At 41.0% G+C, this 57,671-nt stretch carries 64 protein-coding genes, 1 tRNA gene and 1 riboswitch (1 of these 66 only partly in view); of the genes, 8 read left to right on the top strand and 57 right to left on the bottom strand.

The annotated features are described in order from the left end of the window. The 39 genes from D469_RS0113115 to D469_RS0112910 form a co-directional block, all read right to left on the bottom strand. Positions 1-320 carry the 5' portion of a hypothetical protein gene (locus D469_RS0113115; RefSeq protein WP_018923852.1) on the bottom strand. It extends 178 nt beyond the left edge of the window, so 320 of the gene's 498 nt are visible here — the first part of the coding sequence; it begins with the start codon at positions 318-320; the stop codon falls past the left edge of the window. A 407-nt stretch (positions 321-727) separates the two neighbouring features. Continuing rightward, positions 728-1,234: a phBC6A51 family helix-turn-helix protein gene (locus tag D469_RS21255; RefSeq protein WP_018923851.1), complete on the bottom strand. Its 507-nt coding sequence runs from the start codon at positions 1,232-1,234 to the stop codon at positions 728-730. A gap of 51 nt (positions 1,235-1,285) precedes the next feature. Next, positions 1,286-2,053, bottom strand: coding sequence for an NUMOD4 domain-containing protein (locus tag D469_RS21250; RefSeq protein WP_018923850.1), 768 nt, complete (start codon positions 2,051-2,053; stop codon positions 1,286-1,288). Between the two features lie 254 nt (positions 2,054-2,307). Continuing rightward, complete coding sequence (locus D469_RS0113095; protein ID WP_018923848.1) at positions 2,308-3,021, bottom strand: hypothetical protein; 714 nt, start codon at positions 3,019-3,021, stop codon at positions 2,308-2,310. After that, positions 3,018-3,932 (bottom strand): N-6 DNA methylase, encoded by a 915-nt coding sequence (locus D469_RS0113090; RefSeq protein ID WP_018923847.1) that lies wholly within the window; start codon positions 3,930-3,932, stop codon positions 3,018-3,020. Before D469_RS0113090 ends, D469_RS0113095 begins: the two co-directional genes overlap by 4 nt. Before the next feature lie 87 nt (positions 3,933-4,019). Then, the gene (locus D469_RS0113085) at positions 4,020-4,235 is read right to left on the bottom strand and encodes a hypothetical protein (RefSeq protein WP_018923846.1); all 216 of its coding nucleotides are present in this window, start codon (positions 4,233-4,235) and stop codon (positions 4,020-4,022) included. A 211-nt stretch (positions 4,236-4,446) separates the two neighbouring features. Next, the gene (locus D469_RS22600; RefSeq protein ID WP_018923844.1) at positions 4,447-5,520 is read right to left on the bottom strand and encodes a BRO-N domain-containing protein; all 1,074 of its coding nucleotides are present in this window, start codon (positions 5,518-5,520) and stop codon (positions 4,447-4,449) included. Between the two features lie 210 nt (positions 5,521-5,730). Continuing rightward, positions 5,731-6,696 carry a hypothetical protein gene (locus tag D469_RS0113070; protein WP_018923843.1) on the bottom strand — a complete coding sequence of 322 codons (966 nt, stop codon included), beginning with the start codon at positions 6,694-6,696 and terminating at the stop codon, positions 5,731-5,733. Between the two features lie 288 nt (positions 6,697-6,984). Further along, on the bottom strand, positions 6,985-7,164 hold the full coding sequence (locus tag D469_RS0113065) for a hypothetical protein (protein WP_018923842.1): 180 nt from the start codon (positions 7,162-7,164) through the stop codon (positions 6,985-6,987). Positions 7,165-7,252: 88 nt separating this feature from the next. Beyond that, a complete protein-coding gene (locus tag D469_RS20325) occupies positions 7,253-8,923 on the bottom strand; it encodes a hypothetical protein (protein ID WP_018923841.1) in 1,671 nt (556 codons plus the stop codon). Between the two features lie 523 nt (positions 8,924-9,446). Next, on the bottom strand, positions 9,447-10,340 hold the full coding sequence (locus D469_RS0113055; RefSeq protein ID WP_018923840.1) for a helix-turn-helix domain-containing protein: 894 nt from the start codon (positions 10,338-10,340) through the stop codon (positions 9,447-9,449). 194 nt (positions 10,341-10,534) lie between these two features. Further along, positions 10,535-10,999: a hypothetical protein gene (locus D469_RS0113050; RefSeq protein ID WP_018923839.1), complete on the bottom strand. Its 465-nt coding sequence runs from the start codon at positions 10,997-10,999 to the stop codon at positions 10,535-10,537. A 20-nt stretch (positions 11,000-11,019) separates the two neighbouring features. After that, the gene (locus tag D469_RS0113045; protein ID WP_018923838.1) at positions 11,020-11,994 is read right to left on the bottom strand and encodes a tyrosine-type recombinase/integrase; all 975 of its coding nucleotides are present in this window, start codon (positions 11,992-11,994) and stop codon (positions 11,020-11,022) included. 161 nt (positions 11,995-12,155) lie between these two features. Then, complete coding sequence (gene spo0A / locus D469_RS0113040; RefSeq protein ID WP_018923837.1) at positions 12,156-12,947, bottom strand: sporulation transcription factor Spo0A; 792 nt, start codon at positions 12,945-12,947, stop codon at positions 12,156-12,158. A gap of 719 nt (positions 12,948-13,666) precedes the next feature. After that, positions 13,667-14,920, bottom strand: a complete 1,254-nt coding sequence (gene spoIVB / locus D469_RS0113035; RefSeq protein WP_018923836.1) for a SpoIVB peptidase — start codon at positions 14,918-14,920, stop codon at positions 13,667-13,669. Between the two features lie 111 nt (positions 14,921-15,031). Beyond that, the gene (gene recN / locus D469_RS0113030) at positions 15,032-16,744 is read right to left on the bottom strand and encodes a DNA repair protein RecN (RefSeq protein WP_018923835.1); all 1,713 of its coding nucleotides are present in this window, start codon (positions 16,742-16,744) and stop codon (positions 15,032-15,034) included. Between the two features lie 21 nt (positions 16,745-16,765). After that, positions 16,766-17,215, bottom strand: a complete 450-nt coding sequence (gene ahrC, locus D469_RS0113025; protein WP_018923834.1) for a transcriptional regulator AhrC/ArgR — start codon at positions 17,213-17,215, stop codon at positions 16,766-16,768. 242 nt (positions 17,216-17,457) lie between these two features. Next, complete coding sequence (locus tag D469_RS0113020) at positions 17,458-18,264, bottom strand: TlyA family rRNA (cytidine-2'-O)-methyltransferase (protein WP_018923833.1); 807 nt, start codon at positions 18,262-18,264, stop codon at positions 17,458-17,460. Between the two features lie 4 nt (positions 18,265-18,268). Continuing rightward, positions 18,269-20,158 carry a 1-deoxy-D-xylulose-5-phosphate synthase gene (dxs, locus tag D469_RS0113015; protein ID WP_018923832.1) on the bottom strand — a complete coding sequence of 630 codons (1,890 nt, stop codon included), beginning with the start codon at positions 20,156-20,158 and terminating at the stop codon, positions 18,269-18,271. 10 nt (positions 20,159-20,168) lie between these two features. Continuing rightward, positions 20,169-20,792, bottom strand: coding sequence for a hypothetical protein (locus D469_RS0113010; RefSeq protein WP_018923831.1), 624 nt, complete (start codon positions 20,790-20,792; stop codon positions 20,169-20,171). Between the two features lie 718 nt (positions 20,793-21,510). Then, positions 21,511-22,398, bottom strand: a complete 888-nt coding sequence (locus D469_RS0113005; protein ID WP_018923830.1) for a polyprenyl synthetase family protein — start codon at positions 22,396-22,398, stop codon at positions 21,511-21,513. A 3-nt stretch (positions 22,399-22,401) separates the two neighbouring features. Next, positions 22,402-22,650 (bottom strand): exodeoxyribonuclease VII small subunit, encoded by a 249-nt coding sequence (gene xseB, locus D469_RS0113000; protein ID WP_018923829.1) that lies wholly within the window; start codon positions 22,648-22,650, stop codon positions 22,402-22,404. Then, on the bottom strand, positions 22,640-24,037 hold the full coding sequence (xseA, locus tag D469_RS0112995; protein WP_018923828.1) for an exodeoxyribonuclease VII large subunit: 1,398 nt from the start codon (positions 24,035-24,037) through the stop codon (positions 22,640-22,642). The genes xseB and xseA overlap by 11 nt, the downstream gene beginning before the upstream one ends. Before the next feature lies 1 nt (position 24,038). After that, positions 24,039-24,899 (bottom strand): bifunctional methylenetetrahydrofolate dehydrogenase/methenyltetrahydrofolate cyclohydrolase FolD, encoded by an 861-nt coding sequence (folD, locus tag D469_RS0112990; RefSeq protein WP_018923827.1) that lies wholly within the window; start codon positions 24,897-24,899, stop codon positions 24,039-24,041. Continuing rightward, positions 24,874-25,311 carry a transcription antitermination factor NusB gene (gene nusB, locus D469_RS0112985; protein ID WP_018923826.1) on the bottom strand — a complete coding sequence of 146 codons (438 nt, stop codon included), beginning with the start codon at positions 25,309-25,311 and terminating at the stop codon, positions 24,874-24,876. Before nusB ends, folD begins: the two co-directional genes overlap by 26 nt. Before the next feature lie 230 nt (positions 25,312-25,541). Then, a complete protein-coding gene (locus D469_RS0112980; protein WP_018923825.1) occupies positions 25,542-25,943 on the bottom strand; it encodes an Asp23/Gls24 family envelope stress response protein in 402 nt (133 codons plus the stop codon). 46 nt (positions 25,944-25,989) lie between these two features. Further along, complete coding sequence (locus tag D469_RS0112975; protein ID WP_018923824.1) at positions 25,990-26,349, bottom strand: hypothetical protein; 360 nt, start codon at positions 26,347-26,349, stop codon at positions 25,990-25,992. Positions 26,350-26,639: 290 nt separating this feature from the next. After that, positions 26,640-27,311, bottom strand: coding sequence for a SpoIIIAH-like family protein (locus tag D469_RS0112970; RefSeq protein WP_018923823.1), 672 nt, complete (start codon positions 27,309-27,311; stop codon positions 26,640-26,642). After that, positions 27,311-27,964, bottom strand: a complete 654-nt coding sequence (gene spoIIIAG / locus D469_RS20320; RefSeq protein WP_018923822.1) for a stage III sporulation protein AG — start codon at positions 27,962-27,964, stop codon at positions 27,311-27,313. The genes D469_RS0112970 and spoIIIAG overlap by 1 nt, the downstream gene beginning before the upstream one ends. A gap of 1 nt (position 27,965) precedes the next feature. Then, on the bottom strand, positions 27,966-28,562 hold the full coding sequence (gene spoIIIAF, locus D469_RS0112960) for a stage III sporulation protein AF (protein ID WP_018923821.1): 597 nt from the start codon (positions 28,560-28,562) through the stop codon (positions 27,966-27,968). Between the two features lie 13 nt (positions 28,563-28,575). Further along, positions 28,576-29,760 carry a stage III sporulation protein AE gene (gene spoIIIAE / locus D469_RS0112955; RefSeq protein ID WP_018923820.1) on the bottom strand — a complete coding sequence of 395 codons (1,185 nt, stop codon included), beginning with the start codon at positions 29,758-29,760 and terminating at the stop codon, positions 28,576-28,578. A gap of 12 nt (positions 29,761-29,772) precedes the next feature. Beyond that, entirely contained in the window at positions 29,773-30,171 is a 399-nt protein-coding gene (gene spoIIIAD / locus D469_RS0112950) for a stage III sporulation protein AD (protein WP_018923819.1), read from the bottom strand. Between the two features lie 3 nt (positions 30,172-30,174). Next, a complete protein-coding gene (gene spoIIIAC, locus D469_RS0112945) occupies positions 30,175-30,384 on the bottom strand; it encodes a stage III sporulation protein AC (protein WP_018923818.1) in 210 nt (69 codons plus the stop codon). 26 nt (positions 30,385-30,410) lie between these two features. Next, positions 30,411-30,923: a stage III sporulation protein SpoIIIAB gene (spoIIIAB, locus tag D469_RS0112940; protein ID WP_018923817.1), complete on the bottom strand. Its 513-nt coding sequence runs from the start codon at positions 30,921-30,923 to the stop codon at positions 30,411-30,413. Continuing rightward, on the bottom strand, positions 30,920-31,867 hold the full coding sequence (spoIIIAA, locus tag D469_RS20315) for a stage III sporulation protein AA (RefSeq protein WP_156816993.1): 948 nt from the start codon (positions 31,865-31,867) through the stop codon (positions 30,920-30,922). Before spoIIIAA ends, spoIIIAB begins: the two co-directional genes overlap by 4 nt. A gap of 578 nt (positions 31,868-32,445) precedes the next feature. Continuing rightward, entirely contained in the window at positions 32,446-33,003 is a 558-nt protein-coding gene (gene efp, locus D469_RS0112925; protein ID WP_018923814.1) for an elongation factor P, read from the bottom strand. A gap of 44 nt (positions 33,004-33,047) precedes the next feature. Further along, on the bottom strand, positions 33,048-34,109 hold the full coding sequence (locus tag D469_RS0112920; protein ID WP_018923813.1) for a M24 family metallopeptidase: 1,062 nt from the start codon (positions 34,107-34,109) through the stop codon (positions 33,048-33,050). A gap of 10 nt (positions 34,110-34,119) precedes the next feature. Further along, positions 34,120-34,542, bottom strand: coding sequence for a type II 3-dehydroquinate dehydratase (gene aroQ, locus D469_RS0112915; RefSeq protein WP_018923812.1), 423 nt, complete (start codon positions 34,540-34,542; stop codon positions 34,120-34,122). A 74-nt stretch (positions 34,543-34,616) separates the two neighbouring features. Continuing rightward, positions 34,617-35,087: a YqhR family membrane protein gene (locus tag D469_RS0112910; protein WP_018923811.1), complete on the bottom strand. Its 471-nt coding sequence runs from the start codon at positions 35,085-35,087 to the stop codon at positions 34,617-34,619. Positions 35,088-35,673: 586 nt separating this feature from the next. On the opposite strand from D469_RS0112910, the gene D469_RS0112905 reads away from it, so the two are divergent. Beyond that, positions 35,674-36,081 (top strand): hypothetical protein, encoded by a 408-nt coding sequence (locus tag D469_RS0112905; protein ID WP_018923810.1) that lies wholly within the window; start codon positions 35,674-35,676, stop codon positions 36,079-36,081. A gap of 55 nt (positions 36,082-36,136) precedes the next feature. Then, positions 36,137-36,961 (top strand): phosphatase PAP2 family protein, encoded by an 825-nt coding sequence (locus tag D469_RS0112900; protein ID WP_018923809.1) that lies wholly within the window; start codon positions 36,137-36,139, stop codon positions 36,959-36,961. A gap of 1 nt (position 36,962) precedes the next feature. On the opposite strand, the gene D469_RS0112895 is transcribed toward D469_RS0112900, so the two are convergent. From D469_RS0112895 to D469_RS0112885, 3 genes are all read right to left on the bottom strand, one after another. Continuing rightward, positions 36,963-37,856 carry a patatin-like phospholipase family protein gene (locus tag D469_RS0112895; RefSeq protein WP_018923808.1) on the bottom strand — a complete coding sequence of 298 codons (894 nt, stop codon included), beginning with the start codon at positions 37,854-37,856 and terminating at the stop codon, positions 36,963-36,965. A gap of 251 nt (positions 37,857-38,107) precedes the next feature. Next, positions 38,108-38,527, bottom strand: coding sequence for a transcriptional regulator MntR (gene mntR, locus D469_RS0112890; protein ID WP_018923807.1), 420 nt, complete (start codon positions 38,525-38,527; stop codon positions 38,108-38,110). Positions 38,528-38,727: 200 nt separating this feature from the next. After that, a complete protein-coding gene (locus D469_RS0112885; protein WP_018923806.1) occupies positions 38,728-41,298 on the bottom strand; it encodes a vitamin B12-dependent ribonucleotide reductase in 2,571 nt (856 codons plus the stop codon). 411 nt (positions 41,299-41,709) lie between these two features. Here D469_RS0112885 and dat point away from each other — a divergent pair, with 411 nt between their 5' ends. Continuing rightward, positions 41,710-42,552, top strand: coding sequence for a D-amino-acid transaminase (gene dat / locus D469_RS0112880; RefSeq protein WP_018923805.1), 843 nt, complete (start codon positions 41,710-41,712; stop codon positions 42,550-42,552). Between the two features lie 3 nt (positions 42,553-42,555). Here the strand turns inward: dat and D469_RS0112875 are convergent, their stop codons facing one another. Next, the gene (locus tag D469_RS0112875) at positions 42,556-43,392 is read right to left on the bottom strand and encodes a lipoate--protein ligase family protein (RefSeq protein ID WP_018923804.1); all 837 of its coding nucleotides are present in this window, start codon (positions 43,390-43,392) and stop codon (positions 42,556-42,558) included. Positions 43,393-43,689: 297 nt separating this feature from the next. Here D469_RS0112875 and D469_RS0112870 point away from each other — a divergent pair, with 297 nt between their 5' ends. Beyond that, positions 43,690-44,079: a rhodanese-like domain-containing protein gene (locus D469_RS0112870; protein WP_018923803.1), complete on the top strand. Its 390-nt coding sequence runs from the start codon at positions 43,690-43,692 to the stop codon at positions 44,077-44,079. 193 nt (positions 44,080-44,272) lie between these two features. Here the strand turns inward: D469_RS0112870 and gcvPB are convergent, their stop codons facing one another. From gcvPB to gcvT, 3 genes are read right to left on the bottom strand one after another with little or no spacing between them, the layout of a single operon-like run. Continuing rightward, positions 44,273-45,760: an aminomethyl-transferring glycine dehydrogenase subunit GcvPB gene (gcvPB, locus tag D469_RS0112865; RefSeq protein ID WP_018923802.1), complete on the bottom strand. Its 1,488-nt coding sequence runs from the start codon at positions 45,758-45,760 to the stop codon at positions 44,273-44,275. Continuing rightward, complete coding sequence (gene gcvPA / locus D469_RS0112860) at positions 45,757-47,109, bottom strand: aminomethyl-transferring glycine dehydrogenase subunit GcvPA (RefSeq protein ID WP_018923801.1); 1,353 nt, start codon at positions 47,107-47,109, stop codon at positions 45,757-45,759. Before gcvPA ends, gcvPB begins: the two co-directional genes overlap by 4 nt. A 17-nt stretch (positions 47,110-47,126) precedes the next feature. Further along, a complete protein-coding gene (gene gcvT / locus D469_RS0112855; RefSeq protein ID WP_018923800.1) occupies positions 47,127-48,233 on the bottom strand; it encodes a glycine cleavage system aminomethyltransferase GcvT in 1,107 nt (368 codons plus the stop codon). Between the two features lie 342 nt (positions 48,234-48,575). Further along, positions 48,576-48,677, bottom strand: a riboswitch (glycine riboswitch). A gap of 106 nt (positions 48,678-48,783) precedes the next feature. Here gcvT and D469_RS0112850 point away from each other — a divergent pair. Further along, complete coding sequence (locus tag D469_RS0112850; protein ID WP_018923799.1) at positions 48,784-50,382, top strand: DEAD/DEAH box helicase; 1,599 nt, start codon at positions 48,784-48,786, stop codon at positions 50,380-50,382. Further along, entirely contained in the window at positions 50,372-51,166 is a 795-nt protein-coding gene (locus tag D469_RS0112845; protein ID WP_018923798.1) for a YqhG family protein, read from the top strand. Before D469_RS0112850 ends, D469_RS0112845 begins: the two co-directional genes overlap by 11 nt. A gap of 132 nt (positions 51,167-51,298) precedes the next feature. Here the strand turns inward: D469_RS0112845 and D469_RS21700 are convergent, their stop codons facing one another. Continuing rightward, on the bottom strand, positions 51,299-51,469 hold the full coding sequence (locus D469_RS21700) for a DUF2759 domain-containing protein (RefSeq protein WP_018923797.1): 171 nt from the start codon (positions 51,467-51,469) through the stop codon (positions 51,299-51,301). A 288-nt stretch (positions 51,470-51,757) separates the two neighbouring features. On the opposite strand from D469_RS21700, the gene D469_RS0112835 reads away from it, so the two are divergent. Further along, positions 51,758-52,396: an MBL fold metallo-hydrolase gene (locus D469_RS0112835; RefSeq protein WP_018923796.1), complete on the top strand. Its 639-nt coding sequence runs from the start codon at positions 51,758-51,760 to the stop codon at positions 52,394-52,396. Positions 52,397-52,492: 96 nt separating this feature from the next. Here the strand turns inward: D469_RS0112835 and D469_RS0112830 are convergent, their stop codons facing one another. From D469_RS0112830 to comGA, 10 genes are all read right to left on the bottom strand, one after another. Further along, positions 52,493-52,729 (bottom strand): DUF2626 domain-containing protein, encoded by a 237-nt coding sequence (locus D469_RS0112830; RefSeq protein ID WP_018923795.1) that lies wholly within the window; start codon positions 52,727-52,729, stop codon positions 52,493-52,495. A 196-nt stretch (positions 52,730-52,925) separates the two neighbouring features. Further along, complete coding sequence (locus D469_RS0112825) at positions 52,926-53,126, bottom strand: YqzE family protein (RefSeq protein ID WP_018923794.1); 201 nt, start codon at positions 53,124-53,126, stop codon at positions 52,926-52,928. A 50-nt stretch (positions 53,127-53,176) separates the two neighbouring features. Further along, the gene (locus tag D469_RS0112820) at positions 53,177-53,575 is read right to left on the bottom strand and encodes a hypothetical protein (protein WP_156816992.1); all 399 of its coding nucleotides are present in this window, start codon (positions 53,573-53,575) and stop codon (positions 53,177-53,179) included. Then, positions 53,554-54,015, bottom strand: coding sequence for a competence type IV pilus minor pilin ComGF (gene comGF / locus D469_RS0112815; RefSeq protein WP_018923792.1), 462 nt, complete (start codon positions 54,013-54,015; stop codon positions 53,554-53,556). Before comGF ends, D469_RS0112820 begins: the two co-directional genes overlap by 22 nt. Next, positions 54,005-54,313 (bottom strand): prepilin-type N-terminal cleavage/methylation domain-containing protein, encoded by a 309-nt coding sequence (locus D469_RS22375; protein WP_018923791.1) that lies wholly within the window; start codon positions 54,311-54,313, stop codon positions 54,005-54,007. Before D469_RS22375 ends, comGF begins: the two co-directional genes overlap by 11 nt. Further along, entirely contained in the window at positions 54,282-54,788 is a 507-nt protein-coding gene (gene comGD / locus D469_RS21235) for a competence type IV pilus minor pilin ComGD (protein ID WP_169577119.1), read from the bottom strand. Before comGD ends, D469_RS22375 begins: the two co-directional genes overlap by 32 nt. After that, on the bottom strand, positions 54,739-55,044 hold the full coding sequence (gene comGC, locus D469_RS0112800; RefSeq protein ID WP_018923789.1) for a competence type IV pilus major pilin ComGC: 306 nt from the start codon (positions 55,042-55,044) through the stop codon (positions 54,739-54,741). The genes comGD and comGC overlap by 50 nt, the downstream gene beginning before the upstream one ends. 144 nt (positions 55,045-55,188) lie before the next feature. Further along, the gene (locus D469_RS22105; protein ID WP_018923788.1) at positions 55,189-55,335 is read right to left on the bottom strand and encodes a hypothetical protein; all 147 of its coding nucleotides are present in this window, start codon (positions 55,333-55,335) and stop codon (positions 55,189-55,191) included. Positions 55,336-55,357: 22 nt separating this feature from the next. Next, positions 55,358-56,389 (bottom strand): competence type IV pilus assembly protein ComGB, encoded by a 1,032-nt coding sequence (comGB, locus tag D469_RS0112790; protein WP_018923787.1) that lies wholly within the window; start codon positions 56,387-56,389, stop codon positions 55,358-55,360. 2 nt (positions 56,390-56,391) lie between these two features. After that, positions 56,392-57,450: a competence type IV pilus ATPase ComGA gene (gene comGA / locus D469_RS0112785; protein WP_018923786.1), complete on the bottom strand. Its 1,059-nt coding sequence runs from the start codon at positions 57,448-57,450 to the stop codon at positions 56,392-56,394. Positions 57,451-57,572: 122 nt separating this feature from the next. Between comGA and D469_RS0112780 the strand changes: the two genes are divergently transcribed. Continuing rightward, positions 57,573-57,647 (top strand) — tRNA-Gln (locus tag D469_RS0112780). Positions 57,648-57,671: the final 24 nt, after the last annotated feature.

Raw genomic sequence — 57,671 nt, 5'->3', positions numbered from 1 at the left:
GTAATTAAAGTGGGCTTATCAATACCATCATTCTCAAGATATATACTAATAATAGACAAATTTCGTTTACCTTTGTTACTAATAGTACCATTCAATCTAAGCTCAATACTGATTGCATCTTCTTCATACTCACCTAATTCTGTAACAATCTTTCCACCCCAACCATCATAAATCATACTAACAACTTTTAAAGGCTTAGTTTTGTCTATAGTAAAAGCTAACTTGGGCTTATCAATGATAAAATTTTTAATCAAAAAAAATGTTGTCGGTAATATAGCACCTGTTAAAAATGCAATAATTTGATCAAGGGAAATATTCATAGTTTCACCAACTGGAAATGTTTAGTGCTAGTTTAACATTTTTTGCTCGAAGGTTGTGTTATTATATAAAAAATTGTGTAGCTCCCCAACCCATCAGCCAGCTTCCACAGTTTAGAATATCCCCCTGCTCTTCACTCTGTAAAATTTAGCTTTTACCTTAATTACATTTATGCATTTTATGTATTTATATACTGTTCGTATACAAAAAATCCCCTTTATAACTTCGCAAAATAAATCATATGCGAAAAAACTATGAATTAAATATACTGATAAATCAACACTTACCATTGTAATTTGTAACAGTTGCACCACCTATAAAACATGCACTTGATTTATCAGTACTTTCAGCGTTTCATCATTTTACTACTTAGCTTTAAGTAGTGCATAAAATTAAGCAGATATCTCACCTACTCATCTCCACTCTCAGTCTCATCTTCAGCTTCACTATATTCAGCCTCCACTATATCATCAGAGTGCTGTGTGCTGGCTTGTGCTGGCTGTGTAGTAGATTGTGTATTGCCAATGTGATCAAACACATTCTGCATTTCGTCGCTATCTATAATCACCTTGCGCTCGCCATTGGTGGTGATCTCGTGCTTATTAGTTGGTCTGCCAATGGCGTGATCTAATATAGACTTGAGTGCTTCCAGCCTAACCTTCTCAGACTCAGCGTTTAAAGCTAAATCATACACTTCATTTACTGCTCTGTTTACTTTACCAATTAAAAAATTTTCTCCCTGAGTTTTTGCCTCCAGTCGAAGCCTGTCTACTTCAGCCTCCAGCTTCCCCTTCTGAATCCACTCATGTAAAGTTTGTCTAGCAACGCCCACTTCTCTAGCTATATCCTTCTTTGTCATTTGTCCAGTGGCTAGCAACGTAGCAGCATGTTGCTGATTATCAGGTAAGTTTTCCATCTCTCGCCCTCCCTTACATCAAGACTATGTGTCAAGTATTTAACCTTGACACTAATTATATATCAACTCATCCTTCTCTTGCGCTTGTCTCTGTTCTCTTTGTAGTTTCGGTTTAACATCATATAGGTGTTTATAAGATATGCCATAAGCAATACCATTAATATAACTAACCTTAACATCAAATTTACTAGCAATCTCCTTGTATTTGGAGTCGGTAAATACAATTTCATTGATAATATCATCAATAAATCTCTCATGTTTTTCTTGTTTTATGTCAGAAGGGTTTTTATCAAACAAGTGTGTCCATCCTCTACCAGTAACAATATTACTAACAGTACCATCACTAACCTCAAATTTATCTGCAATTTGCTGAATTGTTAAGTTGGTATCTATATATGTATTTGCTATATCTTTCACTTCTTCTTCAGTTAACTTTACAGCTCCATTGTTCTCACCACTAATATTTGTTAACCCAGTTTTTACAGCATGTTCACTATTTTCCTTGTGGGTTACCCACTCTAAGTTAGTTACACAATTATTCACTTTGTTACCATCAATGTGATTAACAGCCGGTTTATTTTCCGAATTGTTTAAAAAAGTTAAAGCAACTAAACGATGAATATCAATTTGTTTTACTTTACCGTCTTTCCGCAAGCCAATGAAGTAATAACCATTTGATTGGTTCTGTTTTAATACTCTACCCTTTCGAAGCTGACCTCTCCGATCAACTCTATCTAAACTTTTAACTCTACCTAAATTGCTCACTTGATAAAATTGCTGATATCCCTCTACATTAACTGGTTTCCACTTTTCTTCCATGTGCATCAGCTCCAATTTATATATTCTTGGAGAGTGCAGATAAACAGTCTGACTTCCTTATTTGCTAATCGAAAAACAGTCGAAAGCAAAAAAATAGTCACTGCATTTGCAGCGACTACCTCATAACAGACACTATATGTGCTAACCTGCCATTTAAAAACAACCCAATCGTTCTATGCTCATCTACTTCAGCAAGCACCTTATAATCTAAATTTACCGTAATATTTTCCATTTTAATCACCTTTTGATATGTATCAACTCTTCACTTTATCTGCCACATCATAGCCTGCATCACTCAATAATCCAGCAATCAACCTACTCACCTTATGCTTTTTTGAGCACAAAAAGCCATAGTCCACACACACTCTATCAATCGGCTCATCTTTATCTATAGAAAAGCCAAACGTTGCATTGTAGAAGTCCTGATCACTCTCAAACCGTCCACTATACCATTTGCGTATTCTTTCTTTGTACTCTGTCTCTTCAGGCTTTTTAGCCTTATATTTGCTCTTTTTAACGCTATCAAGGTAAATATGTACGTTGCTTAATCCATCCCATTCTTCTAAATGCCAATGTTTTTTCATTGGATAAGTAAACCTAAAGCGTTGCAAATGACTCTCATCTTCAACACCTAAAAATTGATTGATATATTGCATAACTTGTCCATCATACTCTGGCTTTTTATTTGGCTCATTTGTAAACAAAAATACGCCTTTATCAGCATCAAGCAACTCCTGCTCTTCTTCTAACTCTTTCCTTTGCTTCTTTTCAATTTTTATCAACTTTTCATCACTAGCAGTAAGCTCCAGGCTCTCCCCATCAATCAAACACTCTCGCTTGATTACATCAAAATAATATTCACTTGTATTTTCGCATTCAATACATATATCCACTGTTCCACCTTGTTTAAGCTTATATTGGCTTAACATGTAGCTCTCCATATCCTTTTTACACACATAACAGCTCATGTTCCCACCTCTTCCATATAGGCACATAAGCCACACACATGATCACTCGCATACGATATGTCATAATATTCTGAATTAAATAAATGAAAGTGATACGCAAGCGCATCTAACTCCTTGGTTAGCTCATCCTTATCATCCAATTCGCCAAAAAACACCTTATCTTGCTTTACCCCTTTTTGCCAAACACACAGCACTGTGCTTACACTAGTACCACTCAATCCAGCCTGTTTAAATGTATTGCTATCCAGTGGAAAAATACCTTTGAGAGCAACCTCATCTTTCATCCACTCTCTCAGCTTTTCCGTAGCATTTCCTTTATACAAATGCCCATATGGTAAAACCAAAGCAATATATCCTTTATCTTTTGTTTTGCGTATCGCTAAATCAACAAAAGCATCACATATATTATTCTTTTTTGCTTTGCCATTCTTAGCGTGATTCCACTGACACCAGTATGGAACTGAACCACTAAATGGTGGATTGCCTATAATAAAATCATACTCACCTATTTCATCGTTTCGATCAATACTGTCAAAACTGCCATATGTATTTACTTGGGCAAAATCACTCCATGCCATTTCAGAAGCTACTGAGTTGTTTTCATCATACTCGTATAAATCGACCTCAACATTACCCTCTAGCTCTCCATATGTTTTTATCATTGGTTTTACCATATTACCAATGCCAGCAGACAAATCAGCTACTTTACCATTTTTAATATCAAGCAGCTTATAAATAAACTCGCATATCTCGAATGGGGTGAAGTAGCTGTTATTATCCTCACTCATGCCCACAAAATCAGTAAGTATCTTTTCCTTTTCTGCTTGTGTAAATGGCTCATTTGCTTTGATACGTTTTACTATATCCATCGAGTAATTAACTTTACTTAGCATTTCCTTATTGCTTGCCAATTTATCACCTGCTTAATTAATAAAATAAGACACCTACTATTACAGCAGGTGTCTTTAAATATGTAAGTCCACATCGATTTGTGATCTTTATTGTTTAATATTATTATACGCTTGCCTCTCTTTATCTTTAATCATAACAATCGCTTTAGCAATATCCAAAAAATACTCTTCGTCTAGCACTTTATCTAAACTATCGACCCAATTATTAAACACTTCAGTCGCTTCCTTCTCAGTATTTCTGCTTACAGTTTTAACAGCCCAACTATTAGCCTCTTTTAGTTGCTCTAAATTTTTAATATCCATATATATCCACCCTTTATATTAGTTTTTGTTTAAACGCTCTTCCATTTGCTTATTCATCTCTTTAAACTCATCTTCTAATCGCTTAATGCGCTCCAAGTTTTGCTCTAAGCTAATATTATCGATATGTACATCTTCCATATATATATCCACCCTTTTATATTTGTTTTATCAAACTCAACATGCTATTATTAAAATGGTTAATTATGTACTTTTATTCATTACATAGATAAAAATAAATACGCCCGTCACTTAAGCTATCGACATGCTTATTTGTTTTAATATCAACATTGCTAACAACACCGTCATCTTGCCCGTAATAATCAAATATCATATCAATTGCTGATTTGTGAAAATTCTGAATATCATAACTCGGCAAACAATCATATGCTAAGTAAATCTTCACTGGCTTATCCCAATCAACATCCAGCTCGTTCTCATCCGGCATTTTGAAATAAGGAAAATACATCTGCCAATTTCGATATGCTTCTGACTTTCCCCATTTGTTCAACGTAATAGGCTTATACATACTGTTTTCTGTAAACGGATGATGAGGCAAACGATAATATTGATTAATATCAATCGGCTCTAATTCATTCAACTTAGCATTAAGCTGCTTATTAGCTTTGCTTAATTCCCTCTTTTGTGCTCCATTTTGCCAATTTCTAATCTTATCAATATCTTTTGCTACCTTCCGTAACAACTCTTCCACTTTAGCAACAAAAGCTATATCTGTGCCGTATGTATCCTTTTTATCAAGTAAAGCAAGCTCAACGTGCTTCAGTACCTTCACCTTCTCATCAGCAGTCCAGTTGCTGATATACTCACCAATTTGATCATATGTAGCAAATATACTTTGCTCTCCATCAATTGTAGCTTCCATAAGCTGCTTTCTGCGTTTTTGTGGAGTAGAAAATTTAACAGCATGATCAATCTCCTGATCTGTCGCTGAAGGGTCTATGTAAACTTTGTTTTTACGTATTTCCGGTAGCACATCGAATGCTATAAACTTTTGAAAGCTAACAGCAACTTCGTTGTTTGCCTTCATTGCTAGTAGATACACATAAGTTTCAGGTATGTAACCGCCTTTCGTAACCTGCTGCCGAAAGCCAAACTCATCAAGGTAATTGTTGATTCTGCTCCACCTGATTGTTTCGTTGCCACTTGTGGCTACGGTAGTAAAGCCTAAATTCCTAGCAATTTGCGCTGCATCAAACTCAATCTCACTGCCATTTTCCCTCGCTGTTACCTCAAATTGATCATTGCTAAATACTTGCACATCATTCATTTTAATACCCTCCAAAAGTGATTTAAGGGGAGCATCTCACCTCCCCTATTGCTTCACTGTAGCTAGGCATCTCACCCTAGCTTATTCACTGTTGGAAGGCTTAATTATTAGCCACTAGCGTATAAACTATTGCCTATACGGTAATATAAAAAGCAGCAAGCCAATGCCTGCTGCCTTAATCGATAAGTTAATTATGTATTATGTAATTATTTAAAACATTGCGCTTTCATCAGCTAATAGTCGCTTAGCTCTGCGGTATAAATTATCAAGTTTTCCATTACCTTTTTCACTTTTTCTTATTTGATCAAATCTCTCATTAGCTGCTACATAAACGCTCATTTCATTTTTATCCAAATGTTTACTTCTATTATATTTGTCTTCAATTGTTTGGTATATAACATACTCATATGCATCTATTTTTTGCTTTGATTTAAACACTTTCAGTGCTTCTTTCAGCTCAAATTCATCATATTCATAACTAGCAGCTCTCACATTTTGTTTAATTTCTTCTTCGTTATCCTTCTTTTTTTGGCGCTCAGTTTTATTTGCCTCATCAACAGCATCAGTATGGTATGTATTCATTTCTTGTATGTATTTATCATCATTTTTTATGTAATCACCAGTATTTACGTAAATTACACCACGCTGCACAGCATCTTTAATTATATTTTTTGCTTGCCTGTCGGTTACATCTAAAAATTCAGCCCATTGTTTATAGCTGATAGTAGAGCCTTTGCTCCATTTGGCTGCATGGCAATAAATAAAACAATCTCTAGCAGAATCGAATTGGTTAAATTTATTATAATATAACCTTTCAAATCCCGAATGTTTGCTGTTCGATCTGCTTAGCAAATCATAATTCAAAGATACAATCAGCAATGTTTTTGCCTTTAAGTTGTAAATATCAATATCATTATGCACAATGAGAATGTTTTTTTCATAGAGTCCAATTAGTGCTTCTTTAATTTTTGCTTTGTTATCTTTTTCCGTTTTAACAAAAGGTGAAGGCATAACCAAAGTTAACAAATCTAAAATAGTGCTAACCGTCTTGTTAAACTTTTCTTCTTTATGTAATACGCAGTATATGTATAGCTCATTTTCGTTTAATCTATGTTTGCTATTAAGCTGTAACATCTTATCAAACACTTTAATAAAATCATTTTGCTGACTTGCCATAGAAACCCTCCAGAATTTTTTAAATAGTAGATTTGATTAAATTTGCTGATTATGTGTTTAGACTTACTATGTAAGTTATTAGTTAATAAACTTTTAGTTTATTTGTAATCTGTGAAACTTTTATCATTTTCGGGTAGTTAAATTTCCCCTATTTGGAAATATCAACCTCAAATCAGGGGTGACATTTCACAGTAGTGATAGTGAAATATTTATTAAATTTAGTGGTTAAATTTCCACCATTTAAATCACCAAATTATAAAAAGTGAAATTTCAACTCCAATTCAGGGGTTAAATTTCATTATCGTTAAACTCATCAATTGCATTAATAACCAGTGTATTCCGCTCGAATACGGAAAAAACATCATTTGTTTTCATGTGTTTTGCAACTGTAATTGGCTCTTCGCCTTTTGATTGAATATAAAAAGAAAGCAGCTTATTGTAACAGTAAAAATAATTGTTAGTTTTCATTAAGATTTGCACTCCTTTACATTTGTGTCAGACAATAACTATAACCATCAGAAGGCGCTTTTCATGCGCCCTCCGACCATTTTTTACATCAATTTCCACACGACTTGCAGGTGGCTCGAAAGCCATCTTTTGTTGATTTATTTTTCTTAAAATATCGGTTATTATCCATCAGCTTATTTTGTTTACACTTCCTGCATTTTTTATATGTACCCTTTAGCTTATATGTATACAGCCACTCTTCTGTTTGCGTTATGTATGTATCGAGTAGCTTTTTAGGCACTTGCTGCCTCAATATACGCCTCACCTTATCAACAGAGCAATTGTGATCAGTGTGTTGATCAATATACCTATATATCTCTTCTGCATAGTAGCCTTGAAACTTCTTGGTTAATACTTCATATTCCAATTCTGTAAGCTCAGTCTGCTCCAATATCCGTTTAAAGTCAAACAGCAACACCCAAAACTCATGATCTGGCTTATGTGCAATATTGTTTTCCAACTCGCTATATGTATCAATCATTGCCCAATAAAAATCCACTGTGCCATAATTTACAAAATTCTTACTCAGCTCTACTAATTCACCATTTTTGTTATAGTAATATGTATCATTATGTATGCTATAAACTGGCTTATTAGCTTTTGATTTAACTGGTATCTCATCAATAAGTATTTGCTCAGCGGCTTTAAAATCGCCCATAAAGTCAGAGTACATCGTTTTAAGCGACTGCAAAGCTCGTTTGCCATCTATTCTTAAGGTATTGCCATTATTTTTATATGATATGTTTTGCCTATCAAAATGCTTTATCAAATCAGCTTGGTGATTAGCTCGCTCATTCCTGTCCTTTATATGTAACCCAAGTTGCTGCTTTAACATGTTACGCTCATGTTCAAAATTATCGTATATGTTGCGTCGAAACTCCTTGCCTGATTCTTCAGGATAGCCTACATGCGGTATCCTATTAACTACCTCATCTGGGTACATATCATCCCAATAGGCATCATTTATAACCCTTGCTGGCGTTGTGTACACACTCTTTTCAAATTGAGTTGTTTTATCGTTATGTGCTGGCTTGGTTAATATGTCGCCATCTGGAGCCTCTCTATATAAGCGCCTATTCTTTGCTTTCCTGTTCTCTACTAGTTTGTTTTTATATGTATCCAGTTGGTTAAATACAGAGTTAATATAAGCTTGTGTGTCAGCATCAATATCTTCCTTATGTAACCCATTTAAGTATTCTTTTTCATCTTTCAGCTCTTCATATTCTTCTTGCTCATCTTGGCTTTTAAATTTTGGTCTAAGTAAATAATCAGATATAACTTGTATAACTTTATCGGTATTACTATCTTCAGCTAGAAAGTCCTTTTGGCTTTTCAATTCCTTATCAATCATCATATTTGTTGATAAAAGCTCAATTATCCAATCATTGTTATGTATAAGCTCATCAACTTGCTCAATTCGATCATCACCGTATTCAAGTTGATAATCAAGCTGCTTCAGTATGTTTTCCCTTATGTCGCTCACTGTTCTATTAGAGCTTACCTTGTTTATACTTGTTTCGATGCTGTCTTTTCTTATGTAGTGTAAATCACCGACAGCGTCTTTTTTGATCATATTTTCAGTAAAATTGATATAGGCTGTTTCATCAGCTTCCAGCTCATCTACTTCTAGTTTGATTCGATCATCAAAGGGGCTATCATACAGCGTAACCTCCGTTTCAAAGTGGTTTTCAAGCTCTTTGATATCGTTAAATTTCAGCATTTCATTTACCCTCTCCTTAATTTTTTAGAATTAGTTGCAGTTTGTGTTATTGTTATTTGCAGCATTCGGATTACATTGGTACCACCCCCTAAAATTAATTACAAGATTCCATTGAAAGATATTAGTTTACTGTGGTATTATACATATAGGTTAGTTAAGTAAATTAAAATATTTCTATCATTTAAGCGTGCCTTCCATTAGTTTAGCACGTTCTATTTCACGTTGCAATAGGTTTATATTACTTTTTCTAAAAATAATAGATTTCCATATAACCCCACTCACGTCCTCACATACCCATTCCACACTCCCTGAATACCATAAGTCTACTTTTCTATTAAAATCCACACAGCAAGCTCTGAGTATCCTATATATTTATCTGTATTATTTTATTTCAAAATATTCTGTTACATGTATCTACTTTATCCCAAAGGGGGTTTTTTGTACCCAACCTAGAACTAATGATTTTACACTTATTCTCTTGTTGGGTACAAAAAACATCCTCACTGTCTGCGACGCTATCAGGTTAATTACTAATAACACCATATAGCTCATTACTAAACACACGCTCAAAAACTCTACTCACCGCACCATAAAAGTATCCACACATGCTATTTACCTTACCCTTCTTCAAGCCTAAAACAGTTGATTTGAAAGCCTCCAGCACATTATCAATATACTCATCTACACTGTAATCTAAGTTACATTTACTATAAGCTAAGCACACTTTGCTCCACAGCTTATCTATCAATACAGCATCATCAAATATCGGCTTCACAGCCTTCACAAAGGCTTCTGGCACATAACTAGGCGTATATGTTGCTGGTAAATTATGTTGCTCAGAGAAGCTATGAGTAGGATTATATGATGTGCTAGTTTTATTATCCGTTTGCTGCTTACTATGCGTAGTACGTTCTTTTAAATCTAATAGGTTACTAGATTCACTAAGCCCAGTTTCCCCTTCAGTTTTTTGTGATTCAACACCTGATTTGTCGCTATTTTTCGTGCTATTTCGAGTGTTCAATGTCGAGTGTTCAGGCGACTGATCAGCGTTATTTAGAAAAGGTGTAATAATAAATACAGAATGTCCATAACCGCCTTTAAGCTCTCCCTTTTGCCGTATAGTTCGGTGTACTTCTATCATTTGGTGTTGTTTAAGTAGAGTGATAGCTCTACGGACGGTGCTGAAGCTAATTTCAAGTTGTTCAGCAATAGTTTGATATTTCATAAAGGCTATTCCAGTTGCTTTAACAGAATGTTGTGAGAGCAATTTAAATACGCTTACAGCCGATTTGGCTAAGTGGTGAGTGTTATGGTATAGGTGATTGCGGATAGATGTGTTTAGTTCGTCAATTGTAGCAAATGGAGAAAGTTGCTTGTATTCGGATAGATTTGCGTTGGATAGGTGTGTAGTAGTCATAATAAATACCTCTCTTTGATTGTATTTAGAACATACGTTCGTTTTAAACCAAAGAGAGGCAGAATATTTCACCTTGAATTTTTTGTATAATAAAGGTAAAATAAAATGTAATAGGTTTTTGCTTACTGCCTCTCAGTGGTAAGTGGAGCTAGAGCTATCAGTGCGCTAACACTGGTAGCTCTTTTTATGTTTGTTTAGCATTCATCATCTGCAAATAAGGTGGAGTAATGCAGGTGATGATCATGCACATGTAGAGTTTGTGTGCTACCATCTGTTAATTTAACGGTCATTTCGATGGAATCGATGCTCATTTCATCCAATTGAGTGCAAGCTACCTCATGCGCTGCTTGTCTACTTTGTGCAGCTATGCTTAGTGATACTGGCGCTGTTAATGTAGCAAAGGCTTCAAATTCCTGAGTTTTTGGCTTGTTCATAATAAATTCCCCCTGATTAATTGATTGATAATTACTCATTAGTTTTGCTTCATCTTCTTCGAAAAATAAGTCAGTTACTTCAATGTCAATTTTCATAATCTCAGCTTGTAAATCCATGTGTTGGTAAAATTCAGCCCAATTCGTTGTGTCTAAATCGTGTTGTTTGTTCATTAAGAGTGCCGATTGATGAAGCTTGTCCAGTAGTTTGGATTTAACTAGTTGCATTGCTTACCCCCCTATTTAAATTAGATATCAAGATGATTTAACGGTGAATGCCGCTGATATTTTCTACCAACTTCTTCATCTGTAAAATCCAAATAAGCTTGCTGAGTAACCTCAATAGATGAATGCCCTAAAATCCTCGACAATGAGGCAAAATCACCGCCAGCCAGCAAGTAATACTTAGCAAAATTATTCCTAAGCTGATGAGGGTGAATTTCGACACCTGCTTTTATACCTGCTTTACGTATCGACTTTTCAAAGTTACGCACATCAAGTTGTGTACCTCTAATAGTTGGAAAAAGGAAATCAGAGTCGGAAAATCTATCCCTATACATCATCCACCGTTTCAACTCCCTTGAAAGCTTATGGCTAAAGTATACATATCTCTCCATATGATTTTTTGGATTACGTACAAGCATTGATTTAGTTCTAAAATCGATATCGGCAGGTATCAATGCACAACACTCACCTGCTCGCAAGCCAGTATCCAAAATTAAGCGCATTTGCATGTATGTGCGATACTCATGGAATATCGTTATATCGAATTGGCGCAGTACTTGCTGTAAATCATGTTTGGATAACAGCGGTTTTTTCCTTCGTTTTGGCTTGATGTTTTCAATTCGTTTTGTCGGTGCTTCTCTTATCTCGCCTTCTTCTTTTAAAAAATTGAAGAATACTTTGATATTGCGTAAATAATTAGCAATGGTTGTGTCGCCTATCTGCTTACCATGATCAGTTCGATGATCAGGGAAGTTGATTTGCTGACTTCCTTCATTTCCTACTACTGTGTATTTGCCACGTTCTTTTAGGTGCTTGATATATTGCCTAACATGCGTTGATTTTGTGTTACGTACATCAGTAATGTTGTGTTCATTTTCCAGATAGATGAAAAACAGTCGCAGCGTTTGATCATAGCTTTTTATGGTTTTTCTTGATAAGTTTTTCGACTCGCAATACACAAAAAAGTCATTTAAAAATATATCCGACTCTCTAGCCAATATAAAAAACCCCCTTATTTGCTGAATAATTACAACAAATAAGAGGGCAAAAGTCCTCGACACTTATATTAAATATTGGTTGGCTCGAAAAACGTGTTTGTTGGTAACCTGTGTACGTTTTCCAAACTTTCCCTTACCCTGTAACCCCCGTCACTCCAACCTTAACTCACTTTATGTTCAAGTCTCAGCTTATCAGCGATCATGGCGATAAATTCGGAGTTAGTTGGCTTAGCTTTCGTGCTAGAAATCGTATAACCGAACATATTAGAAATCGAATCAATATTTCCCCTGCTCCAAGCTACTTCAATTGCATGGCGGATGGCACGTTCCACCCGGCTTGCAGTCGTATTAAAGGTCTTGGCAATCTCTGGATACAATTCTTTTGTAATTGAACCAAGTAATTCAATATCATTGTACACCATCGTAATCGCTTCTCGTAAGTAGAGATATCCTTTAATATGGGCTGGGACACCAATTTCATGAATAATGGAAGTAATGCTTTGGTCAAGATTTAAAGGTTCATCTTGTTTTTGCACCACCTGAGAGCTTCCTCCTGTAGATGGAACGACCGAAACCGTGTGCTGGCCGCTGATTTCACGAATATTTGATAATAATGTATCCATATCAAATGGTTTTAGTACATAATAAGAAGCACCAAGATTCACAGCTTTTTTTGTTACATCTTCTTGACCAAAAGCGGTAAGCATCATTATTTTTGGCTTTTGAGTCCCTTCCACTTGTAATTTTTCCAAAACAGCAAGTCCGTCTAAATGAGGCATAATAATATCTAATATCAAAATGTCAGGCGTCTTTTCACGAACGAGTTCAAGACACTCTTGACCATTATAGCTCACTCCCACCACTTCCATATCTTCCTGGGCGGAAATATACTCCTCTAGCATTTGGACAAGCTCACGGTTGTCATCTGCGATCGCAACTGAAATCTTTTTCACGACATTTCCTCCTTGTTAATTAATCATTCCTCTTTCACTAATTCGACACTCAATTCCTAATACCTTTTATTATCTGTTGAAATTAGCTAAAATTTTAAATTAAGTCCTATATGCTCATCTATTTTTCCATTTACGACTGTTTTCGTCACTATACATCATCTTTTTACTGCATTTGTCGAATTTTCTTTGTGTGAACATTTATTATCATACCATAAAACCATTCCACTTTTGGTAAAAAATGCGCTTTTATGTATTTCTTTTTTTCTACTTATTCTCCTTCTAATCACTATAAATTTTCGTTAGTTTGAAACTTTATCCACACAAAAAAGACCTTTATTATAAGCCAATTCTCGGTAAAAGTAGTTGGACTATTTGCATTACGAGACTGCTGAAAAAGTCAATGTGTCGCTCTTTACATTTATATCATTAGGTCAGTACCCTATAGGGTAAAAAAGTCCATGAAACCGAAGAAAGCTGTGGAAAAGGAAGTCAGGGCAAGACCCTGCAGAGCAACGCTCAAAGCGGATTGCCGACTTCTCCACATAAAGCGAGCGAAGGCTCATCAAGTCCTTCATACAGCTTATAGTATAAAGATAACCAGGTCTTTAAACGATGAAACGTTTAAGTGTCCTCTTCCTTTATCGGCAGGCGTTTCACAAATTCGGCTGCTGATAGATAGCACTAATTTTTCCGGTTCTCTTCATACAAAAAGCCAGCTGTTAACTGGCTTCTCTCATATCTTTGTACGTTTCAATGTCAGCTTCGTCCAACATCCATTCAATGTGGCTTGCATATCCTGATTTCGCATCATTTACAAATACATGGGTAACAGCACCGACTAATTTGCCATCTTGTAAAATTGGGCTCCCGCTCATCCCTTGTATAATTCCTCCAGTAGCTTCAATTAAACGTTCATCGGTAACTTCAATGACCATACCTTTCGTAGCTGGGTGATTCTGTGACATGACCGAAGTAATGTTTACATCAAAGGATTCCACTTTATTACCTTCAATTACGGTTCTTAGCTCTGCTGGTCCTTCCTTTACTTCCTCTGGAAAAGCAATCGGAACTGCTTCCTCTTCATTTGCTGTTTGTTTCTTCCCTTCTAAGGTGCCAAAAATTCCAAATGCATTGTTTTTTGTCACGGAACCAAGAATAGTAGGACGATCATCTATGGTAGCTCGTTTTTCACCAGGCTGGCCATTACGCCCTTTTTCGATGTCTGTTACGGTAGAACGCAATAGTTTGCCTCCGCGTACAGGAGCGGGGTGGTCTGCTGCTGCATCGGATATTACATGTCCTAACGCACCATATTTTCCAGAGCCTTCTTCATAAAACGTGAGAGTTCCTACTCCCGCTGAAGTATTTTGAATATAAAGACCGAGTTGCAGCTGGTTCTTTTCTTCCGACTGAATTGGAGCTACTTCTACTTGTTTTTCTTCCTTCCCTCGTTTTACAGTAAGAGGTAAAGCATCTTTAGCACTTGCGTCAGCTAAAACATCCTTAATATCTCGAGCTTCATTAACTTCTTCTTCTCCAACTTTCATTAAAATATCACCTGGTTTAACTCCTGCTTCTTTGGCAGGAGAGATACGCTCAGGTCCTTGTTCTACATAATGATACCCTGCAATATGCACACCCTCAGCATCAACACGTACACCTATGGAGTCTCCGCCCGGTATTACTTCAATATCCGGAAGTGCTTTAATGTCCATTTTTTTAATTGGTGTAGAACCTGCTGTTACTAGTACAGAGTCTTTATCATTAGCTTTTATGCTTTTAAGGGCTTCTTCTTTGGATGGATATTTTATAAAAGGGTCGGGGAGTGCTAAAGTGTTTTCCATTTGTGCTGTTTCACTGTGAAAAAAAATGCTCTTCTCAGGAAGGTCAAGCCATGCCTGGGTTACCGGCAAACAGCTTATACCTGCCACGGCGAGCAAAAGGCATACTCCAATCCACCTTCTCATGTCCATTTCGTTCACTCCTCCGCTCGCCACCTTACACCTGCATTTTTAATGTTGCCTTATTAAAAGACAAATATAAGTGAAACATAAAAAAACGAACCGGGAATCTTCCCCAGTTCGTCAGTCGTTTCCGCTTGCTTGTTGCAGCAGATCTTTAGCATTTTCCAAACTAGCAGCTGTAACCTCTGTACCCGAAATCATTCGCGCTACTTCTTTTGCTTGGTCTTCTCTAGATAATAAGGATACATCAGTCAGCACCCGGCTTCCTATCTCCTCTTTTTTAATTAACAGATGCTGGTCTGCTCTAGCTGCCACTTGTGGCAAATGAGAAATACAAAGAACTTGTGAGCCCCTTGCCACGAATTGAATTTTTTCGGCAATTGCTTGTGCTACCCGACCGCTTACCCCCGTATCAACTTCATCAAATATAAGAGCAACTTTGTCTTGAAAATCCGATAATACAGATTTTAACGCAAGCATAATTCTCGATATTTCTCCCCCGGACGCCACTTTTGCAAGGGGCTTTAACGGTTCCCCGGCGTTCGTAGAGATTAAAAACTCCACCTTTTCCTGACCAGTCTCGGTAAATGTATGCTCTTGTCCATCCAATGCATACGTTTCACCTCGTTCAGGAGGTTTGAATTCGACCTTTAGACTGGCATTTTCCATATACAGACTTTGCAGGCCGGCAACAATTTGTTCAGTTAGGCGTTTGGCCGCCTGCTTACGAAGGTCTGAGAGCGTATCAGCTTCAGCTTTCACGTCCCGGGCTAATTGCTCCAACTCTTCTTCATAAGCCTGCAGTCGTTCGTCCCGGTTCATAAGTGAATCATACTCTTCTTCAATGGAAGCCGCATACTCCAAGATCTCACTTACCGACTCGCCGTATTTTCGTTTTAAATGTTGAATTTCATTTAAACGAGCTTCAATAACATGCAAGCGGTCCGGGTCAAACTCTAGCGATTCAATTTGGTCACGCAAGGTGTATGTCGCTTCTTCCAACATGTAATAACTAGAACGAATTGACTCTTCTGCTTCTTTTACATCTTGGTCAATGGCTCCTGCTTCTTCGCTGTGATTCAAAGCCAGTGAGGCCCAGTCAAGACCTTTTCCTTCTCCATACAAGCTGTTGTAAGCTCCATGAAGCGCTTCGTATAATTTTTCGCTATTGCTTAATTTATATCGTTCTTGTTCTAATTCTTCGTCTTCACCGGGTTGAAGATTTGCCTCTGTAATTTCTTTTAGTTGATAATCAATTAAATCGAGGCGGTGGGCTTGTTCTTGGTCATTTTCTTTCAGCTGCTTCATTTTAGCTTTTGTTTGTTTAAACGCTTTAAACAGCTGCTGATATTCAGCTTTGCTTTCTTCTACTTCTTCACCAGCAAATTGATCTAAAAAAGAGAGATGGCGTTCTCGCTGTAATAACTCCTGATGTTCGTGTTGGCCGTGAATATCAATCAAGGATTGGCCGATTTCTCTTAATATTGCCAGTGTCACTAATTTCCCGTTAACCCTGCAGACACTCTTTCCTTTATGAGTCACCTCACGCCGCAGCACGAGCATTCCTTCTTCAACTGCAATCCCTGCTTCTTCTGTTTTTGCTTTTGCCTGATGAGTATCATGAACGTAAAATAATCCTTCAATCTCTGCACGGTCTGTGCCATGCCGTACAAAGTCCACAGAGCCTCTTCCGCCAATTAATAATCCGATTGCATCAATAATAATTGATTTCCCCGCTCCGGTTTCTCCCGTTAAAACAGTCATTCCCTGCTCAAATGAAAGGGTTAATTCATCGATTAAAGCAACATTTTTTATAGACAGTTCTTCAAGCATGCAAACCTCTTTCCTACCGGGTTAAAGCATTTCTAGAAAACGGTCGGCTACACCATCGGACTGATCCTGTTCCCGGCAAATGATGAGTATTGTATCATCTCCGCAAATGGTACCCATAATCTCTGGCCAATCAAGATTATCTACGAGCGAGCCAATCGCATGAGCGTTGCCTGGCAGTGTTTTCATCACAATTAAATGTTCTGCCCGGTCGATACTTACAAAGCTATCCATTAGCGTTCGTTTTAGCTTCTGTAACGGGTTAAAACGCTGATCAGCCGGCAGACTGTATTTATATCTTCCATCCATCATCGGTACTTTAACAAGATGCAATTCTTTTATATCTCTTGAAACAGTGGCTTGTGTCACATTATAACCCGCTTTTCTTAATTGATCGACAAGTCCATCCTGTGTTTCGATATCATTATCAGTTATGAGTTCACGTATTTTTATATGACGTTGTCCTTTCGTCATTACTTCAACCTCCATTTTGCCAGCATGTAATATACATGTCATCGTATATCTGTACATAATTATACATGTGATATTCATTGCTGACAAACACCTACAAGAACGAGGCTGATTTCGAAAAGATTGTTGCTCTTTTAAAAACTTTATTAAAGAGCAATGTTAGTATTTCTTCTATAGCTTCACTTTGCGCGAGCAATGTAAAGCCTGCACGTGAGAACCCCACCGGCAGGAAAAGCCACAGTCTGTTAATTCAGGGAAGAAGAGATGACAGTCTCGATCTTTTCTGGCGGAAACAAAACTTCAGGCATGGCACCATCCCACTTTGCATGCAATAAAAATTCTTTGTTTCCTTCTGTTCCAGTAATTGGAGAGATATCTAACCCTTGGATCTGGTAGCCTAATTCTTCAGCAAATCGAATGACTCCTGTTACGACTTTTTTATGAATAACAGGATCTCTTACGATTCCTTTTTTGCCTACCTCTTCGCGCCCAGCTTCAAACTGCGGCTTGATCAGAACACATACATCTCCGCCTTTAGGCAGCAATTTCGTCAGTGGGGTTAAGATTAGGCGCAGAGAAATAAAAGATACATCACATACCGCAACTTCAGGAAGCTTCCCTTCAAACTGATCCGCTGTTACATAACGGAAATTCACTCGTTCCATAACGGTAACCCGTTCATCGGTGCGAAGCTTCCAGGCCAGTTGATTATAACCTACATCTACTGCATAAACATGCTTAGCTCCGTGCTGAAGAGCACAATCTGTAAAGCCGCCTGTAGAGGCCCCAATGTCCAAAACCGTACGCCCTTCAACCGTGAAAGGAAAAACATCAAGCGCTTTTTGAAGTTTTAAACCACCTCGGCTCACATACGGTAAAAGCTCCCCTTTCAAATGAAGGGGAGTTGCATTGTCAATTTTCATGCCGGGCTTATCAATGCGTTCGTCTTCGGCATACACAAGCCCTGCCATTATAGTACGCTTGGCTTTTTCACGGGTTTCTACCAGCCCTTGTTCCACCAAAAGAGTATCTACTCGTTCTTTTTTTGCCATGCTGCTACGCTCTCTTCTTTTGTCTTGGCTTCATTTTGCCAGCTTGTTCTGCGACCCGCTCCGGAGTAAGGCCAATCTCCTCATAAAGCTCAGGGACGCCACCATGCTCAATATATCGATCTGGAATACCGATTCGGTCAACAACTACATCGTGAAAGCCATCGTCATGGAAGAATTCTAGCACCGCACTTCCAAAGCTTCCCTGTACCGCAGCTTCTTCAAGTGTCAAAATAGGCATTTTGCTATTTGCTATTTCTCTTAACATTGCTTCATCTAACGGTTTAGCTGAATTTGCATTGACGACCCGCGCCGATATGCCGCTTGCTGCTAATTGCTCGGCTGCTTCTTCAGCTACAGGGATCATGGTGCCAAACGTTAAAATACAAAGGTCCGAGCCTTCACGCAGGACATTCCATTTGCCAATCGGAAGTTGTTTTAACTCTTCGTCCATCTTAATTCCTAAGCCATTGCCACGCGGATATCTCACTGCAATTGGTCCGTCATCATATTGAACAGCAGTATAAATCATATGCTGCAGTTCATTTTCATCTTTAGGCATGAGTATCTTCATGTTTGGCAAGTGGCGTAAATAAGCAATATCAAATACGCCTTGGTGCGTTTCCCCATCAGCGCCTACTAATCCAGCTCGATCAATCGCAAAGAATACATTTAAATTCTGGCGACAGACATCATGAACCAGCTGATCATACGCTCGCTGCAAGAAGGTAGAATAGACGGCAAATACCGGCTTCATTCCTTGAGTAGCCAAACCTCCGGCCATTGTGGTGGCATGCTGCTCAGCAATCCCCACATCAAACATCCGTTCCGGGTAGGCTTTTGCATATTGGTCGAGTTTAGTACCTCCAGGCATCGCTGCCGTTAACGCTACGATGCGGTCATCTTGGTCAGTAATTTTTTTAAGTGTCTCACTGAACACACCGCTGTAGCTTGGGGGTCCCGGCTTTTTTACAACCTCGCCGGATTCAATTTTATATGGTCCCAGCCCATGCCACGTTCCTTTTGCATCATTTTCTGCGGGAGCGTAACCTTTCCCTTTCTTCGTAATAACATGAATTAAGGTCGGTCCTTCGGTCTTTTTGGCATAGGAAATGTTACCATTTAAATCATCTAAGTCGTGTCCATCTACAGGGCCAAAATAAGTGAAGCCCATCTCTTCAAAGAAAATACCAGAAACGAGCAAATACTTTAAGCTATCTTTGACTCGTTCAGCTGTAGCTGCTAATCGTCCACCGAAGGCAGGAATGCGTTTAATTAAATATTCGAGTTCTTCCTTGGCCTTATGATAGTGTCCTGCTGTCCGCAATCGAGCGAGCACATTGTGTAAAGCTCCTACGTTTGGAGCTATCGACATTTCATTGTCATTTAAAATAACAGTTACGTTTTTCTGTTCATGGCCAATGTGGTTCAATGCTTCTAGCGCCATGCCTCCCGTTAAAGCTCCATCTCCGATAACAGCCACAACATGGTTATCGTCTCCTTTTAAATCACGAGCGGTTGCCATCCCCATAGCTGCAGAAAGCGAAGTTGAACTATGCCCGGTTTCCCATACGTCATGTTCAGACTCATCTCGTTTAGGGAAGCCGCATAACCCTTGATATTTACGAAGCTGATCAAATTGGCCAGCCCGGCCGGTTAGTATTTTATGGACATACGCTTGATGACCTACATCCCAAATAATTTTGTCTTTTGGACTTTGATATAAGGAGTGCAGCATTAACGTTAGTTCAACCACACCTAGATTCGGGCCTAAGTGCCCTCCAGTAACTGAAAGCTCCTCAATTAAAAATTGGCGTATATCTTGCGCTAATTGTGTCAGCTCTTGTTGTGAACAATCGCGAACAAAGCCCGGATCCTGAATTGTTTCCAAATCCATGCCGTGACCCTCACTTTCCCTTCGGTTTACTTTTATTAGTTTGTTTCCCTTTTTTCTTCCCATTACTTGAAAAAATCTTTATTTTAAATTTTACTTCTAACACGTATAAAATTCTACCGACCTGATAGATGATAGGGGTGGAAAAATAAATGGCAAGTGTTTTTCCAAATGACTTTCCTCCTACTGTAAGCGCTGCGATTACACTTGTAAATAAGACAGAGATCACGGATTGTACAATACTGCCGTCAGCATAACCTACAGCTAGCGTCAATTGAATAACTACAAAAGCAGAAGCTGTACCACTTACAATACCCGCAATGTCACCGATTACATCATTACAAAAACTCGCAAAACGGTCAGCATTTCTCGTAATTAACACGGCATGTCTTGCCCCGGGCAGTTTCTTTGCTGACATTGCATGAAACGGTTCTTCTTTTGCAGATGTAGCTGCAATGCCAATTGTATCAAAAAACACACCAATAAACACAATAATTAACACAAGCAGCATTCCAAGCGCCCAATTAACGCCGGAAAGCATCAAGGTTGATACAATCGAAAAAAGAGCCGCTAGCACAAGCGTGATAACGGCAACAGCAAGACTCCAATTAATTGATTTTGTCCACGAGTTCTTCATTTTTATTAACTGACACCTTTATCATTGGTAATAACTTCTACGTCCATATGTACGGGTGGTCATTTAAAGAGTAAACTTTGTGGCTTAAGGTCCAGTAGGATTTCCCATTCAGTTGCCACGGCGTCGCCGCCACGGCGGTTTCCCTTTCAAACTGAATCGATACCGTTGCCGAGTATCGGACTGGATTACCACTTAGCGCACACCGTAATCCCCTTTAAATGTCGTAGAACAGTCTAGGAGTTTTCCTCAACGGCTTCGGGTCATCTCTTAGCCTCTTTTGCAGACCAGGTTTCAGATGTGAAACGAATGAGCCATTGGCCGATGATTCATTCGTACGTATACACCATCATTCCCACTGCTCCACTCAAGGCAGGCTACGCTACTTGCAAACACAGAATGCTCACGAAGCAGGTCTTACCCCGGACCGCCTATCGTCCGCGGCGATAGTACGGAAACCGGGGCCTCCACGGTTGGAGGGTTCGCGCCCACATGCCATTGTGGATCGCCCCCCAACCTTTACTCCCAAAATCGACCCAAAGCTGGGCGCTTCAAGCCGAAACCAGGAACTTCATCGATGTGCCCTTCAGCGGATTTTTAGGCCCGCCTTCGAGATGGGAAGCCGACTAGAATACTGCACCACCCATTGATTTAACTATATTATAACATGCAACTATCCTTCTATCCAACCACAAACAAAGGAAGTTGTTTCAAGTTTTGGCTATCGGTCCCGATCAGCAATATATAAAGCTAAGTGACGCAATGATTTCAACTCAGTGTCGATCTCGTCCAATTCTTTCATCGCGTTTTGTTTGTGAAAGGCTAGCTTATCTTTTGCACCTTCCAATGTAAGCAGACCCGGATACGTACTTTTATTCAAACCATCATCACTTCCCACTGGTTTTCCGATGACTTGCACATCACCTTCCACATCTAAAATGTCATCTTTGATCTGAAAGGCAAGACCAAGCTCTTTGGCAAATCGATACAACTTTAGTTGGTCATTCTTTTTCGCTCCCGCAAGAATCGCACCAGCTTGAACAGCGTAAGCAAATAAATCCCCGGTTTTATGATGATGAATGTATTCGAGCTTGTCTAATTGGACTGCTTTGTTTTCAGCTTCTAAGTCAGCCGCCTGGCCGCCAACCATTCCTGCTGCGCCTGCTGCTTTTGCCATAAGACGGATAAGCTCTAGTTTGACCTCGCTCGAAACTTCCTCTGTAGGCAGAGTTGCTAATACCTCAAAGCTTTTAGTAAGGAGAGCATCTCCGGCCAAAATTGCATGGGCTTCCCCATATACTTTGTGATTAGTCGGCTGTCCCCGCCGCAAATCATCGTCATCCATGGCGGGCAGATCATCATGAATTAACGAATAGGTATGAATCATTTCAATCGCAGCAGCTACCTGGTAGGCTGACGAAAAGACACGGTCATACCCTTCACATACTGCAAGTAATAAAATCGGACGAATCCGCTTTCCTCCAGCTTTTAAAGAGTAGAGCATTGCGTTTAGAAGCTCTTCTGGCACAGCCTGATCATTTACTATTTGATGTAGCTCAGCTTCAATGTCAGCTTTATAGCGATTAATTACAGTTTCATAAGCCTTCACGTTTTAAACCTCCGAATTATCGATCGTTAACGGTTCAACTTCCCCATCTTCATTTAAAATTTGGTCCATTTGTTTTTCCACTCGTTCTAATTTATCATTGCACAATTTGGTAAGCTCCATCCCGTTTTGATAAAGCGTGATTGCTTTTTCGAGAGGAACATCACCTGTTTCTAATTGCTTGACGAGCTGTTCCAATTCTTCCATCGCTTCTTCAAATGACTTTTCTTCTCGGTTTTCCTGCTCACTCATCATCTATTTCCTCCTTTGTGGACTGCACGTGGGCAAAAGGATTAGTTTCTTCAACTGCTTGAATAGATGTTTTTATCTGTCCATCAGCGACTAATAACTGTACTTCCTCACCCGTTGTTACTTCATTAACACTGCGTACAGCCCGTCCATTTTGTTTTAGGCCCACGCTAAATCCTCGTTTCAATACGTGGAGAGGGTTAAGAATTTCAAGCTGTTGAATATTAGTTGTCAAGCGCGCTGCTGAACGTTCGAAAGCATGCTGCATTTCTTTTTGAAGTCTTTCTTTTTCTCGTTCAACTTTAAGGCGTCCTTCCTGAACCTTTTCAGTCGGACGCACCCGATGTAAGCGCTCGGTCAGTTGTTTATATTCTGTTTTAGCCTGTTGAAGTTCTGTGGAAATTCCCCGGTTTAATGAATCAATAAAACGATCGAGCTCTTGTTCCTTTTGTTGCAGTAAATGGGCTGGATATTTAAAGGCATACGACCTTTGTAAGTGTTGAAGTTTTGCTTTTTTCTGTTCCTTGCTGTGAAAGAGCTGCTGGCTGAGCCGGCGCTGATATTCACCGACTTTGTTCTTCAATTCTATAATGTCTGGAACAGCTACTTCAGCAGCAGCAGTCGGAGTAGCAGCACGAACATCAGCTACAAAGTCGGTAATCGTTACATCCGTCTCGTGGCCGACTGCAGAAATGATGGGAATGTGACTCGCTGCCACAGCCCGGGCTACTGCTTCATCATTGAAGCTCCATAATTCTTCAATCGAACCGCCGCCGCGGCCGACAATAGCTACATCAAATCCTTGCATCGCATTGATTCGTTCGAGCGCGTGCAAAATAGAGGGCACAGATTGATCACCTTGAACAGCTACCGGAAACAGTGTAATACCAGCCAACGGATAACGCCGCTTGATGGTCGTATAAATGTCACGAATTACAGCTCCGGTTTTTGAAGTCACCACAGCAATACGCGTCGGATAAGGTGGAAGAGGCTGTTTATGCTCTGGCGAGAATAACCCTTCTTCTTCCAATTTCTTTTTTAACTGCTCGTATGCTAAGTATAGCTGACCAATTCCGTCAGGTTCCATCATTTCTGCATATAACTGGTACTGCCCATATGGTTCATAGACGGAAACTCTTCCTTTGATCAATACATTCATGCCCGACTCAGGGCGGAATTTCAGATGCCGATTGTTTCCGGCAAACATAACTGCAGAAATTTTTGAATGCTGATCTTTAAGAGAAAAATACATGTGCCCGCGACTATGGTGCTTAAAGTTGGAAATCTCTCCACGAATATAAATCTCTCGAAACTCAGGGACTGCTTCTAAGGTAGATTTGATTTTCCTTGTTGCTTGGCTTACGGAAAGATAGCGGTCGTGTACACCTTCCATGCTATTTTTGCTCCTGTAAAGTCCATTCCAGTGATTGGACTGTATTGTATAGAAGCATTGTAATTGTCATCGGCCCTACCCCGCGAGGAACTGGAGTAATCCAGCCAGCCTTCTCTTCAACTTTATTATACGCAACATCACCAACTAGCGAGCCATCTTCCACTCTATTGATACCCACATCAATCACGCAGGCACCCTCTTTTATGTATGTCTCGTCAACCATTTCTGGCCGGCCGACTGCCGCAATCACAATATCAGCCTGTTTCGTTACTTCTTTCATGTTTTTTGTTTTTGAGTGGCAAATGGTCACCGTCGCATCGCGGCTTAGCAGCAATTGCGCAATTGGTTTTCCGACAATGTTGCTTCGACCAATAATTACAGCATGTTTCCCTTGTATTGGGACCTCGTAAGCATCAAGCATCTGCATAATTCCATTTGGAGTGCACGGAAGAAATGTTTGCTGTCCCGTCATCAAACGCCCGGTGCTGATCGGATGAAATCCATCAACGTCTTTTTCTGGTTTGATTTGTTCAATCACTTTCATTTCGGACATATGATGCGGGAGTGGCAATTGAACTAAAATCCCATGAATTTGATCATCATGATTATATTGGTTAACCGCTTCTAAAAGCTCATCTTCACTGGCATCTTCAGATAGGGGATGAAGCACAGAATGCATGCCGATTTTTTCACAAGCTTTCTGTTTTCCGCGTACATAGCTGTGCGAGGCAGGATCATCTCCCACAATAATCACAGCCAGACCCGGTGTAATCCCTTTTTCCTCTTTTAACGTTGATACCTGTACAGCAAGGGTTTCACGCATCTCATTTGCCAATTCACGACCGTTCATGATTTTCGTCATCTGTAGCGCCCTCCACTTCCACTTTACACTCGTTTAAAATAGCAGATAAAATACCATTGGCAAAGCGAGCAGATTCCTGCCCTCCAAAAGCTTTTGCCGCTTCGATTGCTTCGTTCACACTGACATGAAGGGGGATATCCTCTCGGTAAAGCATTTCATAGACAGCGTTTCGAAGAACAGCTCGGTCCACATTGCCTAGACGGTCCAATGTCCAGTGGTCCATATGCTTCTCAAGACGTTCGTCAATTACGGCAAGGTTTTCAATTACTCCATGGACGAGTTCCACTAAAAAATCGTCTTGTTCTTCATCATCTTCTAATACATTTTTAATTGCCATATTTGGATCCGTCTCAATCAAGTCCACTTGAAATAAGGCTTGAATTGCTCGAAGCCTGGCTAATCTTCGGTTCATCTCTTCTTCTCCTTTTATGCAAATGATTCTGGGCAGATTATGTTTCAGTCCCTTTGCTTCTCCTTGCAGTTGATCCCTCATTGTGCTTAGGCCAACCCTTCAACAAATACAGGCCAATTCTCCCGCTATTAGTATTGCAACAGCCTTCTCCTACCTATTCTTTCGGAGCATTTCATGTATGAAGGCTCATTAAAGAATGCTTGAGAGAGGCTCTCTCAAGCATTCATCTCTTAATCTCTTTCTTCCTTCACCTCTTCGTCAGCTTCAAACTGAATACCTACAATATGAACATTAATGCTGTCCAACTGCACAGAAGTCATGGTTTGTAAAGTTTGTTCAACATTTTGTTGAATGTTTTTAGCTACTTGAGGCACTGACACTCCGTAATACAAAAGTACTGAAATATGAATTAAAACTCCATCTTCCCCAAGTTCAACCTTGATGCCTTTGCCGTGATTTTTTTTACCAAGCCTTTCCGCTACACCGCTTGCAAAATTCCCACGAAGCGCTGCCACCCCTTCTACTTCTGAGGCGGCCATTCCAGCAATCACTTCTATTACTTCCGGAGAGATCTCCACACGACCTAATTCATTATTTTGTTCTTCAATGTCAAATACATGCTGTTCGTTCAAATCTTCCACCTCCGTTTTAAGTAATCACACCTACAATCTGTATAAATTATTCGTTAGCTTCCTGGCTCGTTCCTGCTTCAGTCGGTTTCGAATCATTTTTATATTGGCGGAACACTGGATACTCAGATAAATTATCTGGAACTTTGCCGTCTTCTAACAAAATAATTTTAACGATATTTTTGTTACGCGCCATATGATACTTTTCCCCGTATTCATTTTCGTTCACGTATTTTTTTAAGCTCTGATAATCCTCTTCTTGAATGGAGACAGCAAACTTTTCCTCATCCTCAGTTACCTCTTCTTCAAAACCAACTTCAAATTCAACAATTTGAATGTTATCGTTTTTTAAATTTCGAGTTTGTTCGAGAACCGCTTTAGCTCCCTCGGTTAAATCATTCCATTCCATGCATGTTCTCTCCTTCATCACTATGTCCATTCAGTAGTATGTGCAAATGGAGCAAAGATAGATTCCTTTGCTATTGTATCATGTTTCACTTGCTCTAAACTACTCCCCATTCAGCAGAGAAAAAACAAAAGAAAAACCATAAGCAAAAAAACTTTATCCTTCTAAGTCTCCCCCTCTTTCTTGCCTCGCGCCTGCGCGCATGTCACACAACAAGTAAAAACCCCGATCTGTAAAGATAGACCGGGGGCTAGCCGTATAAGGTGATTCTGTTTTACTATGGCCAGTGCAGATTATGGCTGATGATACCCAACAGCTACTTCTTTTCCGCCAAGCTCTTCAAAGGCAAGCTGGTGTAATTCTGCTGCTTCTTCTGAATCAAGGTCTGCAGCTTCTACTAAAATTCGAACTTGATCATTTTCAGAAAGAACTAATGCGTCTGAATAGCCTTTCGATTGAATTAACATTTCTAATTGATCTTCTTTTTCCCGCACTTGCTGCAACTCTTCCTTACCTTCATGCGCTTCATTTTTTGTTTGCACGGACTCATCTGAAGAAGCAATGGTTTCGCGTAACCGTTCTTGCTCCCTGCTTCGCATCTCTTCTCGCTCTAAGCGCATAGCTGTAAACCATTCATCTTGAGAGACTTCTTCGCTTTCTTCTTGAACCTCTTCTTCAGGATCAAATGGCTCCTCAATTTCTTCTTCTGGCAATAATGGATCTTCTGTTTCTTCATCACCTGGCAACTCGTCCTCTTCAATGATCAGCTCTTCATCTTCAATTTCATCAATAGAGACCGCTGCTTCAGGGTGTTCTTCTAACCACTCTTCCCACGCTTGCTCTTCTGGTTCGCTCTCTTCATCGCTCGTTTGTTCAGCTTGAGGGGCCGTCATATAATACACCCCTAGTACCACTAGTAAACTGATCATTGTCATTAACCAAATCGTCTGTTTTCGAATAACCATTAATCTTCCCCTCCTTCAGATTTAGGCAATACTGATACACGATGAGCAGGTACATCAAGAACACGAGTAACAGCTTCCATTACCCATTCTTTCTTTTTTAACTGTTCTACTCCATTGGCTGTGACTAATACGCCTGTTACCTGTGGTCTATCAGTTCGTACTAAAATGGGACGTTCCTCCTCACCACTTCGCTTCATCACAATTTGTTCTTCTGCAGTTCCTTCCTCCAACTCTCTAGAACCGCCTTCATGGTCTGTTTCTTCCGTATGTTGATGTCTTGCGTTGCGATCCTTTTCGAACACTCGCTCTTCACTTGAGGCGACTGTTACAAACACATCTACATCAGAAACGCCTGAAATTTGATTTAAGTGGGTTCGCAAAGCTTGTTCGTATATTTCTTCATAATCCTTAGATTCTTGCTTAGACTCTTCCGCAAGCACTGGAGATGTCTCTTCATTATCGGGCTCTGGAGGAGGCAGAGAATTTTCTTGTTCTGGAGGAGGTTCATTGCTTGTCGAGATCAACATTAATATAACCCCTACAATCAATATCGCTCCTGCATAATAAAACCTGGCATTTCGATGACCTATGCGTTCTTTAAACCAAGTTGACAATCGATGAAAAAAACGATCCTCACCTGGCGGACCTGCCATATCAATCGCCTCCTTCCCATACCAAATGAAGTGCTTCTTCTTCCATCCCCCAAGCGCCAGCTATCATCTTTCGAACCTCACTTTCATGATCTGACACTTCTTCAAATGCAATACCATCACGATTAGCTACTTGAACATCCACAGGTTCAATGCTCTCTGTATGAGATGTTTCTTCGGAGTTTGAACGCAGCCATACTGTTAGTTCTCCTTTCTCTTCAAATTCATCCACATCAATTTGATGGATTGTTAACCCAAATGTTGACTCAAGAGGCTCTTCTACGTCGAGAAGTAATTCACGGGTCATCTGCTCAGAAATATATGCATCATGATGAGCTTGTATATCTGTTTTCTTATCTTCGATCATTTCTTCCATATTTCTGTCTTCTAAAGAACCTTCCATCACCCGCATCCAATGGTCGACAGATACATCTGTTTGCGTCAGATCAAAAATAGGCTGAAGGAGTAGCAACATTAAAATTAAAGAAATAGACAACTCTGCATACCGTTTCAAATTGGATTGAGGCATTAATAAATCAATCAAGGTAATGAGCATAATAAAAACAATCAAAGACGTAATCCATGCCGTTAAATAAGCCATTCGATTATTAATTTCACCTCATCATTAATGCGACATTACCTGATGCGATAATCATCGTGAGTGACAAAAAGAACATAAGACAAACGACACTTAGTGCTGCAAACATGTACAATACGGTACGGCCTAACAAGCTGAGACTTTCAAGCATAGGACCTGCTCCTAACGGCTGTAAAACTGCAGCAGATACATAAAATATTAGCGATAGCACCAGTAGCTTAATGGCAGGAAAAGCACAAATAACAAAGAGGAGAACTAAACCAGCCATCCCAATTGTATTTTTAACGAGTACAGAGGCCCCCAGTACAGTATCAGTTGCGTCTGTAAACATCCTTCCAACCACAGGTACAAAGTTTCCGGCCACATATTTTGCGGTCCGTACTGCGATGCCATCTGTAGCTGCAGCAGTAGCTCCCTGCACCGAAATAACACCGAGAAACACAGAAAGAAATAACCCTAAAAACCCTAGCGCTACGTTACGCATAAGCCCTGCGAGCTTTGTTAACTGAAATCTATCATTCATAAAACTAATCACACTCAATATGGCAGAGAGAAAAAGAAGCGGAAGAACCACATTTTGGATCAGTAAACCGCTCGTGTTTACTAAAAATACAATCAGTGGATGAAACAAAGCAGCCGATGCTACCGCCCCAGTTGAAGCAAGCAATGCTAATAATAACGGCAGTAGAGCCATCATAAAGTGGACCATATTACTAACAGCTTCCTGGGTATATTCCATTGCAATATAAAAACTGTTGATGGCAAGTAAAAACAAAACAATATAAGTCACGCTGTAAGCAACACGACTAATAGCTGGCCGTTCAAAGGTATTTTGTAAGGCTTGAAGCATTGTGCTAAAGACAGCTAGCAGAATAAAAGTTCCTAATAGCTTCAAACTGGCCGTCCATTCGTGCAAAAAAAACTGAACAGCTCCTTGCAGCCAGTGATTAAGGCCTGAACCATCTTCATCTTCTAGCCATTCACTGAATGAACGTTTATAACTTTCAGGAAGGAAAGGCCCATAAGACTGCCGTATGTCAGTCCACACTTCTTCAATTTCATTGGTATTCAAACTGTTAAACTGTTCTTCATAAAGCTGCTCGGGTTCATGCACTTCTTCTGGTGTCTCATTTGCATACCCCTCGTCTTGAACGAACATCCATAGTGCAATAAACGACAACAACCAAAAGATTTGCTTCATCCTTTTTCCTCCCTACGCTCCGGGAAGCAGTGAGAGCACTGTTTCAAGCAATGTCCTAAATATCGGTATCGCCATGACGAAAATAAGAACCTTTCCTGCCAACTCGATCTTTGCGGCAATCGTCCCTTCATCAGCATCTCTGGCTAACTGAGCTCCAAATTCCGCTACATAAGCAATTCCGATAATCTTAAGCATGGTCTCTAAATAAACAGGTTCTATGTTTGCATGATTTGCTAGATCATCGAGCATCGTTAACGCAGCCTCAATGTAATCCATTAAAAAAAAGAACAACATAGCACCAACAAATAACGTAAGCAGAAATGCAAAAGCTGGCTGTTGTTCTTTGATGAGTAAAGCTAAAAACGTAGCGACCAGGCCGAACCCTACCATTTGCAACAAATCGAGTGTCACGGATTATCCCCCAATATATAAGAAGACAGAGCGTATTCTTTGAAACAAATCATCCACGATAGTTGCTACCATGTACAACACGACAACAAAGCCGATCAACGTAACCCAATGCGCCCAGTCTTCTTTTCCCATTTGTTTTAAAACGGTATGAATCATCGCCACGATTATCCCAATACCGGCAATCTGAAAAATCGCATCTACATCATATGCCACCTTTTTCTCCCCCTCTTGCACCTCGATTAAATCAGCAGGAGCACCAGGAGCAGACCAGTCAATAAACCGAGAGACCGAAAAAGCTTTTCAAATCGCTTAAGTTCATCCCGAGCCTCTGCTTCCTCCCGCTCTAAATGCGTTAAAGCAAGCATAATTTGTTTTTTTTGCTCCGTTCGTCCATAAACTCCTAGTGTTTGCCCAAACTGAGTCAGAATTTCCTTTTCACTTTTTTTCAGCGAGGTGCGAGTCCACAATTCGTTTAGTGCTTCTTCCCAGGCCCTCTCTGCTTGATAGCCTCCTTGCTTTAAGCGGTTTGAAAAATCCGATATAAAGGTGGAAAGAGGTGGGTCACACTGCGCGGCCAATTTGTCACAGGCTTCATCAATTGGTGTTAAGCCAAACGTAACTTCAGCCTCTAATGCTTGAAGAAATGTTTTTAATTGTCTAATTTGTTGAGGTCTTTGTTTAAGTCGATTACTCCATTCCCAGCCCGCCCAAGTTGTAGCTACTAAGACAATACTTGCCCCGAACCAATTCATATCGAAATGACACCAAGCTGCTGAGAATGGTCATAAATGCTGACTTGTCGTCTGTTACGGGGAGTGGAGAGAAATAAAATACGATCAAACACTTTGTCATTAAATAAAGAACGCATAACCGGCCGTTTTTTCACATCACTGAAAGAGGAGCCATGTACTGAACAAAAAACGCTTACTCCCGCCATTGTTGCTTCATTTAATGCTTCCGCATCTTCAGCCCGCCCTATTTCATCGACAACAAGGACATCAGGGTTCATAGACCTGATCATCATCATCATGCCTTCGGCTTTCGGACAGCGGTCTAATACATCAATTCTCCGTCCTAAATCAAAGCTGGGTACACCGTCAATAGAGGCCGCCAGCTCAGAGCGCTCATCAACTATGACTGTACGTTTAGGGGAGATATTCAATGAATTAGAGCCGGTCGAGGCCATACGAGCTAATTCACGAAGCAGTGTCGTTTTTCCACTGCCTGGAGAACCTACGATCACGGTTTGCATCCAGCGTTGATTGTATAGATAGGGATATAATTTGCTGGTATCCAATTCGACGTGCTTTGCAATACGAATGTTAAACGAGCTTATATCCTGAAGGGTTTGGACTTGTCCATCGACTATTCTTGCCTTTCCTGAAAGGCCTACTCGGTGCCCTCCGGCTATCGTTAGAAAACCTTGGCGAATTTCTTCTTCATATGCATAGACAGAATAGCGGCTTAATTGATTAAGGAGATGGTTGGCATCTGTACGATTAAACAAATACAACCCCTTTGGCTCTCTTCCTCCTAATAATCTTGAGGATTCGTGTGATACACATTCGATAGGCTGTCCTACTCGCAATCTGATTTCTTCCAGACCTGATGTATCCATTAGCTGTTCGGAGAGAACGGTCTGTATGGGTGGAGGGAGTAGATCAAACCATGAAACTTGGTTCAAAGCTTGTTCCACTCGAATCACTCCTCTCTACACATCTTTCTATAACCTGGAATTATCTTATGTAGCAGAAGGCATAGATAGAACTAAGGGTGATTGGCTCTATCCTTTATACGAAATAGCTGAAAAAAATGGAGTGGAAAAATTGCGTTCTTATGAGGGAGTGGGGCTGCTGAAAAACTGGTTATCGTTTAAGAACCAGGTTATCTTTATACTATAACCTGTATAACGGGATTGGTGAGCCAGCGCAAGCTCGCTTTCCGTTGAGAAGTCGGGATTTCGCTTCGAGCTTTGCTCGGCAGGTCTTGCCCTGACTTCCTTTTCGGAGCTTGCTCCAGTCTCAGCGACTATTTTTCACTATAAGGTGCATCGTATAACGAGGAGTGTAAATATTGATAAATAAATATTGATAAATTAACTTTTTCAGCCGACTCAAAAGGAGCGCCTGCCCTGAACCCAGAGGACGTAACCTATGAAGGCTTGCGGAAAGAGAGGCCACCGAAGAAATGTCAACACTTCTTTGTCACAAAACCAATATAAAAATAGACCGCCCTCTCTAGAGGACAGTCTATTTTCTGTTGAGCTTCCTACAATTACGCCCGCGAAACATATTCTCCTTTGCGGGTGTCAATAACTAAAACATCGCCTTCATTAACAAAGAAAGGAACTTGAACAGTGTATCCTGTTTCAAGTGTAGCTGGCTTAGACCCTCCTGAAGCAGTATCTCCTTTGATGCCTGGTTCAGTTTCTGTCACTTCCAACTCTACCGTGTTAGGTGTTTCAACCCCTAAGGTTTCATTTCCATACGAAATGATTTCTACTTCCATATTTTCTTTTAAGAAGTTGAGTTCGTGTTCAATTTGAGCAGACGTTAATTCCATTTGCTCAAATGATTCGGTATTCATAAATGTATGCGTATCCCCGCTTGAATACAGATACTGCATGCGGTTTTTTTCAATATGAGCACGGTTTACTTTTTCTCCAGCTCTAAACGTTTTTTCTTGGATGTTACCAGTGCGCATACTGCGAAGTTTAGAACGAACAAAAGCTGCACCTTTTCCTGGTTTCACATGTTGGAAGTCTACAACTTGCCAAATATCATTATCTACTTCAATAGTAAGTCCTGTTTTAAAGTCGTTTACAGAAATCATTTTCTTCTATACCACCTTTGGTCAGAATGTTGTTTTAACTAGGGTTAAAGAATTAAAAGCTCTTTAGTAGAATGAGTTAAGCGCTTATTTCCATTTTCAGTGATGACTGCATCATCTTCAATCCGTGTGCCGCCAAGCCCAGCTACGTAAATACCTGGTTCAACCGTTACTACCATGCCAGGTTCTAGCATTTGTTCTCCTTTAGGGGAAAGGCGCGGAGCCTCGTGTACTTCCATCCCTAAGCCATGACCAAGCCCATGGCCAAAATATTCGCCAAACCCGGCTGCTTTAATATGGTCCCTCGCTACGGCATCCGCTTCAACGCCACTCATGTTTGGACCTAAGTGCTGCATTGCTTTCTCCTGAGCTTCATGTACAGTGTCATAAATTTTCTTCAGTTCTTGTGCCGGTTCCCCTACAGCTACCGTCCGGGTCATGTCGGAGCAATATCCTTTATAATAGGCCCCAAAGTCCATAGTGACAAGCTCGCCTTTTTGAATTTCTTTCGTACTGGCTACACCATGTGGATACGCACTTCTCTCTCCCGATGCAACAATGATATCAAAAGAAGAACAAGCGGCGCCTTGCTTACGCATGAAAAATTCGAGTTCATTCGCTACATCGACTTCTTTAACACCTGGTTGAATAAAAGACGTAATATGGTCAAATGTCAAATCCACAATCTTAGCCGCTTCTTCAATAATGCTCAGCTCTGCTGGCGTTTTGTAAAGACGTAACGATTCAACCAAACCTGAGACCGGTTCGAGTGTAGCTTCAATATATTTATCAAATTGTTCAAACTGCGCATATGTAACATGACTTTTTTCAAATCCAACTGTCTGCAAGCCCCGTTTTTTGACTTGCTCAGCAATTTCTTCAGCCATTGATCGTTCTTGTTTAATAATTGTAAAGTCAGGGCTTTGCTTCTCTGCTTGTTCTACATATCGAAAATCCGTAATAAACAGAGCATCTTGTTCGGTGATCAAAAGAGCTCCCGCTGTGCCTGTAAAACCAGATACATACTCTCGGTTAACTGCACTTTCAATGATGATAGAACTCACATCACTCTGCGCTAACTTTTTTTGCAGTCGTTGTAGTTGAGTCATAGATATCCCCCTATACAAAAGCTCTCAAGCCAAGTTCATATCCCATTTTGCCAAAACCTACAATTTGACCAGTTGTAACAGGAGCCAATACTGAAGTGTGTCGAAACTCTTCACGCGCATGAATGTTTGAAATATGTACTTCTACCACGGGGATTTGAATGGAAGCAATCGCATCTCGAATCGCATAGCTGTAATGAGTAAAAGCCCCGGGGTTACATACGATCCCATCGTACTTCTCATCTGCTTCATGAATCCGGTCGATCAGTACACCTTCGTGATTTGATTGAAAGAAGTCAGCTTTAATCCCTAATGCTTCAGCCCTTTGATGTACGTATTTCTCCAAATCGACGATAGAAAAATTACCGTACACTTCTGGTTCCCTCAAGCCTAGTCGGTTTAAATTCGGTCCGTTAACTACTAAAATACTCTTCATTTTGTCACCATGCTTTAAACAATAATGTTCTTCCAAAACCTATCGTACCATAGGCTAGATAAAAATAACAGTTGTCAACGGCTCTGGTCCTGCTTTCGAATCGCCCATTCATAGGCCATAGAGTAATTAATAAATATCCCATAGATTAAAAAGAGCGACAAACTTGTAACTATAGTTGTCGGCTGCAAGGCTGCCACGGGCTTAATTTCAGGAAACCAGGCATTCAACCATAGGAAAAACACTGACCAAAGAACAAAACCCACAATGAGACCAGGCCATACCTCAATTACTTTTCTCGTTGTAAAATAGGCTAGTACGATAAGCAAAAAAGAAGCAATAATAAAATATACGACGGTCAAAAAAGGGACAATCTCGTCATTAAAAAATGTAGCCCGAACTGGCAAAATACTGCTTGGGCTTACATCAACAAACAAGAAAAAATTTGCAATCCACCACATACAATACAACATCACTCCTGCAAAAATAGCAGTTACAATCATATAGCCAACTAGTGGCAATTCGTTTGCTTTCGTGTTCTCACTCATAAATCATCCCTCCTTATACCTACTATGGCTTGCCTCGCTCGCACTTATCCAAGTAATTTATAAACCTGCAATGAACAGGTGTAAAAACTTGATGGATCGGGAATGTTACAATTAACCAAACTATTTTGCAGCAGAATTTTTCAAACGATCTCAGGCTAGAGTGAACTGGAAGGATGGTGTAGAATAGAGAGAGGAGAACTACTGCCTCCGTCATTTTCCCATTCATCCTGGAGCACTTCTTAACTGACATACCCACACCGTTTAACCACATCAGCCATAACATACCACCACGACTAGTTAAACGAGATGATTAAGGTTACACCACAAAAATGACACCCCCGGGACAAGCATAAAAACATTCATGGTTGCCTTTAGTCAATTGGTCAATGGAGTCAGTTAAAGTATAAGAAAAGAGAATAAATTTTGTAAGTTTTGGGCTTCATACCTATAATCATTTCATTTTAGTGTCTTTTAGCCACTACTCCCCGTTCAGAGTAGTAACAGTCTTTAAGGCATCACCAAAGCAACTCATCACGTTGAAAACTGCACGTGCACGTGACGGTTAAAACAATTGGAGGTGACTATTATGTCCCGGCTTGTTCGTCAGCCTGTGCTTTTTTTAATTTTTGGTCTTGCAATTCTTGGACTGGGTCATCAACTTTTGAATAATCCAGTTGGTCTGCTCCTTTCACTTGCTATTGGCGCTGCTATTGCAGTTGGCTTGTATTTCTTATTCACCCGCGTAATTATGAAGCGCTTTTCTGGCCATTACGGGGGAGGAGGCATGTCTGCTCAGTCTAAAGGTGCTCCCTCGTCATCACCTAAATCTCAACAAGTTTTCAAAAAATCTATGCAGCAACAGCAGCCGGCTGCCCGCCAATCCCAACCACAAAAACGAAAAGCTCAACGAAGCGCCGCAAGACGTAAAGAAGATCCTAACTTGCGTGTGATCGAAGGGAAAAAGAATAAAAAAAAGAACCGGGCGCTGTTCTAGATCCGGCGCCGGGTTCTTTTTTTAATGGGGACCGTTGTTTATAAGGGGGGAGGTTATGTTTTACATTCGTATTGAACCTATACTCTCGACCATCCAGCATCCAATTCTAGATTGGTATACGGCCACTACTGCCTTTCTTGGTGATGAGTGGTTTTATCTTCTAATGATTCCGCTCATTTTTTGGGCTATTGACAAAGAAATTGGATTCCGTTTACTTTTTATTTATTTTTTATCAGTTTACTTAAATTTATTTATAAATGGCCTACCGTCTTTAGGTGGGGGAGCCAGTAATTATTTGCTCTCACCGAACCCAATGGTACAGGCGGCCGTAACGTTTTGGGCATTTTTATTACCTGAAATCGGCAAAAAAGGCTTTTCTGCAATTGCTCTATTTGCTATGTTTTCTGTATCATTTACTGCCTATTACAGTGTAGGGGTAGAATTCTTCTCCATTGTTAGCGCTTGGGCATTAGGTGGATTTATCGTCTATGCAACCTACCGTTCTATGGACTGGACGGGAGGCATGCCAGATGTGTATAAATTAGCCTTTTCCTTTGTATTTCCATCCTCTCTTCTCTTACTCTTTCCAAACGGAGCCATTTATGCTGGTCTCCTGCTGGGAATAAGTACAGGTTACGTTTTCGAACAGATTAAAACCCGGATGCTCATTTCGTCCCACCCGGGAAGAAGGTTGCTAGCAGGCGTAGTCGGATTAGTAGGGATGTTTATTTTTTACTATGCAGGCACATGGCTAGTGGACTCTGTAATTACTCAATTTCTACATTCAGCATTTACTGGTCTCTGGATTACATTTTTCGCCCCATTCTTGTTTATGCAGTTAGGTGTGTTTGAACAAGAGGGCAGACCATGGGTCAATTAAATTAAGGCCAAAGGCCATCCTTTAGAAACTCTGAAGTAGCATGTTTTCCAGATTCAATTAATTCCTCGTATCGCTTTTGAGCTTCGCTAAACGAAGTAGCACTTATTTCATCTGCTGAAATAAAAACAATATTTTGAGCATCTTTTTTAGAGATATAACGCAGATCATGGGCTTTCCTCATGGTCGAAAACATCGATCGATAAAAATCAACTGCATTTCGGATCTTCGGGGAATGACCATTGTCGATATCATGGCTAAGCTGGAACCCTAACACTGGGCGTTCTAGCTTTTTTTTGTTTTTAGACTTAAACAACCACATCGGAAAATTGCTTAAAATGCCTCCATCTACGACTAGAGCCTGTTTTTCTTTCGGACAGCCAATGCGAACCGGCTCATAAAAATATGGCAATGCACAACTCATTCGTACTGCTTTTGCTACGGAAAAGCGATTTTTATCTTCGTTATAACGTTCAAGATCATCAGGTAAAATGATAAAACGATTATTACTAACATCAGAAGCCACCAATCTCAACGAGCCTGGCTCCATGTCGGCAAATGTCCTCACACCTTTTGCCGCAAGTTTTTCTTCTACCCACTTTTCTAACTGATCTCCTTTATATAGCCCTAGGTAAAAATATACACTAAGCCAGCTCAGCACATTGCAGGAGCTGCCCGGCCATTTTCGGTCTTTAAATTGCTCTAAATCAACCTTTTCCAGCATTAATTTTATTTCTGCACTACTGTAGCCAGCGTGAATTAAACTAGCGAACAATGCACCAGCACTCGTGCCGGCAAGGCGTTCGAAAACGTACCCTCTATCCTCCATTGCTTTTAAAGCTCCGATAAAGGCAATCGCTTTCGCTCCACCACCAGCAAATACACCATCGATATTCACTTTCTTCCCTCCTCCTCTAGCTATCATATGCAACAGCCCGGAAGAAGGTCTTTCATTAATTGAGGTTTTTCTTTGATTTCTTAAAGTGAGTTCGTAAAGACTTGAGGTCACCTGTTTTACGTAATATTTTCATGAAAATTCGTAACATTCCAGACGATTTACACACATTCTACTGTTTCAAAGCTAGCCGATGTCGCTCTGGTCACTCATTTAAGATAACCAAAAAAAGACACTCCCTCGGAGTATCTTCTTTATTCTTCATTTTTTTCTTGTACTACACGCAACTCATCAATTCGCTGTTCCTTTTCTCTAAAGTACTGCACTAAATCACCAATTCGATCAATTGCATCCCAGCTTAAATGATGTTCAATTCCTTCTACATCACGGTAAATGTTTTCATCATCCACCCCAACGATATACAAGAAATCTTCCAGCAGTTCATGACGGTACACAAGACGTTTGCCTATTTTCTTCCCCTTAGGTGTTAATACGAGTCCACGGTACTTTTCATATATTAAGTACTCTTTTCGCCCTAATTTTTGTACCATTTTCGTAACGGACGAAGGGTGAACTTCCAATGTCTCAGCAATATCTGAAACCCGTGCGTATCCTTTTTCTTCTATGAGCTGGTATATTCGTTCTAAATAGTCTTCCATACTAGGTGTTGGCATGACTGAGTCCCCCTAAAGAGTACGGTTCGTAACCATGCTGCAATCTTATTGTACAAAATCTTTCAACCCCGAACAACGCCCTAATGAAATCTTATGTAAAGTTATTCAGGTTGGGCCTCTATAAAATATTTGGCTTTAACTTAAGAAATGAGGCAGCCTCCTACAGCTGCCTCACATTTTTGTACGGTGCATCCTACTCTTTAGATGCCGCACTTCAATTGAGCTCCGCAATTTGTACACGTATTGCAGCCGCCAATGTCCTGAACGTCACCTTCCCGACAAACCGGGCACGTGTCTCCAAGTTCATTACCGACATTTACTGTGGTTGAACGTAAATCTTTAATAGTGTCTACTAATACTACTTTTTGCTTGTCTTCTTCTTCAAACTGTTCCGGGTCGATTAACTCCGTTTGTTCGACTTCTTCTTCCTCTGCTTGCAGAGTTAAGACTTGAGCGTCGCGGCTGCCGTCTACATAAACCGTGCCACCTTTTGCTCCACCTTTATACAGGCGCTCGTAAACGCTTTGCACTTGCTCCACTGTATAACCACGCGGTGCGTTCACTGTTTTAGAAAGTGAACTGTCCACCCAGCGCTGAATCACACATTGAAGATCTGCATGTGCTTCTGGCTTAAGGTCCATAGCAGATACAAACCATTCCGGTAAATTATTCGGGTCGGCATCAGGGGTTCGGTCTAAATATTCCTGTACAATTTCGGCGTTCACTTCGATAAACTTTCCGAGGCGACCACTGCGGTAATATTTAAATGAGAAATACGGTTCAAGGCCGGTAGAAACCCCAACCATCGTACCTGTACTTCCAGTTGGTGCAACGGTTAGCAGGTGAGAATTACGAATGCCGTATTCTTGGATCCCTCGGCGAATGTCTTCAGGCATTTTTTCCATATAGCCTGTCTCGGTTAAACGTTCTCTAAGCACTGAGGTCTCTTCTTCGCTCTCTCCGATCAGATAAGGGAAGCTTCCTTTCTCTTTTGCCAGTTCAATACTGGTACGATAAGCCGTTTCAGCAATGGCAGCAAAAATTTCATCTACTAATTGATTCCCTTCCTCAGAACCGTAAGCTGTTTCGGTATAAATCAAGAGGTCATGAAGTCCCATTACTCCTAAACCGACACGTCGTTCTCCTTTTGCTTGCTTCGTGTTTTCCTCGAGGAAGTACGGTGTAGCATCAATAACATTATCTTGCATGCGTACCCCAGTAGCAACGGTTTGCTTAAGTTTGTCGTAATCTACGCGTTTTTCGTCTTTATCAGCCATTTCTGCCAAATTGACTGCTGCCAGGTTACAAACACTATATGGAGCAAGCGGCTGTTCTCCACACGGGTTAGTAGCAACTACTTTTTGGCCATAAGCTTGAGCGTTTGTTTGCCGGTTCGCATTATCAATGAAGAAAATCCCTGGCTCGGCCGAATAAGTCGCACATACATTAATTAATTGCCATAGTTCTTTTGCCTTAATGGTACGATACGTTTTGATACTGAACCCTTTAGCTTCCCATTCCCGTACATCGCCGACTTCATGCCATTCCTCGTTGTAGGCGGCCATTTCATCTTCATTGTAGGCTTCTACATTTGGAAAACGCAGTGCATAATCGCCATCTTCTTCTACTGCCTGCATAAACTCATCAGTTAAACAGACCGAAATATTTGCTCCAGATAAAAATTCGGATTGATGCACCGAGTACGTGCCGCCAGTGCGCAGCTTTTCTTCAGCATCGCGAATGACTTTATCATCAAATCCACCGCGTCCGGGCATGTGTTTATAATTTACAACTCCTTGATACATCGCTTCTTCTACTTCGGTAAGCGGGGTGAAATCAAGCTTTTCTTTAATTAAGCTGCAAATCTGTTCATCTTCAATTTGTTCGAGCAAATAACGAAGAATACGTGGGTTTTGCATTTTAGAAATGATAAATTCCAAAATGTCTGGATGCCAGTCAGCAAGCATTATCATTTGTGCGCCACGGCGAGAACCACCTTGTTCAACCAGGTGAGTTAATTTTGCAATATCATCCAGCCAAGAGACGCTTCCGGAAGATTTGCCATTCACACCCCGAGCCAGGGCATTTCGAGGCCGGAGCGTCGAACCATTGGTGCCTACTCCCCCGCCTCGGCTCATAATCTCCATAACTTGTTTGCGGTGCTCTGAAATTCCTTCTCTTGAGTCTTGTACAAACGGCATGACATAACAGTTAAAATACGTGACATCTGTGTTCGCTCCTGCGCCGTAGAGAACACGACCAGCCGGTACAAAATTCATGGTTACAAGTTCATGATAAAATGCTTCGTAGGCTTCTTGCCTTTTTGTCTCATCGACTTCGACAGCAGCTAGTCCAGTCGCATTTCGCTTAGCAATTTGTTCATAAAAAACTTCAAGCGGCTTTTCAATCGTATCAAGCGATCTGCGGACGATGCCCGTTTCTGCTTCTTCTCCTTGGAGGATGCCTCGGAACTCCTCATCCACAAGAACCTCTGCCCGATTAGCCTCATAATCCAACGCTTTGACCAGTCCGTATCCACGTGCCGGAAATTTAGGATCATCTTTTACAGTCAGGACGACGAAGTCTCCTGTAGTTAATGTTTTTTTCTCTGTGTCTTTGAAGGTGTAACGGTCCAGCATTACAAGCCGGGAAACACCAGCCTGGGTCGTATTCATATCTGATGTGATAGAATGTACTTGAGGAAAGTGTTTAATATCCTCGTTTAATTTGTCAATATTAACTGATTCGTGGGCAACAGCAAGCGTAGTCATCTGCCGTCCTCCTCTAATGATATAATTCATTTTACTTGTTCGTTTGTCATTTACATCTTCTACTTTCACTTTACCATAACCGTTAGAAACACTTCAATATATAGTGTGGCTAACTCTTTTGTTAACACCATATATTGTGAATATAGTTCTGTACCCGATTCAGCCATTCGTTATACATGTTTATAAATATAGAGGCATTAACCTGTTCTATAGAGTCGTTATTGACGCAAATGTTTACCTTCTGTCCCTTTTTAATTTGTGGGGAAACAACCATACTCGTTATAATAAGAAACAAATGACAGCATACAGGACGTTTAGTGAAGATACTAGACTTCTGTACATACTCCATCGTGCCATCATTTTTCTACCACGACCTTTTTTCAAAAACATAGTTATTAAGGAGGAACTACCATGCCTTATGTATTGGTCAACCAAGAGATTGTACCTGAAGAAGAAGCTTCCATATCAGTTTTAGACAGAAGTTACTTATTTGGCGACGGCGTGTATGAAGTGATTAGGATTTATAACGGCTTGCTTTTTGCAGCCCATGAGCATATGACCCGTTTAGCCCGAAGTGCAAATGAATTAGATATCCCCCTCCCTTATTCACAAGAGGAATGGGAAGACCTAAGCCGTGAACTTGTGCAGAAAAATAATATAACAGAAGGATACATTTATATTCAACTCAGCCGGGGACAAGGTGTACGTAATCATTTATATGAGCGTTATCAAGATGCTCTCGTCACCGCTTTTACAAGAGAGCTTCCAGCGAGCGGCCCATTCAACTCTCCTGTCACTGCTTTTGTTACACCGGATATTCGCTGGCTGCGTTGTGATATTAAAACAGTCAATCTATTAGGAAATGTAATGGCTAAGCGTAAAGCAGCAGACCATCATGCAGCAGAAGCGATTCAGCACCGCGATGGAATTATTACGGAAGGGTCCTCTGCCAATGTCTTTCTCGTAAAAGATAATGTGATTTATACCCACCCTGCCAACCATTATATCTTGAATGGAATCACCCGCCAGCTCGTCCTGAAGGTGGCAGAGCAGCTGGCGTTCTCCATTAAGCTAGAAGCTTTCACGACTGAAGACCTTCTCTCAGCCGATGAAGTATTTCTGACGAGCACCAGCCTTGAAGTAACGCCTGTGAAAAATGTAAGAGGCGATATATCTACTTCCTATGGTGATACACGAGTAGCTGATAGACTTCAAGAAGCCTTTAATAGAACAATTCCTGGCAGAATGGAGTAACTGTTATTTCCGGTAGGTCCATTCCTCATTTGCATAGCGATCTTTAGCCAGGTCGTAAACGAATTGTTCTTCTTCCGGCGTTAAGGTGTACGGCTTTAATTCAATATTCATCCCTTTTTCAAAGCCTTTTTTAAAAGCTGGACGTACGTCTTCCATGGGAACAGGGTGCCCTGCTAATTCCCGCAGTGAAACAGCTTTTTCTTTAAAGCCTTCCTGCATGCGGCGGCGTACACGCTCACTCGGATATTTAAACAAGTCAAACAGTTTCTCTTCATCTACATCTAAAATAATTGAACCGTGTTGAAGAATAACTCCTTTTTGCCTGGTCTGGGCACTGCCAGCAACTTTCCGGCCCTCAACCACTAGTTCATACCAAGAAGGGGCGTCAAAACAGACAGCAGAGCGAGGGTTTTTTAACGCCTGTTTCTCTTCATCCGTTCGAGGGATCGCAAACGAAGCATGGAAACCTAACTCGCGAAAACCTTGAAGAATGCCTTCAGAAATCACACGGTAAGCTTCTGTTACAGTAGCCGGCATTTCCGGGTGGGACTCTGGTACCACCACGCTGTACGTTAGTTCATTATCATGCAGGACACCCCGGCCGCCAGTTGGCCGCCGCACAAATCCAAAACCGTGCCGCTCTACAGCATCCAGGTCAATTTCTTTTTGTACTTTTTGAAAATAACCAATTGATAAAGTGGCAGGCTGCCAATCATAAAAGCGGACGACAGGCGGCATTTTCCCTTCGTTTTGCCAATGCAACAGCATTTCATCCAGTGCCATATTATAACTAGGGTCTGAATATCCCGTATCAATAAAATACCAAGTTTCTTTTTGCATAATTTCCCAGCTTTCGTCGAGGTTTATGTTCGCGTTAAGTTTATCAAACCGATGTAAAAAAGGAAAGTTGAGTGCATCTGGAAGATTTCTTTTGCTTAAAACGCTAAACACCCTTATAATACGACTTGGAAGTTTTATATAAAATAGCTAATTATCGGAGAGAGGGAGTGCTCTGCCACCGCAATAGAGCTGACTGCCTCCATGTAAACGTACATCTTCAGCTGTTTTGGATTATCTGCTAAGCATACCTTTAAATAGTAGAATAGATAGGGAATTATATAAAGGAGAGAGAGATAGATGGATTTATTTACACTTATTATGTGGGGAGTCCTCATTGGGTTTTTGCTTTTTGTACTCGGACGCCGTTACATGACACCAAAGTATCTAACAGAGTTGAATCAGGTAGATTTTAAGAAAGGCTACCGCAAAGCACAACTAATCGATGTGCGTGAACCACGCGAATATAATGGTGGCCATATTTTAGGTGCCCGGAACATTCCAATGTCGCAGTTAAAACAACGATTAAATGAAGTCAGGAAAGACCAACCCGTTTATTTATACTGTCAATCCGGGGCCCGAAGCCGACAAGCTGCCCGCATTCTTAAAAAGAAACACGGCCATGAAGATCTCTATCATTTGAATAAAGGTTTCAAAAAATGGACAGGCAAAATTAAAACCAAAAAATAAGACAGTTTTCTAATAGATGGTTGCTAATTACATGAGTTAACCTTCTTGGCTTCGAGAAAAAAACCTGGAGTCCGATAAAGAAAACTTGGCTCAGCCTAGCCTACGGAGTTGGCTGAGCCTTCGTTGCACGTATACTGTTTCCTTCTAACTATTTATACATTCTTACGGTGTAAGGAAAAGAACCAGCGAAGGCTTAAAGCCTTGCTGGTTCTTTTTCATGATCTGGATTTTCATATTTTAACACTGGCTTTCTGGCTGCAGTGGTTTCGTCTAATCGTGCCACCGGTGTAGTATGAGGTGCTTCTTGAACGATCTCCGGGTCTTTTTCTACTTCTTTGGCAATCGCAATCATCGCCTCAGCAAACGCATCTAACGTCTCTTTCGATTCAGTTTCCGTTGGCTCTATCATCATACATTCATCAACATTCATTGGAAAATAAATAGTCGGAGGATGATAGCCGTAGTCGAGGAGGCGTTTGGCAATATCGAGCGTACGAGCCCCTAATTTCTTCTGGCGCTTGCCTGAAAGGACAAACTCGTGCTTACAGTACCGCTCATACGGTGCCTCGTAATACGGCTCAAGTCTTTTCATCAGGTAGTTAGCGTTAATAACTGCCAGTTCAGAAACTCGTTTTAGTCCCTCAGCTCCCATCGTGCGGATGTAGCTGTAAGCCCGAACATTAATACCAAAGTTCCCGTAAAACGGCTTAATTCTTCCGATCGCTTGTGGTCGGTCATAATCCCAGGTATATCCATTTTCCGTTTTAGCTAAAAGCGGCTTCGGCAAAAATGGTACGAGATCCGCTTTTACACCGACTGGACCGCTTCCTGGTCCCCCTCCGCCGTGCGGGCCGGTAAAGGTTTTATGCAAGTTTAAGTGAACAACATCAAACCCCATGTCGCCGGGACGGGCTATACCTAGAATAGCATTAGAATTGGCACCGTCATAATAAAGCTTTCCGCCGGCTTCATGAATAATTTCAGCCATCTCGACAATATCTTCTTCAAATAACCCTAATGTATTCGGATTTGTGAGCATGAGAGCTGCAGTATCTTCTCCGGTTACTTCTTTTAAATGCTCAAGATCAACAAGTCCTCTTTCATCTGTTTTAACAGTAACCGTCTCAAATCCGGCCACAACAGCAGAGGCTGGGTTTGTGCCATGGGCAGAATCCGGCACAATGACTTTTGTTCGGTTGGTATCTCCATTCGCTTCATGATAAGCACGGATTAACATCAGCCCGGTCCATTCACCTTGTGCTCCTGCCGCTGATTGCAAGGTTACTTCTTCCATCCCAGTGATCTCCGCCAACGAGGTCTGCAGATCATACATTAACCGCATCGCCCCTTGTACTTGTTCTTCAGGCTGATAAGGGTGAATGTTGGTTAAACCGTCCAGTTTTGCCACTTCTTCATTTATCTTCGGATTATACTTCATCGTGCAAGAACCTAATGGATAAAACCCTGAATCCACCCCGTAATTGCGGGTGGATAAAGACGTATAATGGCGCATAAGCTGCAACTCAGAGACTTCCGGCAAGTCAGGCGCTTTTTCGCGAATGAATTCGGATGGAATCAACTCTGAGACAGGTGTTTCTTCCACATCAAGGTCAGGCAGCACACTCCCTCTTCGTCCCGGTGCGCTTTCTTCAAATATTAACGTGTGTTCTTGTTCTCTCATGAAAGGATCCCTCCGATCGCCTCAGCAAATGCATCAATTTCCTCTTTCGTTCGCATTTCTGTTACACAAACGAGCATTTCTTCATTCCGGGAAGCATCAATCTGACCAAGATCAAACCCGCCGATAAAGCCTTTCTCAAACAGCAACTCGTTCACTTTTTTCACCGGCTGCCCAAGCTCTACTACAAATTCGTGAAAAACTGGTCCTTCATAAGGGAGTTTGCAACCTGCTTCCTGAAGTTTACGCTTGGCGTAGTGTGCTTTTTGCAAGCTTTGATAAGCCATCTCCTTAACGCCTTGTTTTCCTAGAGCTGCCATGGCAACTGAAGAGGCTAACGCATTTAATGCCTGGTTAGAACAAATGTTAGACGTCGCTTTATCACGGCGAATATGCTGCTCTCTTGCTTGTAAGGTCAACACAAAGCCGCGGCGCCCATCTTCATCCACCGTCTGACCGACGAGGCGGCCCGGCACTTTCCGCATTAATTTTTTCGTAGTGGCAAAATAGCCACAATGAGGTCCACCATATTGAGCAGCAATCCCAAACGGCTGCGTGTCACCTACGACAATGTCAGCTCCGAATTCTCCAGGAGGGGTCAACATCCCCAGCGCAAGTGGATTACTTTTTACGATAAACATTGCTCCTGCTTGTTCAGCCTGCTCTTTTAACTGGCGAAGGTCTTCGATGGTGCCAAAAAAGTTCGGGTACTGGACAATGACAGCTGCTACTTCTTCGTTGAGCACTTGCTTTAACGCTTCCTCGTTTGTAGCACCGCTCGTAACTGCTACTTCTTCTACTGTTAATCCCGGACCTTTAGCTTGTGTTTTAACCACATCGCGTGCTTCCGGGTGCACCCCTGCAGAAATAAGCAGTTTCTGCCGTTTCATTTTATATTGGCCACAAGCCATAACAGCCGCTTCAGCCAAAGCCGTATGGCCGTCGTACATTGATGAATTAGCGATCTCCATGCCGGTGAGCTCACAAACCATAGTCTGGAATTCAAAAATCGCTTGGAGTTCACCTTGCGACATTTCTGGTTGGTACGGGGTATAAGCTGTATAAAATTCCGAACGAGAAGTAACATGGCTGACGACGGAAGGGATAAAATGATGATATACTCCCGCTCCTAAGAAAGACGGTGTCGTCTTCATGGTCGTGTTTTTAGCAGCTAGCTGTTCAAATTCTTTTACTAGCTCCATTTCTGTAAGAGCCGGCTGTAAATTAAGCGGCCGCTGTAACCGAATCGTGCCATTTACATCTTCAAACAACTCTTCTTTATTTTCCACACCGATTGTGGCCAACATGTCTTCCTGGTCGGCATCTGTCATTGGTAGATAGCGATAAGACAACTTCCTCTCTCCTTTACTTACATTCTTTTATAAAAAGGGGTTTTTCGAACGACTGCTTTTAAACGTTTCTTGCGGACTTGCACCCATAGGGGCTGTTCCAAATTTGTATGCTCAATGTCGACAAGCGCAAGTCCTACATTTTCTCCTAAAGTTGGGGACTGAGTGCCGGTCGTGACATGACCAATTTCATTACCTGCCTGATCATGCACAGAATAATCTGTGCGGGGAATGCCTTTATCCACCATTTGAATGCCTACTAATTTACGGGTTAGACCTTCTTCTTTTTGTTTTTTTAGTGCTTTTTGCCCCGTGAAAGCCGTGTCTTTATCTAGCTTCACAGCAAAGCCAAGTCCTGCTTCAAGCGGAGAAATCGTTTCAGTAATCTCCTGGCCATAAAGCGGCAGCCGCGCTTCAAATCGCAGCGTATCCCTTGCGCCCAGGCCGCATGGCACAAGACCTTCCCCCCGACCAGCTTCGAGAAGCGCCTCCCACAATTCATAAGCATCTTCCGCTGCACAATAAATTTCAAACCCATCTTCACCGGTATATCCAGTGCGAGAGATAAGGCCTTTAACATTTCCAAGTTTTACTTGCTGCCTAAAGCGGAAAAAGCGAATTTCGCTTAATTCAAGGTCAGCCAACTTTTGTACAATCCCTTCTGCAACTGGTCCCTGGACGGCAAGAAGTGCATAGTCGTCCGAAACATCCGTCACTTCCACGTCGTCTTCAGGCTGGATATGCTCTTTAATCCAGGCAATGTCTTTCTCTTGGTTCGCTGCATTTAAGACAAGAAAATAATCATTTTCAGCTAAGTGATAAATGAGCAGATCATCAACCGTGCCACCTTGTTTATTACACATTAAGGTGTATTGAGCCCGGTCTGGCGTTAATTTAGAAACATCGTTTGTCATTACGCGCTGCAATAGAGCTAAAGCATCCGGGCCTTTTACCCGTGCTTCGCCCATGTGGGAGACATCGAACAAACCTGCTTGATTACGGACAGCATAATGCTCTTCTTTAATACTAGAAAATTGCACAGGCATCTCCCAACCGCCAAAATCTACAGTCTTTGCTCCTTCTTTTTCATACGCCGGAAAAAGGGGAGTGTGCTTTCCCTTACTCATATTACCGCCTCCACCTTACTAAATTTCTTTTGCTCTTCATTCTTTTGGCTGTTTTCTAAACAGTGAGCCTTTGCATTCGCTCGAGGCAGATGCTTTCAGCCCTGGCACAAGAGCGCCATCACCTTTCACTTCTTAATCATATTCGACAAAAATAACAAAGATTGCGAAAACAGCCTTCCTTTTTAACCATAATCAACAACAAAAAAGGACAGAAACGCCCCTTTTTTGTTGCAGGGGGTCTCTGTCCTTCAACCAGAAAGTTTCTTCTCTTATCTGCCGATAAAAGAATGTCTTCGTGGGTGGTCTATGTTAATGAAAATTAACAGACACTCTCCAGAGCTGCGTCAAGCAAGAGTCTCTTTGCCTGAGAGATTCACATAAACATGAAGTTTAAGTTTGCTCCTTCGGCGCTGCTTCGTCAGCAGTCTCTCCCCTTGCTCTCATCCGCTGTATGTAATTCTAATGACTCGCACACAATATAACTAGAATCGCTTATAGTGTAGCACTTTTCATATTTTTATGACAATCCTTTTTGAAAGGAATGACTTTAATGTTTGTTGACATTCGCTTTTGTGAGGCTTGGCAGGAGCCTTTTTTTGATAAACCAGCTAACGAACCGAATGTTGCCAATTGGGAGATGTTCCAGTTAGCTTACGAAAGTGCGACCCACCAGGCTGTACCTTCTTTTAATGGGCTTCTTTCTCCTCGGCATCTGCCCTTTATGAAGTTTCATAATTACCAACTAGAAGCAGCACGACGCGTAGTTGAAGATATGAATGGGCAAGCAATATTAGCTGATGAAGTGGGATTAGGAAAAACAATTGAAGCAGGTCTTATTTTAAAAGAGTATTTGATTCGCGGGCTTGTTAAAAAAGTACTCATCTTAACCCCCGCGTCCCTTGTATCACAATGGACCCAAGAGCTATACCAAAACTTTCAAATTCCCGCAGTTGCTCAAAAAAAAGCATATTCCTGGGAGCAAGCTGACGTGCTGGTAGCATCACTTGACACGGCCAAACGTTCTCCCAATCGTGAAATTGTGCTTGACCAGTCCTATGATCTGGTTATTATTGACGAAGCCCACCGCTTAAAAAACGCGCAAACGAAAAACTATGCCTTCGTACAAGAGCTTTCAAAAAGCTATTGTCTGTTATTAACTGCTACACCGGTGCAAAATAAAATCGAAGAATTATTTTATCTGATCTCTATTTTAAAGCCTGGCCATCTTGGCCATATCTCTGATTTTAAAAATTTATATAAAGACCAAGAACAGCGTAAACAATTGCAAGGTTTGATTCGCCAAGTCATGATCAGAAACCGCAGAGCTGAAACTGACCTGGACTGGACCAACCGTCATGTGCGTAATCTGAAAGTAAGCTTTTCTCCGGCTGAACAAAAGCTTTATGACTTTATTGAGACATTAAGTCAGGAAGCAAACGAAGTGACAGGCCTCATGAAAACTACATTAAAACGCGAATTAACGAGCAGTAAGGAAGCGTTCTTTTTAACCATGAAAGAAATGCCGGTGACCGATGAGCAGCTTCGAACCGCCTTTTCCTATCTAGAAGAGTGCCAAATTAACTCCAAAGCAGAAAAGCTTCTTTCTTTACTCAAAAAACCTGAAGAGAAAGTAATTATTTTTACAGAGTACCGGGCTACCCAGCTGTATATTCAATGGTTTTTAAAACAGCATGGTATTGTCTCTGTGCCATTTCGAGGAGGATTTAAACGCAGCAAGAAAGAATGGATGCAGCGCTTGTTTGAAACCCGCATTCCGGTGATGGTCGCTACACAAGCAGGTGGAGAAGGCTTAAATCTTCAATTTTGCCATCGTATCGTCAATTTTGACCTGCCCTGGAACCCGATGAGAGTAGAACAGCGGATTGGTCGGGTGCACCGTATTGGGCAAACGCAAGACGTAGAAGTAGTGAACATGTACGTTGAAGGAACAATTGAAGAACATATCGTTTCCTTACTCTATTCAAAAATAGGCATGTTTGAGACGGTGATTGGCAAACTTGATGATATTCTCGAAAAACAACCCGTTCATTCCGTCGACCAATCCTTCAGATTAGCAATGGAACAGGTTCAATCTTTTTCTAAGCAGGTAAACCAGAGGAGCGAAGGAGGAAAGCGTTATGAAGCCTGAAGAAATCTATTCATTTATGCATCGCTTTTTCACAGCCGAAGGAGCGGATATTCAACGTAATGACGGCGTGCGAATCACAGCTAGACTAAATGAAAAGCTGGATAAAGCATTGATGAATCGTCCATTTTATTGGCAATATGTACGAGCTGCAGGCAATGAACCTGAACCGATGACCATTAACTGGACAACAGTTGAACCATATGATCATGAGGAATATATTTATTATGGTTCGCCGCGTCTGCACCAATTATTTAATTATGCAAAGGGAGAGGGGAAATACACAAAGCTGTATCAACAGCCAGCCTACCAAGCGGCATCTAGTTATCCGCTTGAACCATGGCTTTGCATGAACATTCTCCTTAGTAAATGCTGCGAAAAGCGGGAAGACACGATTTATTCGTTTGGCTTACAGTTAATCAGCGGAGAATTACGCAGTTCTTTTATGGATGAATTGAAAAATTACAGGTTTGCTGAATCGATTCCGGATTATGCTTTTACCCTTTCTCCGTTAATTCAGCTTGGCTCGGCTTATGAACGGATCCGGTCCTACCTCTTAACAGAATGCAAAGAAGCTAACCATGAATGGGCAGCCCATTCGAATCAAAGATTAGAAGAGGAACTTGAGCGGCTAAACAGCTTCTATGAAGCCGAAGAAGAAACAGCTGCATTTAGAGCGGAAAAAGAAGCTCTCATTCGTTTATTCAGCCCTTCCATCCAAGTACAAATTATCAACAGTGGGTTGTTTTATCTTCAACAAAAAAGAAGACACCCTCCTTTTACTTAAAAGGACAAGGTGTCTTTTACGTCTTTTTTTAAGAAAATACAGGAGCTGCTAAGTCAAACAGGTTAGACCTACTATTTCGAGTCAGGTTTACTACGAAAGTTGCCTAGAAGCAGACGATCGTATCTTTCCCCCCTAAACTTCCGGAGCCCCACTTATGAAAATGGTCATTACAGAAAAGAATCCAAAAACGAGCACAGAAAGAACAGCGAAGCCCGCTCCGAAAAAATTACGGCGCTTTGTTTCACGTACTACGGCAATTGCAGATAAAATAGCAACAAATAATAAAGTAACACCAAGAGCCACTATACTTCCTCCTTCCATATGTAAATCGAATAAAGGTGGACCTCAACAGACCTATCCCTATGATTGCACATCTAACTACTTTTTATTATACGGTAATTAAATTTGTTGAGATCACATAAATTTGACAATGGAGCGAAAAAAAATATAAATTAATTTCATACCTAATTTTACAAGCAATCATTTCATTTGTCGAGTTGAAAAAGCAGGTCACGGTTTATTTTACAGTTACATCTGTATTACAAAAACCTTCCAGCTCATGAAAAGGTATAAATAAGGAGGAAACGTACTATGCATTGGACACAGTTACCACTCGGACCTATCCAGACCAACGCTTATGTATTAGAAAATAACGACAAAGCCGCTATTATTTTTGACCCCGGCGGTGACGCTGCCTCATTAATTTCCTGGTTAACAGAACGAAACATAAAGCCTTTAGCCATCTTACTTACTCACGCGCACTTCGACCATATTGGAGCTGTTGATGAGGTGCGCGACCATTACGACATTCCTGTTTATGTGCATGAATTAGAAAAAGACTGGTTGGGCGACCCTGAGAAAAATGGATCAGGAAAACTATTAGCCAATATGCATATTACAACTCGTCCTGCTGACCATTACGTAAAAGAAGAAGGCACACTTTCAATCGGTGGCTTTTCCTTTACCGTCTATGAAACACCGGGTCATTCACCAGGCAGTGTGTCCTTCTATCATAAAGAAAGCGAAACAGTTTTTTCCGGTGATGTCCTCTTCTCAGGCGGGGTAGGCAGAACCGACCTTCTTGGCGGAGACATGGATACCCTTCTGTCGTCAATTCACAATAAAATATTAGAGCTCCCAGAAGAAACGCAAGTCGCAAGCGGACATGGACCAGTAACGACTGTAGCCAATGAAATGAACGCAAACCCATTTTTAAATGGCTTGTCATAACTCAACAGTTTAAACGGCAAAAAAGAAGCGCCCTCCCTAAAGTAGGAGAAAGCGCTTCTTTTTGTTCGCCTATGTAGCTTAGCGGAAATGTTCGTTTTACACCGTTGGCTCTAACAAGAACGTTGTATAGTACGTAAACCCAATCATGAAAACAGTGAGATAAGCACCAAAAATGTAAATGTACATACGCTCTGTTAATCCCATATAACCAACAGCTAAGAACCCTGCTGTTTGAGCAAAGAATAATAAAGACAATTGATAAAAGTCCCCAGCAAGAAACAGAACAGCAAAAATTCCGGTCCAAAATGCAATAACGCGGAACATACGATCCATAAGCGGCCCTCCTTATCTTTGAAGTTTTCGCATGCGAGAGCTCTCCTAGAGATTCTTCGCATGCACACCTACTTGCATTTATTATATACGACTATAAAAGGCTTTGTAAATGTTCCCGCTCTCAAGAAAGTGACAAAACTTATACATTTCGTGAACATAGACAGAAGTATTCATCGAGTTACTCAGAAGCAGCGCCTTATTTGGTTTTTCTGCTTTTTTCTTTTTTCACTTTCGGGCGCTTTTTGTTCCAACCGATTTTTAACGCCATCGGCACCATGCCAAACCAATGAAAAGACAAAGAATGCGGGCGTTCTTTTTGTTTAGTTTGTCGGGTTCGACCCTCCAGCCTTTCGACCATCTGGCGGACAAGATAAGTGATGAAGGAATTAGGCTCCACCGTGCATCACCCTTTATCTTTTTTTCTAGTGTCACCGAATCGCATTCCCATTATTCTTCCTCTTTTTCCTTATCTTCTTTTATACCTTCAGCCGTTTCTGTAGTAAATGCCTCTTTTTGTAACAAATAGCCATGCTGGGCCACCGCCCCTTCCTTTGTCTCAGCCACCCAGCGTACTATCATTTCTTCTTCCGAATACTCCCGGTGTTGAACTTCGACAGTACCTTGCTGAAATTCATACGTGAAGGTACTTTCTTTTTCCACGGCCGCTACCTCCTCCCACCATTTGCGCTCAGCCAGCGTTAACAAGGCCTGGGCAGAAAAGTGTTCATGCTGTGATTGCATAGATTCTTTTTCTAGCATAAATAATGACAATTGATGCAAACAGACAACACTAAGCAAAAAAGAAATCATAATGGCTATCGGTGTTACGGCACCTCTCTCACCCACTTCTCCACCTCCTCAGGCACCAACCATGTATATAAGGGAAGCTCATAACTCCCGCCATTTTGCAAATTGAGATGCACAACCGTTTGATTGGAGTGGCTCTCAATATTAAACTCATCCACACCTTGCAAAACAATTTCATGCCCTGACTGGTCAACACGGCGGATCAACTGATTATTACTCTGGCTATAAGTAACTACCTTCCCACTGCCAAGAATAAGCGCTACATGCTCATGTTCTTCTTCAATTCGTACAGCGGATTTAGCTTCTTGCGTTAAGCGCTGTGAAAAAAGGATCAGTTCTTGTTCATTTGAAGCATACGAAGCCGTTGCTGACTGAAGGAGATAGATAAAATAAACGAGCAGTGGAACAATTGTAAAAAAAACCAGACTGGCAATTATCGTTTCCAGCAAAGTAAATCCCGATTCGTCTTTAGTTTTCATAATACTCACATCGCTTTTTCGCTTGATTGTTATCAGCCAGCCAATGTACACACCATTGCCTGCTAGCCTTATTGTGGCTGAGTTCATAGTCAAAGGATAAGGGAGAAGGCTTCTCTCCCTCATGAAGGATAGCTTGAACGTGTGCTTGCAGGTACAGTAACACTTCTCTTTCTTCTTTTACTGCCATTCTTTCCTCATACGTCGCTACTAGTACCGGCACCATTACTGTTGCGATAAAACTAACAAGAAATAAACCGGTAAGAACTTCAATTAACGTAAGTCCCGTCTGGTTTCTCAATATAAAACCTCCCTTGCCCAAGTAAGACAACTAATCGATACCTGCCTTCTTCGCTATAAAAACCTACACTCCCGGCATAACGGACATTCCCATTCATGTTATAACGGACCGCCGCTTCATGTAGGCTTCCCTGCCTAATATCAATATGGTCTGGGGCTTCTCGCTCAACGAAGGTAGAACCTTGTTTAACGACACGATAAGCATTGCCATATGGAAAAAATTCAACATGTACAGGGACACGGTAAGTAATTGCTTTTTGCTGAGCAAAGAGAATATCTTGTTGCAATTGTTCAAAAAACTGGCCGGTTGTAAGCCCTTTATTGTATGGAGAAATAGTAAACAAAGGAATGAGAAGAATGATAGAGAAAAGCAGTAAAACGATGATCATTTCCAGGAGAGTATGGCCGTTCTGATTATTCCTACTTCTATTCATCACGTTCGATTGATCCATTTGAAATTGTAAGCGGTGTTCCATCAGGACAAGTCGTGCGATCAACGTAATCACCATCAACTAAATCATCAAGAGATGAAACCTCTTCTCCTGTTTCTATCTCATACGCTCCTAATTGAGCCTGCAATAAATCTATAGTAGCATCACATCCGGTAGAATGAGCTACTGAACTATTTGTAACCATATTGGGCACAGCAACCAACAACAGCACAGAGATAATAAGAAGGACGATAACCATTTCTATTAACGTAAAACCTCTATCATTCTTAGTCAATTTCATATGCATTCTCCTTTATGTTTGGCCCCGTAAGAGCCTTTTTTTATTTACAACTTTTTGGGAAAGTGATTGAACTGAAACAGTCACCAATCACCGCTTTTAACTTCAGCAAAATGGAATTCGTTTAATATGCAGCATGAACAAAACTTACTCTTTATCAGAAAGCTGATAACTGTATATCCATTTTAAAAGGCCTACCGTGTCTTCATGTTGATGCTCTTCAAGTTGTTTGATTCTATCTTCGAGATATAGCAAATACTCCATTACATGGTGATCAGGTGAAGTGTTATCCATACGCTCCTCCTATTAATAATATTTACTCGAGAGCTGATATCAGTTGAAACACTGGAAGAAATACTGAAAGAAATAATAGTAAAATCAACCCCCCAACCAGGCAAAAGAGAAGGGGCTGAATAATCATCAAGAGCGCTTGCATGCGCTCGTGGATACGGTCCCATAAGTGTTCACTATAGTAAATAAGATCCTTGCTTAAAGACCCGCTCTGCTGCCCATGTCTAATAATTGCTGGTAGTTCCGGCCGATATATTTTTCCAGAATTCATCGTATCACTAAAGCTTTCGCCTGCTATAAGCTGAGCAGAGATCCGTTCTGCTTCAGTTTGAAAAAAAAGTAAATCTGCTTGCTTAGTAAATACTTGTATCACATCATTAATAGACAATCCACTACGAAGCAAGCGTCCAAAGTGATAACTAAAATAATAAGTGATCACTAACTGGACCATATATGAGAGTCCTGGAACTTTTTGAAGACCTTGAACTTGGCGCCTCGGTGTTAAATGCCTAAAGACACGAATATAAAAGAAAGCTAGCACCAGCAAAATCATTGCTGCTACACCAACTAAAAAAGGGATGGAGTCAGCAATGCTTAAAACAACACGCGTGATTAAAGGAAAATCTGTATCGAGTGATTGAAAGAGGAGTTGAAATTGGGGCAGTACATAAAAAACCATGAAGGAAAATAAAAGAAGAAATAACCAGAGTAAAAGAAGCGGATAACGCAGCAACCTTGAGATATTCTGACGAAACTGTTCTCGCTTTTGATACATTTCACCAGCCCCAGCTAAGCCTTCTGCAATATTACCTTCCTGTTCAGCGAAATAAATATAGGCTTGAATTTCGCCAGGCAGTTGAAATGCACAAAGACTTTCATATAGGCTTGTCCCATTCTTTAATTGCTCAATCCACTTATTAAGAGCAGTAGCTGTGGGGCCGCTATGTTCATGCTTTAATAATTGAGCAGCTTCTTGCAACGGGTACCCTTGTTCCATCAACCTGCCTGTTTTTCTTAATATATCTGCTTTGTGTAAGGCTTTCATCCGTTTTCTCACGCTTAATCGCCCTCCCACTCATGATAGGAGCGTTCATGCAGATAACCAAGTGCAATTCCTTTTTTTATTTGCTTGCCCAATTGTCCTCTTCGAAGCTGACTAGAGCCATGCGTCATTTCTTGGGAAGCTTTAAGCACTTCTGAGCGGTCTAAAATATCATATATCGCTTTACGGCCTTGTCTTTCATAGTTCGGGCAATAAAGCGAGCATTCGTCTTCACACCACGGACACGTTAATGGAATCAACCGTTGAGAAATAACTGCTTGCAATGTCTCTTGAATATCCGATTCTAAAACGCCAAATTCGCGAAGCCGATAGAGCGCGCCACGCGCTGTACTCGTATGCATCGTACTAAATACGAGATGACCTGTTAACGCTGCCCTTACAGCAAGTGCTGCTGTTTCTGGGTCCCGAATTTCACCAACCATTAAAGCGTCAGGATCATGACGAAGAGCAGCTTTTAAGGCATGCTGGTACGTAAGCCCAGCCAGTTCATTAACTGACATCTGCGTGAACGAAGCCGTTTGTTTTTCAACAGGATCTTCAACTGTTATCACTTGTCGGTCGCTTAATGTCAAATAGCGCTTGAGCAAGGCATACATGGTGGTCGTTTTGCCTGAACCTGTAGGGCCGGTGGCAACAATTAATCCTTGGGGATAGTGCAGCAACCGTTCAAGCCGTTTTGTGTCAGCGATAAATAAGGGTAAGTCTTGAAGGAGATCAATCTCTTCGTGAGGGAGGAGACGTATGACGAGTCTTTCAAAGAAAGGGGTAGGGAGTGTGGACAGACGAAGATGAAACAACGTATCATCAATACGCATTTGCAACGCACCGTGCTGGGGCCTGCGGTATTCCCCGATGTCCATGCCGGCTTTAAATTTAAGATGGGAGATGATTTTAGTGGCTTGGGTTTTTAAAAGGGTTTGAATGCGGTGGAGTTTGCCATTAATGCGCATGGAGAGGACTACATCAGTGGGACGGGGATGGAAATGGATGTCGCTGGCCTTCGCGTGAAGTGCTTGGCGCAAGATGTCGTGCGTTATGTGTTCCAAGCTTTTCAATGCATCACCTGCTTTCTTTATCTAGGGTTATGCAATTATTCGACCCCTCTGCTAAAATTCCCTTCTTTTTTTAAAATAAATGTATATAAATTTTCTCTTTTTGGCATCATAGAAAATAGCAATGGGATGTAGCCAAGCGGTAAGGCAGCGGACTTTGACTCCGTTATGCGCAGGTTCGAATCCTGCCATCCCAGCCAACATAAAAACAAAGGGCTTTCTTC

Source organism: Salsuginibacillus kocurii DSM 18087 (genome assembly GCF_000377705.1).
Lineage (GTDB): Bacteria > Bacillota > Bacilli > Bacillales > Marinococcaceae > Salsuginibacillus > Salsuginibacillus kocurii.
This window is presented reverse-complemented; position numbering and strand designations above follow the sequence as displayed.

Bases quoted from the DNA above. Each gene is read 5' to 3' on its own strand.
- xseB (WP_018923829.1), bottom strand. From the start codon at position 22,650: ATGATGAGTGAGCAGGAAAACCGAGAAGAAAAGTCATTTGAAGAAGCG.
- ahrC (WP_018923834.1), bottom strand. From the start codon at position 17,215: ATGACGAAAGGACAACGTCATATAAAAATACGTGAACTCATAACTGAT.
- D469_RS0112900 (WP_018923809.1), top strand. From the start codon at position 36,137: ATGTTTTACATTCGTATTGAACCTATACTCTCGACCATCCAGCATCCA.
- mntR (WP_018923807.1), bottom strand. From the start codon at position 38,527: ATGCCAACACCTAGTATGGAAGACTATTTAGAACGAATATACCAGCTC.
- D469_RS20325 (WP_018923841.1), bottom strand. From the start codon at position 8,923: ATGCTGAAATTTAACGATATCAAAGAGCTTGAAAACCACTTTGAAACG.
- D469_RS21250 (WP_018923850.1), bottom strand. From the start codon at position 2,053: ATGGAAGAAAAGTGGAAACCAGTTAATGTAGAGGGATATCAGCAATTT.
- D469_RS0113010 (WP_018923831.1), bottom strand. From the start codon at position 20,792: ATGAAGAACTCGTGGACAAAATCAATTAATTGGAGTCTTGCTGTTGCC.
- D469_RS0112875 (WP_018923804.1), bottom strand. From the start codon at position 43,392: ATGCAAAAAGAAACTTGGTATTTTATTGATACGGGATATTCAGACCCT.
- D469_RS0112920 (WP_018923813.1), bottom strand. From the start codon at position 34,109: ATGACTCAACTACAACGACTGCAAAAAAAGTTAGCGCAGAGTGATGTG.
- comGF (WP_018923792.1), bottom strand. From the start codon at position 54,015: ATGAAAACTAAAGACGAATCGGGATTTACTTTGCTGGAAACGATAATT.
- spoIIIAB (WP_018923817.1), bottom strand. From the start codon at position 30,923: ATGAATTGGTTCGGGGCAAGTATTGTCTTAGTAGCTACAACTTGGGCG.
- D469_RS0112850 (WP_018923799.1), top strand. From the start codon at position 48,784: ATGTTTGTTGACATTCGCTTTTGTGAGGCTTGGCAGGAGCCTTTTTTT.
- D469_RS22600 (WP_018923844.1), bottom strand. From the start codon at position 5,520: ATGAATGATGTGCAAGTATTTAGCAATGATCAATTTGAGGTAACAGCG.
- D469_RS0112835 (WP_018923796.1), top strand. From the start codon at position 51,758: ATGCATTGGACACAGTTACCACTCGGACCTATCCAGACCAACGCTTAT.
- spoIIIAF (WP_018923821.1), bottom strand. From the start codon at position 28,562: ATGGCTTATTTAACGGCATGGATTACGTCTTTGATTGTTTTTATTATG.
- D469_RS0112910 (WP_018923811.1), bottom strand. From the start codon at position 35,087: ATGAGTGAGAACACGAAAGCAAACGAATTGCCACTAGTTGGCTATATG.
- nusB (WP_018923826.1), bottom strand. From the start codon at position 25,311: ATGAACCGAAGATTAGCCAGGCTTCGAGCAATTCAAGCCTTATTTCAA.
- D469_RS0113095 (WP_018923848.1), bottom strand. From the start codon at position 3,021: ATGAGCTGTTATGTGTGTAAAAAGGATATGGAGAGCTACATGTTAAGC.
- comGD (WP_169577119.1), bottom strand. From the start codon at position 54,788: ATGGAACACCGCTTACAATTTCAAATGGATCAATCGAACGTGATGAAT.
- xseA (WP_018923828.1), bottom strand. From the start codon at position 24,037: ATGGAAGGTGTACACGACCGCTATCTTTCCGTAAGCCAAGCAACAAGG.
- D469_RS0112975 (WP_018923824.1), bottom strand. From the start codon at position 26,349: ATGGAATGGAATGATTTAACCGAGGGAGCTAAAGCGGTTCTCGAACAA.
- spoIVB (WP_018923836.1), bottom strand. From the start codon at position 14,920: ATGGACATGAGAAGGTGGATTGGAGTATGCCTTTTGCTCGCCGTGGCA.
- D469_RS0113085 (WP_018923846.1), bottom strand. From the start codon at position 4,235: ATGGATATTAAAAATTTAGAGCAACTAAAAGAGGCTAATAGTTGGGCT.
- recN (WP_018923835.1), bottom strand. From the start codon at position 16,744: ATGCTTGAAGAACTGTCTATAAAAAATGTTGCTTTAATCGATGAATTA.
- comGC (WP_018923789.1), bottom strand. From the start codon at position 55,044: ATGAAATTGACTAAGAATGATAGAGGTTTTACGTTAATAGAAATGGTT.
- dxs (WP_018923832.1), bottom strand. From the start codon at position 20,158: ATGGATTTGGAAACAATTCAGGATCCGGGCTTTGTTCGCGATTGTTCA.
- spoIIIAG (WP_018923822.1), bottom strand. From the start codon at position 27,964: ATGGCAGGTCCGCCAGGTGAGGATCGTTTTTTTCATCGATTGTCAACT.
- D469_RS0112845 (WP_018923798.1), top strand. From the start codon at position 50,372: ATGAAGCCTGAAGAAATCTATTCATTTATGCATCGCTTTTTCACAGCC.
- D469_RS0113050 (WP_018923839.1), bottom strand. From the start codon at position 10,999: ATGCAACTAGTTAAATCCAAACTACTGGACAAGCTTCATCAATCGGCA.
- gcvT (WP_018923800.1), bottom strand. From the start codon at position 48,233: ATGAGTAAGGGAAAGCACACTCCCCTTTTTCCGGCGTATGAAAAAGAA.
- D469_RS0112970 (WP_018923823.1), bottom strand. From the start codon at position 27,311: ATGGTTATTCGAAAACAGACGATTTGGTTAATGACAATGATCAGTTTA.
- D469_RS22105 (WP_018923788.1), bottom strand. From the start codon at position 55,335: ATGGATAACACTTCACCTGATCACCATGTAATGGAGTATTTGCTATAT.
- D469_RS0112905 (WP_018923810.1), top strand. From the start codon at position 35,674: ATGTCCCGGCTTGTTCGTCAGCCTGTGCTTTTTTTAATTTTTGGTCTT.
- D469_RS0113055 (WP_018923840.1), bottom strand. From the start codon at position 10,340: ATGACTACTACACACCTATCCAACGCAAATCTATCCGAATACAAGCAA.
- D469_RS0113070 (WP_018923843.1), bottom strand. From the start codon at position 6,696: ATGGCAAGTCAGCAAAATGATTTTATTAAAGTGTTTGATAAGATGTTA.
- gcvPB (WP_018923802.1), bottom strand. From the start codon at position 45,760: ATGAGAGAACAAGAACACACGTTAATATTTGAAGAAAGCGCACCGGGA.
- D469_RS0113020 (WP_018923833.1), bottom strand. From the start codon at position 18,264: ATGGCAAAAAAAGAACGAGTAGATACTCTTTTGGTGGAACAAGGGCTG.
- efp (WP_018923814.1), bottom strand. From the start codon at position 33,003: ATGATTTCTGTAAACGACTTTAAAACAGGACTTACTATTGAAGTAGAT.
- folD (WP_018923827.1), bottom strand. From the start codon at position 24,899: ATGACGAAAATCATGAACGGTCGTGAATTGGCAAATGAGATGCGTGAA.
- aroQ (WP_018923812.1), bottom strand. From the start codon at position 34,542: ATGAAGAGTATTTTAGTAGTTAACGGACCGAATTTAAACCGACTAGGC.
- D469_RS0112830 (WP_018923795.1), bottom strand. From the start codon at position 52,729: ATGGATCGTATGTTCCGCGTTATTGCATTTTGGACCGGAATTTTTGCT.
- D469_RS21255 (WP_018923851.1), bottom strand. From the start codon at position 1,234: ATGGAAAACTTACCTGATAATCAGCAACATGCTGCTACGTTGCTAGCC.
- spoIIIAE (WP_018923820.1), bottom strand. From the start codon at position 29,760: ATGAAGCAAATCTTTTGGTTGTTGTCGTTTATTGCACTATGGATGTTC.
- D469_RS0113065 (WP_018923842.1), bottom strand. From the start codon at position 7,164: ATGAAAACTAACAATTATTTTTACTGTTACAATAAGCTGCTTTCTTTT.
- dat (WP_018923805.1), top strand. From the start codon at position 41,710: ATGCCTTATGTATTGGTCAACCAAGAGATTGTACCTGAAGAAGAAGCT.
- D469_RS0112870 (WP_018923803.1), top strand. From the start codon at position 43,690: ATGGATTTATTTACACTTATTATGTGGGGAGTCCTCATTGGGTTTTTG.
- D469_RS0112885 (WP_018923806.1), bottom strand. From the start codon at position 41,298: ATGACTACGCTTGCTGTTGCCCACGAATCAGTTAATATTGACAAATTA.